The following is a 54,730-nucleotide window of genomic DNA, read 5'->3' as shown; positions in this document are numbered from 1 at the left end:
ACCAGGTTCGGCGAGATGTCGAGCGCGCGGACGGTCTTGCCGAGCCGGCGCAGCGGCAGCGCGATCCGGCCGTAGCCGCAGCACAGGTCGAGCACGGACTCGCGGCCGTCGAGCACTTCCTCGACGGCCTTGACGGTGGCGGCGTCCCGCTCGGGCGTGGTGCGACCGGCCAGCCCGTCCACCCCGAGTTCCTCGTACTCGGCCCGGCTGCGCAGTGCGGAGTTCAGCATTGCGCCAGTATTTCGGAGCCGACGGGTCTTGTCAGGTGCGGGCGGCAACGGCTCGGTCACGCTGTCCGACGGACCGGGTGTTCGCTCAGGCGCGACGGCCGATCCGGCCGAAGAGGACGGCCGCGACCATCGAGACGACGATCGAGGTGTACGTCGCACCCAGCCAGCCCGGGACCGGGTGGCCGTTGAAGAGGCGCTGCTGCAGGTCCAGCCAGAAGGTGGACCAGCCGGAGACCGTGCCGGGGTTGACCAGTTGGTACGCGACGAAGCCGACCAGCCAGGCGGCGGCCGGCTGCCAGCGGAAGCGGGCCGTGTCGGTGACGTTCCAGCGCATCCGGTTGACGACGAAGAAGTCCGCGATCGCCACCGCGAACAACGGGATGAAGACCGAGCCGATCAGGTACAGGAACTGCGTGTAGTTGCCCAGGTCAACGAACAGCGCGAGCGTCGTGGCGATGACGCCGATCGCGACCGAGAGCCACCGCCGGTCCAGGTGGCCGACCAGGTTGTGCGCGGCCATCGTCGTCGAGTAGACGTTCGCGTACGCCTCGTCCACCTCGTCGACGAGCAGCACGAACAACGCGATCGCGCCGGCCGGGAGCGTCACCAGGGCCGTGATGACGTCGGTGCTGTTGGTCTGCAGCGTCGCGACGGCGATGACGCCGAGGCCGTAGTACACGATCGCGGCCAGGCCGTACCCGAGCGAGGACCCGGCGAACGCGGCCTTGTTCGTGCGCGAGTGCCGGGTGTAGTCGGCGGCCAGCGGGGCGAACGAGACGACACCGGCCGCGGCCAGGTCGACGGCCGGCCAGAAGCCGAACACGCTGTCCTGCGGGAGCGCGTGCACCGGCTTGCTGAGCACCTGGACGAACAGGTAGACCGACGCGAGCAGCACCAGCCAGACCATGAACTTGCGCAACAGCTTCACACTGCCGAGCGGCCGGACCGCCATCGCCGTGGCGATCAGGCCGGCCAGGACGACGAACAGCCAGCGCCAGCGTTCGCCGGTCACGGCCACCGCGGCCTGCGAGATGACGATGATCTCCATCGTCGCCCAGCCGATGTTCTGCGCGATGTTCAGCACGGTCGGCGCCATCGAACCGCGGCGGCCGAACAACCCGCGCAGACAGGCCATCGCCGGCGCCCCGGTGTGCGACCCGAAGACGGCCGCGCCGCCGAGGACCAGGGCGCCGATCCCGCAGCCGACCACGACCGCGAGCAGACCCTTCACCAGCGAGCCCGTGTACGCCGCGACCAGGGCGCCGGTGACCGGGCCGAACAACGAGATGCCCAGGTTCCCCCAGAGGGTGAACTGGTCGAAGAAGCCGAGGGTGCGGGGCGCGTCGGTGGTGAGAGTGAGCGGCGCCTCGGTCTCGGCGGATGCGCGAACAGCAGTCGTGGTCATCGTGACCTGCTCCCTACGCCGGCATTACCCGGTCAGGTTCAGGCGGTCGGCGACCCAGCTCGTCGCCCTCTCAGCCCACAGATCGGTGTGAGCTCCCGCGGAAATGTGTTGTTACCGCGTCAACGATAGCCCCTACGGCGTTTTGTATACACCGGCTGCTCGCTGGATGAACGCGGCGAGCTCTCGACCGTTGGTGAGGACCGGCAGGTGGGAGCCGGTCGGCAGCGTCCAGGCCTCCCCGCCGGTACGGTCGGCGACCTGCTGGGTCCACAGGGCCGGCGCCAACCGGTCGTGGGCCGAGCGGACGACGACGGTCGGCACGGTGAGCTTCGCGGCGGCCGCGGCCAGGTCGTACTGCCGGGCGACCTCCATCGCGCGCGCCATCGAACCGAAGCCGGTCCGGTGGTACTGCTTGGCCAGGGTCGGGATCAGCCGAGGCGGGTCCCACAGCGCCGACCGGGCCCAGCGACCGGCCAGGGTGCGCCAGCTCGAAGCGGTGAGGTCGCCGCTCGGCGAGATCAGGACGAGGGCCTTGACCGCGCCCGGCCGGCGCAAGGTGGCCTCGACGACGATCTGGCAGGCGGCCGAGTGACCGACCAGGACCGCCGGCCGGTCCAGCTGATCGGCGAGTCTGGCCGCGAGGGTCTCGGTGTGCAGGTCGTCGGCGGACCCGGCCTTCTCGCCGTACCCGGGCAGCGTGATCACCTGGTACCCGACCTCGAGGTGGCGCAGCGTCGGCGCGTACGACTCCGGCCCGAGACCGAGGCCCGGGACCAGGACGACCGGCGCGGTCATTCCCAGGGCGGCCGGTCGGGGGCCGCCTGTACCACCGGGTTGGCGACCTCGGGACGGAGCTCGCGGTACCCGAGGGCGAACCCGCCGGCGAGCAGGAGCAGCCCGACGCCACCCCAACCGTACGCGGTCGGCAGCCGGTCGACCGCGTCGTCGACCGCGCCCAGGCCGGTGCTCAGCACCATCACGGCCCAGATCACCAGCGGGATCAGCGCGACGCCGATCAGCCCGAGCCCGACCAGCTCGACCGGATCGATCGCCCGGGCGGCCTTCCGCCGGGCGAGCAGGTCGCGCAGCCACAGCCCGAGCGCGGCGCCCCCGACGACGAGGAGCAGGAGCTGTCCGGCCGTGTCGATCACGTCGGTGCGGAGCGGATGGTTCAACGGCGATCCGGGAGCCTGGGCGATCTCGCGGAGCGCGACCCGCTGGACGCTGAGCGCGAGCAGTCCGTACACCCCGGCGATGATCGCCGCGATCAGGACAACCCGGGCCGCTCGGGGATCACGGGAAGCCGCCGTCTGCGGACGCCCGTACGTCGGGAGCTCGTGCGGCTGCGGTTGCGCGGGCGCGCCGTACGGGGCGCCGGGCCGATAGGCGGGCGGTTGCGCGTACGGACTCGGCGGCTGCTGCGGCTGCGCGTACTGGGGCGGCGGTGCGTACTGCGGTGGCTGTGGTTGCTGCGGTTGTTGCTGCTGGGGTTCTGCGTAGCCGGGGTGCTCGGCGCCGTGACTGTACGTGCCCTGGCCGTACGGCGCGGGCGCGGCGTAGTGCTCCTCGTGCGGCGACTCGTCCGGGTCGTCGCCACGACCGTAGGTGGGGAACTGGGGTGACGACATCAGGGCTCCCTCGGCTCGCTCTCCTGCCAGGTTCTCACGCGCCGACCGGGTCAGGTCGCCTTGATCGTGGGCCACGCGTTCGGGAGGCAGCCGCCGAGCCCCTTCGTCTGCTGCATCATCACCGGGGCCGGCGTCTTCGCCTTGCCGCAGGTCGAGTGGCCGTGACCGAGGGCGTGTCCGACCTCGTGGTTCACCAGGTAGCTGCGGTACAGGTCGACGTTGCCGGCGTAGGCGGGGACGGCGTACATCCAGCGCTTGGCGTTCAGCACGACGCGGTCGTCGACCCGGCAGGACACCTCACCGCCGGTGTCGAGCGGCAGGCACAGCTTGTCGGTCAGGGTCGGGGTGGCGACGATCACCCGCAGGTCGGCGTCCGGGCGGTCGGTGCGCTCGAAGTTGACCGGGTGGATCGCCTGCCAGCCGCGCGGATCGGTCAGCGTCTTGTGGATCGTGGCCGCCACCGCCGCGCCGTTGAACGACAGCCCTTCCTCGATCTCGACCCGGTAGGTCAGCTTGTCCTTCACCCCGGTGGCCGCGTTCGCCCCCGGGACGACGGCCAGCCGGCCGGTCGAGACGGTCACGTTCGGCTTCGCCTGCTTCGGCTGCCGGGTCAGCGTCGGCGCCGGGCGCAACGGCTGGGTGAACTTCGCGGTCGGTGTCGGCACCGGGGTCGCCGACGGCGTCGGCAGCGGCGCGCCGGCCCGGTCACTCATCACCTCGCCGCCGAACTGCGCCGCGAGACTCTGCCGGCCGGTCGCGTCCGGGTGCACCACCATCACCGTGCCGAGCACGGCCAGCGCGGTCACCGAGAACCACTGCGCCTTGTACGACTTCTTCCGGCTGTGCCGGCCCCGGGCACGACGACGCGCAGACGCGCTGCTGCGCCGCCCATTCCGCCCGGTGGTCATGACGATTCACCCTAGCGACTCCCGCCAAGATCACGAAAGTGCAACTTCATGCCACCGCAGCCATCGATCCGATGGTCAGCCGGTGCGGGTGCGGAGGAACTTGCCGAAGTGCGGGACGGTGAAGGCCACGGTGCCGCGTTCGGCGGAGAAGACGAGGCCCTTCTTGATCAGGCCGTCGCGGGCCGGGGAGAGGGACTGCGGCTTGCGGTTCAGGGTGCCGGCGACCTCGGCGGTCGGGACCGCGCCGTCGCCGACGTCGACGCCCAGTTCGGCCATCGCGCGCATGTACTCGCGCTCGGCCGGGGTGGCCCGTTCGTACCGGGAGCCGAAGAAGCCGACGGTGAGCTCGGCGGACGCCTCCGGCCCGGCCACGGCGACGTCCTTGATCGTGATCGGGCTGGTCGGGGCGTGGTCCCAGGTGGCGTGCGCGAACGCCTGGACGAAGTACGGGTACCCGTCGGTCTGGGCGTACAGCTCGTCCAGCGCCTCGTCCTCGTAGTACACGCCCTCGCTCTCGGCCGGGATCATCACTGCCCGGTCGCAGGCCTCGCGAGCGAGTCGGTCGACCCGGACGTAGCGGAACAGGCGCTCGGAGTACGACTTGCTCGCGGACAGGACGGCGGGCAGGTGCGGCAGCCCGGCGCCGACCACGACCAGCGGCGCGCTCTGCTGGGAGATCTCGTGACACGCGGCGCAGAGCGCGGACAGGTCGTCGGCGGAGATGTCCTGCATCTCGTCGATGAACAGGCCGACCCCGACGGACAGGTCGCCGGCCAGGTCGGCCGCGTCGGTGAACAGTTCGATCAGGTCCATCTCCAGGTCACCGGAGTCCGCGCGGCCCTTCGCGGCGACCACGTCGACCGGCGGATGCCAGCGCACACCCTTGCGGTCGTTCTGCGCGGTCCGCAGCGCGAACGCCTTGAGCACCGAGCTGAACTCGTCGACCCGGTCGTCGTCGCGGTGCCGGTGACCGAGCTCACGCATCGCGGTGTGCATCGCCTGCGCGATCGGCAGCCGGATGCTCTGGTCCGGCCGGGCCTCCAGCTTGCCGGTGCCCCAGGCCCGCTTGATGGCCTGGCTGCGCAACGTGTTCAGCAGCACCGTCTTGCCGACGCCGCGGAGCCCGCTGAGGACCAGGCTCCGCTCCGGCCGGCCCGCCGCGACCCGCTCGAGCACCACCTCGAACTGCCGTACCTCGGTGTCGCGACCGGCCAGCTCGGGCGGCCGCTGACCGGCGCCGGGCGCATAGGGATTCCGGATCGGATCCATGCTGTCACTGTATGAGCGCGTCTAGTGTTTTCCTTAGATTTCGCTAGCGAACCCGATCCGTGTCGCTGCCGCGTCAACAGCCCGTCGAGAGGTGTCTACAGCTTTCTAGCTTCAGTCCTAGAAAGAGCTAGACGCGTCTAGTCAGGGGGTGGTCCGCCCGGGGCACTATGGTCGGCGCATGGGTGGGGCTCGGGAATGGGCGCGGCCGGCCGCGATGGAGTACGAGCGTGTGCACCAGCAGTACGTCGGTGGCGCCCGGAAGCTGGAAGCGCTGATCAACGAGCTGATCGGCGAGGAAGAGGGCATCAACTACCTCAGCGCGACCGCGCGGGCCAAGGACCCGGAGTCGTTCCTCGCCAAGGCGTCCAAGCTGGACTCGGAGCAACCGGGCCAACCGAAGTACGGCGACCCGCTGAACCAGATCACCGATCTCGTCGCGGCCCGGGTGATCACCTTCCTGGTCGAGGCGGTGGACCGGGTCTGCGAGGTGATCGAGGCCGAGTTCGAGGTCGTCGAGCACACCGACATGGGCGCGCACACCCGGGCCCAGGGCGTGTTCGGGTACGCGAGCAAGCACTACCTGGTCCGGCTGAACGCCCATCGCCGCGAGCTCCCCGAGTACGCCGTGCTGCGGAACCTGACGATGGAGATCCAGGTCCGGACCGCGGTCCAGCACGCGTGGGCCGAGTTCGAGCACGACATCCGGTACAAGCTGGACATCCCGGCGGACCGCAAACCCGAGTTCGACCGGCGGTTCCTGCTCGCGGCGGCGCTGATGGAGCTGGCGGACAACGAGTTCACCGAGATCGACCGGCTGTACCGCGAGCTGGCCGCGACCGGGATCGACGAGCCCCCGCGGGACCTGACCCCGGCGACGCTGATCACGTACCTGACCCGGCGGTACCCGGACGCTCCGCACGCCAAGACGAACCACTACGCCTGGATCCTCGACATCCTGGCCCGGCTCGGCGTGACCACCGAGGAGCAGCTGACCGATCTGCTGCGCGGGATCGACAGCGCCGCGGTCCAGGCGGCGATGACGCACCGCTTCCCGGCCGGGACGGTCCGCCGGCTCGACGACGACCTGCTCGCCGCCCGCCGGACCGAGTACGTGGACCTCTTCCCCGAGGAGGAACGCCGGCAGAAGATCCTGCGTGGCCGGCTCAAGGCACTGGCCCGGGCCGGCTTGGTCGAGCCCTAGGCGGCCTGCGCGGCGGGGCGGCCGAGCTCGGCGGCGACCGCGTCCGCCGTACCGCGGGCCCAGCGGCCGGTCGTGAGCAGGCCGAGGGCCAGGACCAGCAGGCCGCAGCCGGCGATGATGATCCAGCACGGCCGGGCGGCCTCGACGAACCCCGTCTCGAGCGGACCCACCAGCCGCGCGGTGACCACGGTCCCGACGATCGCGACGCCGAGGGACGCACCCACCTGACGGCTGGTCGACGCGATCGCGGCGGCCACGCCGGCCTGGGACCGCGGCATCCCGGAGACGGCCGCGTTGGTGATCGGCGCGTTGACCATGCCGAACCCGATCCCGAAGAGCAGATACCCACCGAGCAGCACCGGGAGCGACGTACTGGTACTCAGCCCGGACAGGACCAGCCCGCTCGCGCAGAGCATGCACCCGGCAACCACCAACGGCAGCCGCGGACCGCGGTGCCCGACGAGCCATCCGGACAACGGCGCGAACACCACCGTCATCGCGGCCATCGGCAGGGTCAGCAGGCCCGCGTGCAGGGCGGAGTACCCGCGGACCTCCTGCAGGTAGAGCGAGTTCAGGAAGAGGAAGCCCGCCAACGCGGCGAACCCGGCGACCGCGATCAGCGTCGCGCCCGAGAACGGCGCGCTGCGGAAGAACCGTGGATCCAGCAGCGGTTGCTCGCGGCGCCGTTCGTACAGGACGAGCGCGACCAGGGCCAGCGCGGCGAGGGTGAAGCAGCCGACGATCAGCGGCGACGTCCAGCCGGCGGCCCGGCCCTCGATGATCCCATAGGTGAGCCCGACCAGCAGGACCACGACCAGCAGCTGCCCGACCGGGTCGATCCGGCGTGGTTCGGCGGCCCGGGACTCCGGGACGAACAGCGCTGTCAGCGCGAACGCGATCAGCGTCACCGGTACGTTGATCCAGAAGATGTACCGCCAGCCGGCCGCGTCGACCAGGGTGCCGCCGACGACCGGGCCGACCGCCATGCTCAGCCCGACGACACCGCCCCAGACGCCGATCGCCTGGGCCCGTTCGCGCGGGTCGGTGAAGGTGTTGGTGATGATCGACATCGCGACCGGGTTCAGCATCGAGCCGCCGACGGCCTGCAGCATCCGGAACGCGATCAGCAGGTCCACCGTCGGCGCGAACCCGCACAGCAGCGAGCCGAAGCCGAACAGCATCAGCCCGGCCTGGAACGTCCGCCGCCGGCCGATCCGGTCCGCGGTCGAGCCGGACACCATCAGCAACGCCGCGATCACCAAGGTGTAGGCGTCGATGGTCCACTGCAGCTTGGGCACCGAGGCGTCCAGGTCGGACCGGATCGAGGGGAGCGCCAGGTTCACGATCGTGGAGTCGAGGCCGACGATGAACAGGCTCAGGCAGCAGATGCCGAGCACGAGCAGTCGCCGTCGCCTGGTCAGCTCCCGCATGTGCCTCCTCCGCTCGCCCGTCGCGACTGTACTCCCGTCCTGGCGGGCCGTTCCCGGGAACGTTTCCGAGCCGGTGCGGCGCCGGCCCAGGGCCTGATGCGCCCGGCTGGTGAAATCGGTTTGACGGGCCCCTGACGGACCCTTCTAACCTGGATACGTTCACCTGGTCAGGTGTCCCGAACCCCTCTATTCCTCCTTTGGGACGTCATGTCGCTGCGCCTCATTCCGTTCGCCGATCCCGGTGTGCCAGACACCCGGTCCGGCCTTCGTCTCATTCTCTGGCTCGAACACCAGCAGCTCCGCGGCCAGCTCGCCGCGGTGGGCTGGGGCCTGCTGTTCTTCAGCGGGATCGCGGCCGCCCCGGTCGCGGTCGGACTGGCGGTCCAGGCCGTCATCGACAAGTCCTGGCCGCGGCTGCTGCTGGCCGGCGTCCTGCTGCTCGCGTTCGGTGCGGCCAAGGCCGGCTCGGACGCGTTCTTCCACCGCGCGGTGGTGACCAACTGGATCAGTACCGCGTCGCGCCTGCAGCAACTGCTGTTCCGGAAGGCCTCCGAGCTCGGCTCGTTGCTGACCCGGCGGATCGCGGCCGGCGAGGTGGTCGCCGTGAGCAGCGGCGACGTCGAGAAGATCGGCTGGTTCGTCGAGGTGCTCGGCCGCTTCACCGCGGCCCTGCTGACCTGTTTCGCCGTCGTCGTCGGGCTGCTCTTCTACGAACCGCAGCTCGGCCTGGTCGTGCTGGTCGCGGTCCCGGTGCTGGCCTTCTCGATCGTGCCCCTGATGGGTCCGGCCGAGCGCCGGGCCGACGTCCAGCGGGCGAAGGGCGGCCGGGCCACCGAGCTGGCCGCCGACACCGTCGCCGGTCTGCGGGTGCTCCGCGGCATCGGTGGCGAGCAGCTGTTCCTGGACCGCTACCGCGCGGCCTCCCAGGAGTACCGGGCCAGCGCGGTCCGCAGTGCCCGGATGTGGTCGCTGATCGCCGCGTTGCAGGTGCTGATGTTCGGCCTGTTCCTGGTCGTCGTGGTGTGGTTCGGCGTCCGGCTGGTGCTGGACGGCAAGATCAGCGTCGGCGAGCTGGTCACCACGTACGGCTTCATCACCTTCATGCTCGTCCCGCTGCACACCTTCGAGGAGACGGCGAGCGCGTTCATCTTCTCCAAGGTCTCCGCGCGCCGGGCGGCCCGGGTGCTGTCGCTGCGCCGGACCGACGAGGAGTTCGCGGCGAGTGAGGCGGAGCTCCCGTCGGGCGACGTGGTCGACCCGGTCTCCGGGCTGATGGTGCCCGCGGGCAGCTTCACGGCCGTGGTCTGCGGCGATCCCGACGCGGGTGGCCGGCTGGCCGACCGGATCGGCGGTCACAGCCCGGAGGCGAATCCGGACGACGCCTCGGTCCTGGTCGACGGGGTCGAGCTCGACCGGCTCCCGCTCGAGTCCGCGCGGACCGCGGTGCTCGTGCAGGACAAGGACCCGGTACTGCTCTCCGGCACGGTCAGCGACCTGTTCGACGTACCGGCGAGCGGGGCGGTGACGCCCGAGGCCGCCCTGGACGCGGCGCAGTGTGCCGACATCCTCGACGTCCTGCGGCAGACGCTGCCGTCCGGTGAGACCGACCCGATGCGGGCGGTCCTGACCGAGCGGGGCCGCTCCCTGTCCGGTGGACAGCGGCAGCGGATCGCCCTGGCCCGGTCGCTGTACGTGGACCCGACCGTGCTGGTGCTGGACGAGCCGACGAGTGCGGTGGACGCGCACACCGAGGCGCGGATCGCGGACAGCCTGCGGGCGTTGCGGGCCGGCCGGACGACGGTGGTGTTCACGTCCAGCCCGCTGATGCTGGACCGGGCCGAGCGGGTCGTGTTCGTGCCCGACGGCCAGGTCGATGCCGTCGGCACTCACCACGACCTGGTGCACGACAACCCGCGGTACCGCGCGGTGGTCACCCGTGAAGACGAGCCAACCCTCGAGGAGGAGTCGGCATGAAGCGCCCCGAGTACGACCCGGCCGCCCCGCGCGAAGTCGCCCGGCTGCCCGTGGCCGGTACGCCGACGGTGCGGGCGTACCTGAAGTCCCTGTTCCGCCGGCACCGCCGGGCGTTCGGCTGGCTGACGCTGGTCAACGCGGTCGCGGCGCTGAGCGGCATGGTCGGGCCCTGGCTGCTCGGCAACGTGGTGGAGAAGCTGTCCGTCGGCGACAAGGACGTCGACCTCCCGTACGTGGTGCTCGGCTTCGCCCTCGCGCTCGCCGTGCAGACCATCTTCGTCCGGCTCACCCGGCTGCGCGGCGCGGTGCTCGGCGAGGAGATGCTCGCCGACCTGCGCGAGGACTTCCTCGTCCGCTCGGTCGCGCTGCCGCCGGGCGTGCTGGAGCGGGCCGGGACCGGTGACCTGCTGTCCCGGATCACCACCGACGTGGACCGGCTGTCGCACGCCATGCGGGACGCGGTGCCGCAGCTGACGATCGCGGTCATCTGGGCGTCGCTGCTGATCGGCGCGTTGATCGTCACCGCGCCGGAGCTGGCCGTGGCCGTGGTGATCGCGGCCCCGATCCTGATCCTCGGCGGCCGCTGGTACTTCCGCCGCGCCCCCTCGGCTTACCGGTCCGAGGCGGCCGGGTACGCCGCGGTCGCGTCGGCGCTGGCCGAGACCGTGGACGCCGGCCGGACCGTGGAGTCGCACCGGCTCGGCGGCCGCCGGATCAAGCTGGGCGACACCCGGATCGGTCAGTGGGTCGCCTGGGAGCGGTACACGCTGTACCTGCGGATGGTGCTGTTCCCGGTGATCAACATGACCCACACGGTCGCGCTGGCCGCGGTCCTGGTGATCGGCGGCGGCCTCGCGATCAACGACTGGATCACGGTCGGCGCGCTGACCACGGGCGCGCTGTACATCCAGATGCTGGTCGAGCCGGTGAACATGATGATCCGCTGGTACGACGAGCTGCAGGTGGCCCAGGTTTCGCTGGCCCGGCTGGTCGGGGTCCGCGAGGTGGAGGCGTCGAACGCCGGGGACGAGTCCGAGCCGGAAGGACGGACCGTGCTCGCCGACGACGTGCGCTTCGGGTACCTGGAGGGCCGCGACGTGCTGCACGGCGTCACGCTCACCGTGGAGCCGGGCGCCCGGGTCGCCCTGGTCGGTCCGTCCGGTGCGGGCAAGTCGACCCTGGGCCGGTTGCTCGCGGGGATCTACTCACCGCGGCTGGGCGATATCACCCTGGGCGGCGCGACGCTGGCGAGGATGTCGGCCGAGCAGGTCCGCAGCCACGTGGCCCTGGTCAACCAGGAGCACCACGTGTTCGTCGGGTCGGTCCGGGACAACCTGCGGCTGGCTCGGCCGGAGGCGGCGGACGCCGAGCTGTGGACGGCCCTGCGCGCGGTCGACGCGCACGCCTGGGTGGCCGGGTTCGAACACGGCCTGGACACCGAGGTCGGGTCCGGCGGCGTCTCGCTGACCCCGGCCCAGGCCCAGCAGGTCGCGCTGGCCCGGCTGGTCCTCGCCGATCCGCACACGCTGGTCCTGGACGAGGCCACGTCGTTGATGGACCCGCGCGCGGCTCGGCACCTGGAGCGCTCGCTGGCCGGGGTCCTGGAGGGCCGGACCGTGGTCGCGATCGCGCACCGGCTGCACACCGCGCACGACGCGGACGTGATCGCGGTGGTCGAGGACGGCCGGATCGTCGAGCTCGGCGGGCACGACGAACTGGTCGATGCCCAAGGCGCGTACGCGGCGCTCTGGCACTCCTGGCACGGTGACCGCTGAGCCACGACCGACGAGGGGCAGGACCACCGGATTTCCCGGCGGGCCTGCCCCTTCGGCGTAGATAGGGTCGGCCTCATGCTGCAGTCGTTGCTGGCCCTCCCCGCCCTGATCGCCTTCGACATCGACAGCGAAGGGCGGCTCCTGGTCGGGTACGACGGGAGCGGAATCCGCCAGGTCCACGAGGTCGACGTGGACGGGAACTGGCGAGCCCTCACCGCCCTCGGCGAACGGGTCCTGGCCGCGAAGTACGTCCCCGGCAGCCGGACCGTGATCGTCGAGCACGACACCGGCGGCGACGAACGCGGCCAGCTCTCCACCCTCGACCTGACCGGCGAAGGCCTGCCCGAACTCCTCCCACTGGTTCACGACGACCGGTACCTCCATCACCTGATCGCCGCCCGGCACGGCCGCGTCCTGTTCACCACGAACCGGCGCAACGAGGTCGACTTCGACCTGGTCGCCCTGGATCTCGGGCACGGCCTGGAGTCGGTGCTGTACGACGGCGGCGGCTTCGTCAGTACCGTCGACGCGTCCCCCGACGACCGCTGGGTCCTGGTCACCCGCGGCGGTGGTCCGGCGAACAGCGAGCAGGCGTTGCTGATCGAGGCCGCGACGGGCGCTGTCACCGAGGTCACCGGGTTCGACGACCAGGTGTTCATCGGGACCGTTTCGTGGCTGCCCGATTCGTCCGGGGTGCTGCTCTCCGCCGACTTCGACCGGGACCGGCTCGCCGTCCTCCGCTACGACCTCGGCACCCGCGCGCTGACCGAAGTGGTTGCCGATGGCAAGCGAGACCTGGCCGGCTGGGCGAGTCCCGACGGCGAGCACCTGCTGGTCAGCGCGAACGAGGACGGCGAGGTGGCGCTCGCCCTGCATCGGATCGACGGCGAGTTCGTCGCCCCGATCGACCTTCCGCCGGGTGGATGCGGCGCGATCCTGGTGGAGAGCGACCCGCGCTGGTCGGCCGACGGCGGCCACGTCGTCCTCACGTACAGCAGCCCGATCGAGCCGCAGTACGTGATCCGGTACTCCGTCGCCGACCAGGAGACCGTCACCGTCAAGGCTCCCGACGCACCCGAACTCCCGGACGATCTGCGGCACCCGGTCACCGATCGGGTGCCGTCGTTCGACGGGGAGGAGGTGCCGGTGTTCGTGTTCCGGCCGGCCGACGGCGGTGACGGTTCGGCCGTGGTGCTCGTGCACGGTGGACCGGAGTGGCAGTCGAGCAAGATCTGGAACCCGCTGATCGCCGGTCTGGTCGAGGAAGGGCACACCGTCGTCGTCCCGAACGTGCGCGGCTCCTCGGGGTACGGCAAACGGTGGTACTCGCTGGACGACCGGGACCTGCGGCTCGACTCGGTCCGGGACCTGGCGGCGATCCACGCCTGGCTGCCCAGCATCGGTGTCGACCAGCGCCGGGCCGCGTTGTGGGGCGGCTCGTACGGCGGGTACATGGTGCTCGCCGGACTCGCGTTCCAGCCGGAGCTGTGGGCCGCGGGCGTGGACATCGTCGGGATCGCGTCGCTGGTGACGTTCCTGGAGAACACCTCGGCGTACCGGCGGACCGTGCGCGAACGCGAGTACGGGTACCTGGCGACGGACCGCGAGTTCCTCACCGCGGCGAGCCCGCTGAACCGGGTGGACGCGATTACGGCGCCGCTGTTCGTCATCCACGGCGCCAACGACCCGCGGGTACCGCTGTCCGAGGCCGAGCAGATCGTCGCGGCGCTCGCGGAGCGGGACGTACCGTGCCGGCTGCTCGTGTACCCGGACGAAGGGCACGGCCTGTCCAAGCGGAAGAACCGGCTGGACGCGTTCCCGCAGGCCTTCGCGTTCCTGCGGGAGCACCTGGCTAGCTGAAGGCCGGCTTCAAGGGGGTCAGGGTGCCGGCCGAGGCGTCGAGGCGGACCGGGAGACCGAGCGGGACGGCCAGGTTGAGGTCCTCGTGGCCGATCGCGGCGCCCTGGACCATCGGGATCCCGAGCGGCTGCAAGCGTTCGGCGACCACGTCGGCCACCAGGCCGCCGTCGTCGGACTCGCTGAAGTCACCGACGACGACGCCGGTCACCTCCTCGAACCAGCCGGACCGGAGCAACTGGGTCAGTAGCCGGTCGACCCGGTACCCGTGCTCGCTCACGTCTTCCAGGACCACGACGCCCCGCGGCCGCGAGTACGTCGGCGTCCCGAGGCTCGCGGCGAGCAGGGCGAGGTTCCCCCCGAGCAGCCTGCCTTCCGCGGTGCCACCGACGACCGTACGCGCTCCGGCCGGGGCGAGCAGGTCGGTCACGGACTCGGGCTCGAACAGCAACGCGCGCAGGCGATCGCGACCAGGCTCGGCACCGAGCTGCTCGACCGCCGCGGCCATCGGACCGTGGACCGTGACCAGGCCGCGCGCGTTCAACGCCTCGTGCAACGCGGTGATGTCGCTGAACCCGACGAACACCTTCTCCACCGGCGCCAGCTCGTCCAGGTCGAGCAACGGCAACATCCGCTGGACGCCGTACCCACCGCGCCCGCAGAACACCCCGGCGAACCGCGGATCCAGCCAGGCCGCACGGAAGTCGGCGGCACGGGCCTCGTCCGATCCGGCCAGGTACGGCAGCCGCTCGTCGGTCGCCAGCGCGGACGGCATCACCTCGACCTCGAGACCCCAGTCCCGCAGGTACTTCGTGCCGAGCTCCAGCCGCTCGGCCTTCAACGGGCCGGCCGGGGCCACCACGGCCACCACGTCCCCGGGTACGAGTCGCCGCGGTCTCCTCAGGTCAGTCACGCGGTGACGGTATCCGACCGGACCGTCCAGTGGGCAGACGGCTCGATCCGCGGGCGGCCGTGAAAGAGTGACCGGCATGGTGCTCGAGGTGGCGTTGATCGATGTGCTCGCCGGTCAGGAAGAAGCGTTCGAGGCGTCCTACCTGCTGGCCCGTGAGCAGATCGAGAAGGCCGAGGGGGCCCGGTCGATCCGGATGACGCACGGCATCGAGCGGCCGACCCGGTTCGTCCTGCTGGTCGAGTGGGACTCGGTCGAGGCGCACGAGCGGTTCCGCGCGAGCGAGGCGTTCGGCGTCTGGCGTGGCCACATCGGCCCACACTTCGCCAACCCGCCGCTGGTCGAGCACTACGCCGACGTCACCGGCTGACGCACGACGCGGCTCAGCGCTCCAGCTTCGCGAGCACCCCGGTGATGAACGGCGCCTTCCCGGCGCGATAGGCCGGCCGGTCCTGGTCGTCGGCCGCGGCCAGCTCGCGCTTGATCCGGGCGTACTCGTCGCGGTCCGCGGGCGTGGTCCGCAGGTGGTCGCGGAAGGCGAGCCAGGTCCGCCAGCCGTCGGACGACTCCTCGACGACGTGCAGGTGATGACTGCGCCGCTCGACGGTCGGGTGGCAGAGCGACCACTTCCGGGCCTCCCGCTCACCCGGTTCGGGCGCGGTCACCCAGTCCAGCGCGGCCAGCTCGTCGAAGGCCGCCGCGACCGCGTCGTGGTCCCGGACGATCGCGGCCATGTCGATGATTGCCTTGGCCGGCAACCCCGGGACCGACGTACTGCCGACGTGCTCGACCGGTCGCGCGAGCCACGGCCGCAGAACCGGCTCCACCAGCCGGCGCTGTTCCTCGAACAACGCCGGCCAGCGGTCGTCGTACGCCTCGATGCTGATCCGGTCCAGTCGCATGCGTCCTGTCTAGCGGACGCCCAGCACTCACCAACCACCGCCCGGCTCGACCCTCCACGCTCGGGTCACGCCCTGGTCATGCCGGGGAGCGAGGTTGGTGAGTGCTGCCGGTCCGGCTCACCAGTCGACGCGGATCTCCTGGCTCTTGCGGACGCCGTTGACGGTGACACCCAGCTCGGCCGTGCCTGGGCGGAGCCCGGTGACCTGGCCGGTGGCCGGGTCGAAGGAAGCGACGGCCCAGAACGGCGCGGTCCTGGCCGGGCCGACGTGCAGGCGGGCCGAACCCCACCAGTCCGCCGAGACCGGGAACGCCACCGGTACGCGGCGACCGTCCTGGACCACGGTGGCCGTGGCCGGTCCGGTCTGGCCCCGGCGCAGCATCGCGGGCGCGGTCAGCTCGAGCGAGTCGACGTGCGGCCGGAGCTCGACCTGGAACCACGACCGCTCGGGCGCGGACCAGTTCCGCTCACCCGGCGCCGCCTCGCGTGCGTTCGGGTCGATCCCGACCAGGGCCCATCCGGTGAAGCCACCCGCGTCCGGAGCCGCCGCCGGGCTCTTGCCCGAGTTACCCGTCAGCGGGAGCAGGACGCCGTCCGTCCGGGTCGCCGCGAACGTGCCCGCGTGCGCCGCCATGTACGCCGCACCCTTGCCGGTCGACGCGCGGAAGCCGGCCAGCCAGCGGGTCAGCAGCTCGGCCTCCTTGCGATCGGCGAGCTGCGAGTTCGCGGTCGGCGACGGGTCGTCGATCGGGTGGTGCGCCATCACCACGACGTTGCGGATCGCCTTGTTCTTGGCGGCCTCGTCGAGTTGCTTGCGCAGGTCGAGGATCTGCGCGAACCCGCCCGCCCGCAGCGATCCGAGCGACGAGTCCCGCAGCACGAACCGGGTGCCCTTGTGGTCGAACGTGCTGCTCGGCGCCCCGAACACCTTGGTCCACTCGGACAGATCGCCGGGACCGTAGCTCTCGTGGTTGCCCGGGACGTAGTGCACCGGGACCTTCCCGGCCACCTCCTCGTCGATGATCCGCTTCGCCAGGGCGATGTCGTTGGCGAAGCCGCGATCGACGAAGTCACCGTTGATCACCAGGAACTCGGGCTGCTGCGCGAGCGCCTCCCGGATCGTCCGGCGGGCCTGCTGGACGAAGTCGGACTCGGGGTCGTCGGCGGTGAACTGCGCGTCGGACAGCACGGCGAACTTCCACCGCTTCGCGTCCAGGGTGCCGTCGGCGACGACCATCGGGTCGGCGACCTTGGCCGGCGGCGCCACGTCGACCGGCGGCGCGCCGCGGACGGTGAGGTCGTCGACGACGATGCGCCCGGAGTACTGCCGGGTCGGGACCGTCTCGACGACGTACAGCCGCCAGAACCGCAGCGGCATCGTCAGCCCGGCCGGGATGTCGGCCTCGACGTACTTCCAGCCGGTCCAGTCGACCGCGGCCGCGAGGTTCACCGTCTGCGCCGAACCACCGGCGCCGTCGTACGCGTTGGCGCGCAGCCAAGCACCCTTGCCGTCGCCGTACACCCAGGCGCCCAGCTTCTGCGGCTGACCAGGAAGCGTGAGCTGCGGAGTCATCGACAGGTACGCCGCGCGGGTGGCCGTGCTGCCGGTGAGGGAGTAGTCCAACGCGATCGCCTGACCACCGTCGTGCCCCTCGGCCGCGGACCGGGTCGCCGTGGCCGCGCCGGCCGGGACCGCGTTCGCCTGCCAGCGGGTCAGGTCGTCGACCTCGTCGACCACCTCGCTGCTCAGGCCGGCCGTCACGGTGAGCTGGGTGGACAGGTCGCCCACCTTCGCGGTGACGACGGTGGAGACGGCCTCGGTACCGACCGCGGTCACCTCGAATCCGTTGCCGCGAGCCACTACATTGAGGAGGTTCCGGTCGTAGGTCAGCCGGACGTCCCGCGGCTCGATCCAGGTGGCGAAGCCGTCCGCGTCGTACCCGTTGACGGCGAAGCCACCCTTCGTTGTTGCGTTGGGCAACGACACCTGCCGGGCCGACGGAGCGAGCCGGACCGGCTCGCCGAGCACGGTCATCGGGAAGGTCCCGCGGGCCCGGCCGTTCGCCGCGGTGACGACGACATCACCCGCCTTCCGGCCGGTGACGACCCCCTGGCTGACCTTCGCGTTGCTCCCGGCCGACCAGTACGCGGTGCCGGCGACGGGCGCGTACGTCTCGTCGTGGCCGCGGGCGGTGAGGACGCGGCTGAGCCCGGTCAGGACGCGGGCGCTGCGGGTGACGTCGGTGTCGGCGAGCTCGTCGGCGGTTCCGGTCGCCTCGACCCGGAAGCCCTTCAGCTTGCCGGTGCCCTTGACCGGGAGCAGGCCGAGGCCGTTCGGGGTGAGCCGCTCGGAGCCGTCGGAGGGCTTGTTCACCACCTCGGGCGTCGCCTCACCCGGCGATCGCTTCAGCATCGTCGACGAGCCGCCGCCGTCCAGGTTGAGGACGTCGTCGGAGCCGAGGTCGAGCATCAGCTTGCCGAGTTCCTTCTCGGTCAGGCCGCGCGAGTCGACCATCCGGCCGTCGACGGTGAGCAGCACCATCCGGCGACCGTCCGCGGAGAAGCCGATCGCGGTCCGCGGGTGCAACGCGGTGTCGTCGACGTCGAGGACCTGGCCGTCCCGGGCCAGCTGCTTGTTGCCGCTCAGTCCGACCGCGACGTCGGCCGCGTCGGCGCGCGGGCCGTACTTCACCTCGACCTTGTCGCCGGGCTCGAACGCGGTCAGCGCCGATGCACCCGCCTCGCGGCCGATCAGGGCCAGCTCGTTGTCCGCCAGCGGGGTGGCCGCGGGCGTGGTCGCGGTCGAAACGACGACGCCGTCGCGCAGGATCACCTCGCGGACCGTCGGCAGCCCGTCCACGGTCCGGGTCCGGGCCGCCTGGCCCCAGCGCGGCGTGTAGAGGCCGATGCCGCCGGAGTTCACGGTCGGCGAGTTCAGGTTGGTGAGCGCGACCTTGCTGGCGTCGTCGTCGACCGCCTCGCCCTCCAGGAAGACCTGGGCGATCCGGCCGAGTCCGTCGGCGCCGATCACCGCGGTCTCGTTGTGCCCGGTGGCCGGACCGTTGACGACGTGCCCGGGTCCGCCGTCGGCGTCCCGCTCGATCCCGACGCCGAGCGGGGCACCGGTGTCGTTGATGTCGAAGAAGTCGCCGTTGACGCCGGCGATCGCCCCCTTGCGGGCGACCTGCTGGCTCAGCACCTCACGGCCGGACACGGTCCCGGGGTTGAGGTAGTCGACCGTCACGCCGCCGGCGTCCAGGTCCGCGACCAGGATGTCGCCGCGCAACCAGCCGCGGGCGTCGAGCCGGTCGAAGCTGGTGTACGTCACGCCCGGGGCGACCGGGGAGTCGCTGCGCCGGGTGACGATGCCTTCGCCAGGCGGGGCGAGCGCGACATCGGGGATGTCCGAGGCCGCGGACGAACCGCGGTGCGCCTCGACGGCCTGCCGGAGCTGGGCCGGTTCGGGCGCTGGCTGGGCGAGCGCGGGCTGGACGGCGACGGTACTGACGAGGCCGCTGGTGACCAGGGTGAGGGCGATCGCCCGGCGGATCGTCCGGCGTTGCCGCGCCGGACTGGGTGAACCTGGTGAACTCGGGGGACTCGGCGGACCGAAGACGGACGGGGCAGGCGTGAACACGGAGCCTCCTGGGCGTGGACGGACGCGGCCATCCGACGCCGCGTGCCCTACCGCCCGATGAGGCGCAGGTGTACGCCGGACGACTGACCGGTGACAAAGTAACGTCTCCAGTCGGCCACCGGAAGGTTTCTGTCCAGATTGCTCAGGTTCTGATCACCCCGACCAGGGTGCGGTCAGTCGGTACTGACCGGGCGGCCGGACGACTGCCAGGCGTACATGCCGCCGTCCAGGTTGATCGCGTCCCGGCCCTCGGCGGCGAGGAACTGGGTCGCCATCCCGGACCGGCCGCCGACCGCGCAGACGCACAGCACCTTCTGGTCCAGCGGCACCTCGCCGACGCGCTCCTGCAGTTCGCCGAGCGGGATGTGGGTCGCGCCCTCGATGTGGCCGCCGGCCCACTCGTCCGGCTCGCGGACGTCGAGGACGAACGCCTCGGCCAGCAGGGCTTCGTCCACCTGGGCGGGAACGACGGCGGGGATCTGGGGGTTCTGGAACATGCCCCGATCATCGCAGCCGGGTGGTCACCGAGCGCTGCGGGGCGGAGGAATACGTTTGCCCGCCCACTGGATCCGGCGTTGACAGTGTCACCGTGATTGACCAGGGTCGAGCAAAGAGTTCGCGGCTGGAGGGACGCATCTCGTGGCACTGATCGAGGGCATACCCGGGGAGTTCGGTCCCCAGCCCTGGGGTGAGGCGATCCAGCGAGGCTGCGAACTGCTGCTCCGCGTCACCCGGCGCCCCGCGAACCACGAGGTCAGGCTGCCCGGCCTGGCCACCACACCCCGGCACGTCATCGAGGAACGGACCGGCCGCGCGCTGACCTGGCGCCGCGACGGCGACGACCTGGTCGTGCGGTTACCCGGTTCGGAATCACCCGCGGGTGGTGCGCAGGTCGTCCAGGTCGCGTTGCAGGGCAAGCTGCGGATCGTCCCGCCGGACACCAGTACGGCGAACGCGGACGGCGTCTGGGACCTCGAACCGGCCGGATCCACCGCGCACCTGGTCGCCCGGCGGACCGCCGACGTGGCCGTCCGGCTGTTCGGAGCCGCGGACCCGGCCACCCAGTACCGGGTGAAGCTGGCGAACCGGTCGTACGCCGTGCCGGGTGGCGAGCTGATCGGGACGACCATCGGACCGTTCCCGGTCCGGGCCGGCCGGGTGGTCAGGTTGACCCTCGGGAACGCGGCCGTGCGCCGGATCCTGGTCGCGCCGGTGGGGACCGTGCTGGCGTCGATCGACCCGGTGGACGCGGACCGGATCCGGGTGCACGTCACCAACTTCGGCCGGGTCGCGGCTCAGGGCGAGGTGTTCCTGCCGATGCCGCCCGAGTGGTCCGCCGACACGGACGCATGGTCCTTCGAGGGTCTGGAGGCGGGTGCGACGGTCTCCCGGACGGTCGAGGTGGCCGGGCCTTCGGAGGGTCCGCGCGGTCCTAAGGTCCTGCAGGTCCGGCTGGACGCGGGGCGGCGTTCGGCCTCGCTACCGCTTGACCTCGGCTCCACGGTCGCTTCTACTGTGGGTGATTGACCGCGCGCCGGGAGTGATGGTGAGGTCCTGCCGGTCGCCGGGTGAACTTCTTTCCGCCCCGATCGAGGAGTCACCGCCATGCGTCCTTCCGCCCATCTCGCTTCCCTGACGCGCCGACCCCTGGGACTACTCGCCGCGGCCGGTCTGCTGGTCACCGGCGCCGCTGTCCCGGCGGCCGCCGCCGTTCCCGACTCGACCACCTCCGCCACCACCGCCGTACGAGCTCCCGCGATCCCGCGATCGGCGCAGGCCGGTGCGCTGGAACCGACCGGCTACTGGACCGCCGAGAAGTTGCGGAACGCCATCCCGGCCGACCTGCCCGCCGGTTCCGCTGGTACTGCGTCACCGTCTTCGATCGAGAGCAGCAGCGGGATCGCCTCGCGCCCGGTCGCGCCGCGGACCGGCGGGGCGGACAAGGTGAACGAGGTGGTCCCGAGTACGGCGGGCAAGGTGTTCTTCACCGACAACGGGCGGAACTACGTGTGCTCGGCGTCCACCATCAACAACGGGTACAAGAACCTGATCATCACAGCCGGCCACTGCGTCCACGGCGGCGCGGGTGGAGCCTGGCACTCCAACATCGTGTTCGCCCCGGCGTACTACAACGGCCAGTCCGGGTACGGGCTGTGGAACTGGAACACGGCGCGCACCTTCAACTCCTGGATGAACAGCAGCGACTTCAGCCACGACCAGGCGTTCGTCACCCTGAACCAGCGCAACGGCCAGAACCTGATCGACGTGGTCGGCGGCAACGGCCTGGTCTGGGGCAACGGCCGGAGCCAGCCGAACACCCGGATCTGGGGCTGGCCGGCCGAACCGCCGTACAACGGCGAGGTGCCGTACTACTGCGACGGAACCACCTACGCCTGGGGCTCGACCGACGCGGCGCTCGGCTGCACGATGAACGGCGGCGCGAGCGGCGGACCGTGGGTGAAGGACCGCATCGACGCCAACCTCGGGTACGTGTTCGCGGTGACGTCACGCCGGACCACCAGCGGTACCCCGACCCTGCTGGCGACGCCGAACTCGGCCGACGTGAAGGCGATGTTCGACCAGATGACCTGAGCCGCCGGGCTACTTGAGCAGCTTGGACAGCCGGCGGTCGGCCAGCGGCTTGCCGCCAGTCTGGCAGGTCGCGCAGTACTGCAGGGAGGAGTCGGCGAAGCTGACCTCGCGGACCACGTCACCGCAGACCGGGCACTTCTGGCCCTTGCGCCCGTGCACCCGTAGGCCGGACTTCTTCTCCGACTTGAGGTCCTGCGCGGCCAGCCCCTTCGACCGGTCCACCGCGTCCCGCAGCGTCTCCTGCATCGCGGCGTACAGCTCCTGGAGTTCGGTGTCGGTGAGGTTCGACGCGGGCTTGAACGGGCTCATCTTCGCCACGTGCAGGATCTCGTCGGAGTACGCGTTCCCGATCCCGGCGATGACGGACTGGTTCCGCAGGACGCCCTTGAGCTGGACCCGGCCCGCCTGCTGCAGGATCTCGCCGAACTGCTCGACGGTCAGCGTGAACGGATCCGGCCCGAGCCGCGCGATCCCGGGCACCTCGGCCGGATCCCGGACGACGTACACGGCGAGCTTCTTCTGCGTCCCCGCCTCGGTCAGGTCGAAGCCGGAGTTGTCGTCGAGCACGACCCGGCAGGCGATCGGGCCCTTCCCCGGCCGCACCGGGGTGGTGGACTGCTCCTCCCGCCAGCGCAACCAGCCGGCCCGGGCGAGGTGGATGACCAGGTGCACCCCCTGCGCCTCGATGTCGAGGAACTTGCCCCGCCGGGTGACGTCATCGATCAGCAGACCCACCAGAGCCGTGATCGGCGGGTCGTAGGTCTTCAACGCGCTGATCGCGGTGATGTCCGCACGCACGATCGCCCGTCCGACGGCACGCTCCCGCAGGAACCCCGCCAACGATTCAACCTCAGGCAGTTCGGGCACCCCCACAGTGTGCCCGACCACACCGACAGTTCCACGGGTTCGACCCGGGGAAGGTTCCGGTGGATCACCCATAGGGACCGGTTGCGCGGGCCGCTACCTTCGAAGGAAGCAGAGAAGGAGGCCCCCGATGGGTTTCGTGAAGACGCTGGTCAAGGGCGCCGTGGTCGCCAAGCTGGTCCAGGTCGCCCAGCGCGAACTGAGCAAGCCGGAGAACCAGCAGAAGGCCAAGGAAATGTTCCAGAAGGTGCAGCAGCGCCGCAGCGCCCACTGACCCACCCGCACCACCACCACGGACCCGGCGGAGCCTCGGAAGCGCCGCCGGGCCTGTAGGTTTGCGTCAGGCGACCGGTACCGAGGTGGTCTCCGCCTGGACGGTCGCCGGGGCAGCCGCGCGCAGCTTCCGCGCCTTGCCCAGCAACACGGCGGACCGGGTCAGCACCATCGCCAGTGACAGGAACACGAACGCGTTGGCGTACGCGTCGGCGCCGGCGATCTGGTGCTTGATGCTGAAGGTGATCAATTCCTCGGCGAACCAGTGCTCGGCCCCGAAGGCGAACACCACCCGCCCGGCCGACAGAACGGTCCAAGCCACCGCGTACGCCAGCCCGGCGCGGGTGTAGATCTCCCCGTTCCCGGCCCGCTCGGTCGGCAGGAACACCGCCACCAGCAAGCCGAACACGACCCCGAGCCCGACCCCGGCCAGCTGCAGCGTGAGCGAGTTGCCCACGGTCGGCAGCGACCGGACGAACAACGCGATGATGACGCCCACCGCCAGGACCGATCGGAGGATCCGCATCCGGGTCACCTTCCGGTGTCCCAGGTCGGTCGCGAGAATGACCGAGAGAACCGAGGCGCTGGCAATGAGGGCGATGGCGAATTGGCTCATACCAAGAACGCTATTTCCGCACAGTCACCACCGAGCACCACCACAAGACCGACAAAGCGTCCCCCAACTGGCGGACAACCCGCTGTAGTCGATGCTGTGGACTACCGTGCGCGCATGACTTTGGTGGGGGAATACGAAGACGACGATTACTCGCCGGAAGACGGGATCCTGGTGGTCCGGGACGAGCGGGCGGTCTACGGCGACGACGAGATGTCCGCGAGCGACGCGCACCCCGTCGGGACGATCGTCCGTACCGGCCATGGCTGGCTGTATGCGGCCGGCGGCGACGGACCGTGCGTGGTGCGGCTGCGGGGGCACACTGATCGGCCGCGTGATGGTGACGACGAGTGGACGGACGTGGTCGAGGTCCCGTACCGAAGTACTTCCGGCGCGGTTGAGCTGACGTCCCTCACGACGCGAGCCGGCGAGGTGCACGTCCACCTCGGTGAGCCGGGGGCGTATCGCATCCGCGTCGCCCATCGACCGCTACCGGCGTCGGCCGAGTTCGTGGCGGACGACGAGGACGAGTACCTGGAACCGACCGATCTCTGGCAGCTCGACTTCTGGCCTGTTCCCGAGCCGGTCGAACCGCCCCGCTGGTACCGGCGCCGTCGGTCGGCGGTCCGGCCCGCAGACCCGGGGTGGAACTCGCTGCTCGGGTTCGAGCGCCACGAGGTCGCCGGCGTCGTGCGATGGTCCCACGAGGGCACCGGCCTGACCATCGACGACCTGCGGACCTGGGGCATCGACCACTTCCGCGGAGAGGACTGGCTGGACCAGCCGTTCCGGACGACGGTTCCCCGCGACGGCTACCCCACCCTCGCCGAGATCGCGGCCCAGGTCGGCCGACCCGAGCCGACTTCGCGCCGCGAGATGCTGACGCTCTTCGTCGCGCTCGGCGTTCTGACCTTCGACGGCACCCGCTACGCCGGCATCGCCGAACCCCGGCCGGCCCAGCAGGTGCTCGACCTTCCGGCCGACGTGGTGACGTACCTCGATGCGCACCGGGCGACCGTGCAGTACACCGGCTTCGCCGCGGACCTGGTGTCAGTCGCGTTGTGGGGCGGCACCGAGCAAACCGTCGCCTCCCTCGCCACCCGCACCCTCGCGTCCGAGGACCAGGTCCGCCGAGCCCTCCAGTACGCCGAAAGCCGCAACCTCCTGCAGATCGACCGCCGATCCGGGGATCGGCTCGCCTTGACCGCAACCAGGCGTGGGAGGCCGTTCGCTGTTTAGCATCTAGGCCAGGTGAGCCCGGGAGTCAAGACTCCTTCGATGCTGGGGGCGTGCATGGGTGTTGTCGGCGGAACGACGCCGTGGGATTGGGCTAGTGAGTTCACGCGAGCGGGGGAAGTACGGATCGCGCCGCGGCGGCGGGTGACCGCGCTGCGGTTCGTGATGTTCGGGTCCGTCCTGGCGTACCAGGTGGCCACCCTCGTGTCTGTTCTCGCGGGCCGGCAAGGGTGGTTGTGGTTTCCCGTCTTCGCTCTGCTGTCTCTTCCGATCTCGGCTCTGCTGACCTGGACGAGCGGCCGTGCGTGCTTGGCCGGGCAGCCGGTACTGGTGGTCGACGGCACCGGGGTCTCACTTGGCCGGAAGCACCTCGCGTGGCAGGACATCGAGGCGATCGAAGGTCCCGACCGGCCGTCTCGACAGGCATCCGACCCTCGTCGGCCGACAGACGCCACGCGCGACTGGTTCGCCTCTGTCACCGTCGTTCCCACCGGCTCGCGCCGCAAGCAGCAGATCGCCGTGGGCAATGAGTACGCCAAGGACATCAACGCCCTCGCATCCTGGCTGGACGCCGTGCATGCGGCTCAACTGGCCGGCGGCCGGGAAGCCTGACTGCGTACTCAGCTCGCGGGTTCTGGGGACGGGTGGGCGGATGCCCAGGACGGGCTACGACGACGGCGAGGATGTCTTCCGCGCCGACCGCGCGATGTACGCCGCCAAGGCCGCCGGCCGCGACCGCGACGGCTGCCACCGACCTCACCCCGGCCGCGCTCCCACCCCCACCCCCGCCAGCGCCAGCGCCAGCGGCACCCCTCCCCACCCCCACCCTCCAACTCCGCTAACCCTCCACCCCGCACCCCCCGCACCCCCCGCACCCCCCGCGCCCCCCGCGAGGGCGACTTTGTGCGCGGGCCGGTCGTCTGAAGGCGGATGGGCTGGCTGGTCCGCGCACAGAGTGGGGTTGCAGGGGGATGGGCTGGCTGGTCCGCGCACAGAGTGGGGTTGCAGGGGGATGGGGTGGCTGGTTCGCGCACAAGGTGGGGCTCGGAGCGCCCGCGGACCCAGGCACGCGCCGCAACGCCACGTGCGCTCCCATCCCCTGGGGGCGACTTTGTGCGTGGATCAGTCGTCTGAAGGGGGCTGGGGTGGCTGGTCCGCGCACAAAGTGGGGTTGTAGGGGGATGGGGTGGCTGGTTCGCGCACAGAGTGGCGGATGACCAGGACGACGGGCGGTCCCGCGGGGTTTCAGGCGGTCTTGGTTGCCTGGAGCGTGTAGGTGCAGGGGAGGCGTTCGGGGTTGGTGGTGAGGCGCCATTCGCCGGCTTGGTCGCGGGTCATGTGGCCGGGGAGGGCGTTCCAGGGGGCGCTGTCGTGTTCCTCGAAGGCGGTGACGGTCATGCCGCGGGTGAGGAGGGCGGTGAGGATCTCGCCGAGGCCGTGGTTCCACTCGTGGGTGACGTTGTGGCTGAACTCGGCCTCGGTCTCGACGTACGTGCCGCCCTCGTCGAACACCATCGGCGCCTCGGTCTCGAAGTACGGGTAGTCGACCGTGATCAGGCCCTCGTGCTCCGAACCCTCCAGCGCCCACAGCATCGGGTGCCCCTCCCGGAGGAACAACCGGCCGCCCGGCTTCAGCAGGCGCACGACCACGTCGGCCCAGCGGTCGATGCTCGGGAGCCAGCCGAGCGCGCCGATGCCGGTGAAGACCAGGTCGTACGCCGCGTCGCCGAGCACGTCGGCCGCGTCGTACACGTCGGCCTGGTGGAAGTCGATCTCGTGGCCGAGCCGGTCCGCGAAGGACTGTGCCTGCGCGATCGCCGGGCCGGAGAAGTCGAGGCCACTCATCCGGGCGCCGAGCCGGGCCAGCGAGATCGTGTCGGTGCCGATGTGGCACTGCAGATGGACGCCGCGCAGTCCGGCAAGGTCGCCAAGTCGCGGCAGGTCGAAGCGCACCACGTCGCCGATGTACCGCGGGTCGCGCTCGTACTCGGCCAGCTTGTAGTCCGGCGACGCCGCGTGCGCCGCGACCCGCTCGTCCCAGTTCGCCTGGTTCACCACCCGGTAGTCGTCCACGCGCCCGACTGTGGCACACCGGGTCCCTGGTCCGCTCCCCGATTTCCCCAGGTAGGGAAAACTCCACCCCACCCTGGCACCTCAGGACGACTGTGCGGAGCGTGACACCCTGATGTCCTTCAGGGTATGAACCAGCAACTCGCCCCGCGCAGGACCCGGATCCAGGACGTCGACGCCCTGCGCGGATTCGCGCTGCTGGGCATCCTGATCGTCAACATCACCTTCGCCGCCTCGGGCTTTCCGATCCACCTCGCGGAGAACCCGGAGTACCAGTCGACCCTCGACCATGCCGTGCACTGGCTCAGCGCGACGTTTGTGGACATGAAGTTCTACCTGCTGTTCTCGTTCCTGTTCGGGTACAGCTTCCAGTTGCAGATCGAGGCCGCGCAACGCGCCGGGACCGCGTTCCGGCCGCGGATGCTGCGGCGGCTCGGCGGCCTGTTCGTCCTCGGCGCACTGCACATGGTCTTCCTGATCACGGGGGACATCCTCACCGCGTACGCCCTGCTCGGCCTGGTCCTGGTGGCGCTCCGCGGCGTCAAGGACAAGACCGCGCTGATCGTTGCCGGGAGCATCTACCTGTACCTGTTGGTGACGCTCGGCGCGACCGTGCTCTTCGTGGACACGTCGCAGTTCCTCGACCCGGCCGGCGCCGTCACCGCGGCCCAGGAGACCACGCGGAACCTGGCCGGCTCGTTCGGCGACGCCGTCCACGAACACGTCGCCGCGCTGCCGACGTACGGGCTGTCCCTGCTCACCGTGCAAGGGCCGACGACGCTCGCCGTTCTCCTGCTCGGCATGGTGGCCGGTCGTCGGCGGCTGCTCGCGAACGTCACCGGCCAGGAGACCGTCCTGCGGCTGATCCAGCTGGTCGGCTTCGTCGTCGGGATCACGGGCGGCGTGGTGTACGCGGCCGGCGGCAACGGTGACACCGCCGCCGTCCTGGCAAGCGTGCTGACCGCGCCCTTCCTCACCGCCGCGTACGTCGCGACGTTGCTGCGGATCCTGCACAGCGAACGCGGCCGCGCGATCGGCGACGTACTCGCTCCCGCCGGCCGGATGGCGCTGTCGAACTACCTCGGCCAGTCGGTCGTCACGATGCTCGTCTTCACCGGGCTCGACCTGGCCGGACGGACGTCACCGCTGGAGACGACCGGGATCGCGCTCGCGATCTTCGCGGTCCAGGTCGCGCTCAGCCACGGGTGGATGGCGCGCTTCGGCTACGGCCCGGTCGAGGGGATCCTGCGCGCCGTCACGAACGCGACGCGTCCGACCTGGCGGAAGAGCTAGCCAGTTCGGCGAAGAGCAGCAGTTGCTTGCGCATCATCACCAGGTCGCCCCAGGCCAGCAGGTACTGCTTGGTCCGGCCGATCGGTCCGGGGTCCACCGGCAGCGCGATCTTCGCGACCAGCCGGGATCCACGGTCCGTCGGCCGGACGGTGTAGCTGATCGCGAGCCGGCCGAACACCCGCGCGCCCAGGCCCTTCATCTTCAGGGTCAGGTCGCGGCCGGGTTCGAACGCGGCCAGGTCGAAGATCGTCATGAAGTCCTGGCCGAGGACCAGCTCGTCCGCCCCGGGCGTCAGGGTCCGCGGGCTGCGCTTGCCGAAGTTGTCGATCCAGTCGTAGCTGTACGGCGCGACCTTGAGCTGGCAGTACCACCGGTACACGGCGTCCGCGCTGCCGGCGGAGTCGACGGCCCGGTACACCGCGACGCTCGGGCCCTCGACGAACCGGTCGCACGCGTACTCGGCCGCTTCCTCGGCGGCCGTCGTTCCCCAGGTCCAGGGCAGCATCCGGATCACCTCCTGCCCGAACCGTACCTTTTGGTATGGGCGCTGTCGCCCGGCCGGACGCGTGATCCTGGTCGCAGCAACGAGAACCGGCGGGGAGTCGGAGTGACTCGCCCGCCGGTGCGGTGGATGGGTGGAAGTGATCAAGCCGCGTGCCGGCCGTGCTGGTGGCTGATCAGCCGGGTCCGGCGGACGCTGACGACGCTGCCGGTCGTCGCGGTGGGCTTGTGAGTGAAGGGTTCGGCCTTACCGCCGAGGGCGAGCAGGTCGAGCTTGGTCCTGGCCAAGTCACGGTCGTCGGCAACCCAGGACCCGTCCGGGCCTGTCGCCGGCCCGGTCGAGTGACGCCTGTTACTGGTTTCCAGAGCCGCGATCACGGCCAGCGCGAGAACTGCGAGGACAATGATTCCGGTCATGGCAGTAACTATTCTACCGTTGAGATCCAGCCACAACTGGCACTATTGACATACCTCGACAAATTACTGCCATACTGGCTGAATGCTCCAGAAGGTGGCCGTAGTACTGATGGAGGACGTCGCCGTCTTCGAGTTCGGCGTCCTGTGCGAGGTGTTCGGCATCGACCGGACCGACGACGGAGTGCCGCTGTTCGACTTCAAGGTGTGCTCGACCCGGCCGGGCGAGCCGCTGCAGACCAGCAGCCACTCCCAGGTGGTCGCGCCGTACGGGCTGGACGAGCTCGAGGACGCCGACCTGGTCGCCCTCCCGGCGACGACCTGGCGGGACGCGTACGACGAACGCATCCTGGACGCCCTCCGCCGGGCCGAGAAGCGTGGCGCGATCCTGCTCACGGTCTGCTCGGGCGCCTTCGTCCTCGGCGCGGCCGGCCTGCTCGACGGACGCAACTGCGCGACCCACTGGCGGTACGCGAAGACCTTCCGCGACCAGTTCCCCGACGCGAACCTGGACGCCGACGTCCTCTTCGTCGACGACGGCAACATCATCACGAGCGCGGGCACGGCGGCCGGTATCGACGCCTGCCTGCACCTGGTGCGCCGCGAGCTGGGCAGCGCGGTGGCGACGCGGATCGCGCGCCGGATGGTGGTACCGCCACAGCGCGACGGGGGCCAGCGGCAGTTCGTGGACGTCCCGGTACCGGAGTCGTCGGGCGAAAGCCTGCAGCCGGTCCTCGACTACATGGTCGACAACCTGACCATCGAACACACCGTCCCCGAGCTGGCCCGCCGAGCCCGCATGTCCGACCGAACCTTCGCCCGCCGCTTCGTCGCCGAAACCGGCACGACCCCGCTGAAGTGGGTCACGACGCAAAGGGTGCTGCACGCGAGAACCCTGCTGGAACAGACGAAACTGGGCATCGAGCAGATCGCGGCCCAGTCGGGCTTCGGCACGGCGGCACTCCTCCGGCACCACTTCCGCCGCGTCGTAGGAGTCCCACCTCAGGACTACCGCCGAACCTTCCAAACCACAGCCTGAATCGACGGCCGCATCACACACTGTCGGCGTTCAGTTCAGGTGAGGCAGCTTCGGCGGACGCAGGTGTCCATCGTGTAGTGCCCGATCGCGACGCTGCCCTCGTCCGCTCCGGTGTCGACGATCACGTCGGACGCGGTCGCCGGCCAGCCGGTCGGGACCTTCACCGTCGCGAGCGCCGTCGAATCCCGGCAGGCCACGTCCCGTTGCACGGCCGGCGCGACGCCGTTGCGGGTGCTGAGGACGAAGGTGATCCGCTGCGCCGACTGCGCCGCGCACCGGAAGACGAGCCAGATCGAGTCACCGGGAGTCAGTACGCCGACGTCGGTGGGTTTCGCCGTCGGGCTCGCCGCGACCGTGGCCCACGCGATCGTGGTCGGCCCGGACGCGAGGTACTGGTTGGCCGTGCGGTCCGGCAGTCCACCGACCCACGGCGTACCGGCGTCGTCCGCCGCCCCGTCCGCCGCCCCGTCCGACGTGGCGTACGGCTGGGCGGTGCGGACGTCGCTGGTCGCCATCGGGCGATCGCTGGAACTGCCCTGGCTGCCCGTTCGGTTGGAGTGGATCAGGGTCGCCGACGTCACGGCGAGGAGGAGCGCGCACATCGTCGCGGTCGCCCGGCGGCGCTGGATGGAGGTCGCCCGGTGTTCTATCGCGGCCAGCGGGTCGCCCGTCGGCCCGACCGCGGCGGCCGTCTCCCGCATTCGCTCCCGGAGCTGTTGCTCGGGGGTCATCGCTGCCCCTCCTCGTGGATCAGCACCGGGTCTAGGCGTAGCTTCGCCAGCGCCCGGCTCGTCTGGCTCTTCACGGTGCCGACGGAGCAGCCCATCGCCGCGGCCGTCTCGGCCTCGGTCAGGTCCTCCAGGTACCGCAGCACGACGACGACACACATCTTCCGCGGCAGCCGGGCGAGAGCTTGCAGCAGAACGGCGTTGTCGTCCAGGACTCCGAAGCCGCCGTCGGCCGCGGCGTGCTGCACGGTCTCGGTCGGTACCTCGTGTTTGGCCCGCTTCAGCCGCCACCACGCGCGATGACTGTTCACCAGGGCCCGGCGCACGTACGCGTGCGGGTTCTCGGCCTCGATCTTGTGCCACGACAGCCAGCAGCGCGCGAGGGTGGTCTGAAGCAGGTCCTCGGCGAGACCGCGGTCCTGCGTCAGCAGGTACGAGGTCCGGAGCAGGCTGTCGTAGCGCAGGGCCACGTATTCGCTGAACTCCGCGGCCAGGTCGGACCCACGGCGGGTCGGCCTCGCCAGCCACACGCCGCGGTCCCCGGACACCTCCGCCTGCATGCCTGGAAAGAGTGGCCAGGCGGCGCAGAGGTTGCATCGCGGCTCAGATGTTCTGCCGGTACCAGGGTTTGATCACGTCGTCGATGATCGCCAGCCGCTCGTCGAACGGCAGGAACGCGGACTTCATCGCGTTGATCGCGAACCAGCGGAAGTCGGTCAGGTCGTAGTCGAACGCCTCGGCCAGCAGGGCCAGCTCGCGGCTCATCGACGTCCCGCTCATCAGCCGGTTGTCGGTGTTCACGGTGACCCGGAACCGGAGCTTGGCGAGCAGGCCGATCGGGTGCTGCGCGATCGACTCGGCGGCCCCGGTCTGCAGGTTGCTGCTCGGGCACATCTCCAGCGGGATCCGCCGGTCCCGCACGTACGCCGCCAGCCGGCCTAGCTCGAACGGCCCGTCGGGGGTGGCCGGGTCGTAACCGATGTCGTCGATGATCCGGACCCCGTGGCCGAGCCGGTCGGCGCCGCACCACTGGATCGCCTGCCAGATCGACGGCAACCCGAACGCCTCGCCGGCGTGAATGGTGAAGTGCGCGTTCTCCCGCTGCAGGTACTCGAACGCGTCCAGGTGCCGGGTGGGCGGGTACCCGGCCTCGGCGCCGGCGATGTCGAACCCGACCACGCCCGCGTCCCGGTACGCGACGGCGAGCTCGGCGATCTCCATCGAGCGGGCCTTGTGCCGCATCGCGGTGAGCAGCTGGCGAGCGACGATCGGCCGCTCCGCCTGCGCCATCCCGTGCTCGAACCCGGCCCGGACCGCGTCGACCACCTGCTCCAGCGTCAGCCCGCCGGTCAGGTGCTGCTCGGGCGCGTACCGGACCTCCGCATAGACGACGCCGTCCGCGGCCAGGTCCTGGACGCACTCGCTCGCGACCCGGGTGATCGCTTCCGCGGTCTGCATCACCGCGACCGTGTGGTCGAAGGTCTCCAGGTACCGCTCCAGGGAGCCCGAGTCGGCCGACTCGACGAACCACTCGCCGAGCTCGCCCGCGTCGGTCCGCGGCAGCCGGTGGCCGATCTCGCCGGCCAGCTCCAGCACCGTCGCCGGTCGCAGCCCGCCGTCCAGGTGGTCGTGCAGGAGGACCTTGGGGGCGGCGTTCAACTGTTCGGGGCTGATCATCGGCCCATCATGCCGCGTCGATCCGGAAGGCGGGCACGCCCGGCGCGACCTGGCGCAGCGTTTCGGTGGAGGACTTGGCGTCCACGTCGCCGCTGAAGAAGGCGCCGACCTCCCAGGCCCACTTCTTCAGGTACATCCGCAGGACGTCGGGCTTGTCCGTGTCGGCCAGCTCGACCAGCCGGACGGTCTCGGTGCGCCGGCCGAGCTGGAGCCGGACCTCGGGGTTCACCCGGGCGTTGCGGACCCACTGGGTGTGACCGCGCGGGGAGACCAGGTACCGCTGGCCGTCCAGGACCAGCAGGTTCACCGGCGTACTGCGCCAGTCGCCGCTCTTGCGGCCGCGGACGGACAGCACCCTGCTGCCCATCAGGCTGATCCCGAGCTTGGTGAGAGCGGCGACCACCCGGTTGAACACCAGCATGCTGCGGTGGCCGGCGGTGACGAGGCGCTTGTTGTCGTACTGCTGCTGCATGGCGGTGTCCTCTTCGACTGGGCGAGAGCGGTGCTCTCTGTTGTGATCAGTGAACACCGGTGCGCCTCACCATGTCAAGAGCACTGCTCTCGCTTTAGTGCGGCGCTCATGGCAGACTGCGGTCCATGAACGCCGGCCGCACCGCACGTGACAGGGCCCGGGCCGAACTCACCCGGGAGATCAAGGACACCGCCCGCCGCCAGCTCGCCACCGACGGCGCCGAGCGGCTCTCGCTCCGCGCGGTCTCCCGCGAGCTCGGCATGGTCTCGTCCGCGCTCTACCGGTACTTCCCCAGCCGCGACGAGCTGCTGACCGCGCTCATCATCGACGCGTACGACGCGCTCGGCGAGGCCGCGGAGAAGGCTGCCGCGACCGAGGACGAACCGCTGACCGCCTGGCTCGCGGTGTGCCGCGCGGTTCGCGGCTGGGCGAAGGCGAACCCACACGAGTACGCGCTCATCTACGGCTCACCCGTCGCGGGGTACAGGGCTCCGCAGAGCACGGTGCAACCGGCGTCCCGGGTACCGGTCGCCCTGCTGGGGATCCTCGAACGTGCCCAGGAGTCCGGCTTACTGCGGGTCCCGGACGATGCCGTGGAGCCGGACGGCGTCCTGGTCGAGCAGGTCGCCGTACTGGCCGAGTTGGCGCCGGGTGTCCCGGGGAAGGTGCTGCTGCGGACGGGGATCGCGTGGACGCAGCTGTTCGGGTTGATCAGCTTCGAGTTGTTCGGCCAGCTGGTCGGGAGTTTCGATCCGGCGGACGCGTTCTTCGAGACCGCGATCGGCCAGCAGGCCCGGTCCCTCGGACTCAGCTGAACGCGTCCGGGAGCGGGAGCTCGAGAGCGCGATCGACCCGGCGGACGTACACGTCCCGCGGGATCGCGACCGCGCCGAGGGTGGCCAGGTGGTCGGTGACCCACTGGATGTCGAACACCCGGTCGGCCGCGTACTTGTCGTCGAGCAGCTCGACCAGCCCGGCGACGGCCGCCTTCGACCCGTCGGTCCGGTGATGGAACATCGACTCGCCCGCGAACAGCCCGCCGATCGCCACCCCGTACAGGCCACCGGCCAGCTCGTCGCCGTCCCACGCCTCCACCGAGTGCACCCAGCCCATCCGGTGCAGCCGGGTGTACGCCGCGATGATGTCGCCGTCGATCCACGAACCCGGCCGGCGCGGATCGGCGCAGGCGCGGATCACCTGGTCGAACGCGGTGTTGACCCGGATCTCGAAGCGGTTCCGGGCCCGCCGGAGCGACCGTGACGGCGCGAACCCGGCCACGTCGATGACCCCGCGATCCACCGGTGACCACCACAGCAACGGGCCGTGACTGTCGGGCATCGGGAACAACCCCCGCCGGTACGCCGCGAGCACGGTGCCTGGTTCGAGATCGGCGCCGGCGGCGACCACGTCGCTGGCTCCGGCGACCGCGACCGGCGGGAAGTCCCACACGGAGGCGGGTGGTTCGACAGGCACCCCACCATCCTCGCCTACCGTCCGCGTGGGCCGGGGACAGGCCGGGGTTTCTCCCGAGTGGCGCCGTCCGGGGGGCCACGTAGTCTTGAGGTGGGTGCGCCCGGCGGTTCAGGGCGCCGCACCCCCGAAGCCGTGAGGAGCACCGTGGCCGGACTGACCAGAATCGTCGCCAGCAGTCTGGCGCCCGCCGCCCAGCGGTTCGCCCCGACCGCCGCCGCCGGAGTCCTGCGGCAGGTGCTCGAGGTCGCGATCGACGGGTACCAGCGGTTCCCCGGCGCCGAGCGGGTGGCCGAGCGGTGCCTGGAGAAGGCGGGCGGCGACCCGCAGCTCGCGATCGACGGCGTGACCGACCAGCACATCCGGCTGGCCGGCCTGCAGGGTTTCCTCACCGGGATCGGCGGCCTCGTCACGCTGCCGGTGGCCCTCCCGGCGAACCTCACCGGACTGGCCATCGTGCAGGCGCGGATGGTCGCGGCGATCGCCCACCTGCGCGGGTACGACCTGGGCGACCCGCGGGTGCGGACCGCGGTGATCACCTGTCTGCTCGGCGAGGACGGCGTGCAGGACCGGCTGAAGAAGTCGAGCCTGCCGACGTCGCCGCTGGCGATCGCGACCGCGCCGGTCTTCGATCCTGAGCTGGACCGGCTGGTGGCGGCCGAGGTGGTGACCGAGCTGATGGCCCGGATCGGCGGCAAGCGGATGGCCCTCACGGTGACCCGGCGGCTGCCGTTCCTCGGCGGCGCGGTCGGCGCCGGCGTGGACAGCTGGTCGACGTACCGCGTCGGCGAGTACGCCGAGGAGAGCCTGGTCCGCCGGATCCGCCGCCCGATCGAGCCTTAGCGGTCCGCCCGGCCTTTGAGTCAGCCGGCCAGGGCTTGGACGACGCGGCTGGCGGAGGGTTTGCCGAGCTGCTCGGCCATCCAGACGCTGGTGGCGACGAGCTTGGCCAGGTCGACGCCGGTCTCGATGCCGAGGCCGTCGAGCTGCCAGACCAGGTCCTCGGTGGCCAGGTTGCCGGTGGCGGATTCGGCGTACGGGCACCCGCCGAGGCCACCCGCGGAGCTGTCGACCGTGGTGACCCCTTCGCGCAGCGCGGTCAGCGTGTTCGCGAGCGCCTGGCCGTAGGTGTCGTGGAAGTGCACCGCGAGGACCTCGGTGCCGACGCCGGCTTGGCCGAGGGCGCCGATCAGGTCGATCACCTGGCCCGGGGTGGCGACGCCGATGGTGTCGCCGAGGGAGAGTTCGTGGCAGCCGAGCTCGGCCAGCCGGGCGCCGACGCGGACCACCTGGTCGAGGTCGACGTCACCTTCCCAGGGATCGCCGTAACACATCGACACGTACCCGCGGACCGCCAGCCCGGCGTCCAGGGCGCGGCGGATCGTCGGCGCGAACATCGTGAACTGGTCGTCGAGGGTGGAGTTGAGATTCTTCTTGGCGAACGTCTCGGTCGCGCTGGCGAAGATCGCGATCTCCCGGACGCCGGCCTCGAGGGCGCGGTCGAGGCCGCGTTCGTTCGGGACCAGGACGGGCGCCCGGACGGTACTCGGCAGGTCCAGCGCGGTGAGTAGTTCGGCGGCGTCGGCGAGCTGCGGGACCCACTTCGGATGGACGAAGCTGGTCGTCTCGATCGTGGTCAGCCCGGCCTCGGCGAGCCGGTGGACGAACTCGGCCTTCACCGCGACGTCGACGATCGCGGCCTCGTTCTGCAACCCGTCGCGCGGTCCGACCTCGTAGATCGTGACGCGGTCCGGCAGCCCTTCGGCGGGTACCCGTTGCGGCTTGCGCACTCTGCCTCCCTCGGCTCGGGCCGGTGAGGGGTCTCCTCCACAATGGCCCGTGATGACAACTCTGGCTGACATTCTGCGCGGCATCGAGCACGGCGTCTTCCCGGCCCCGGATCTGGCCGTCGAGGTCGTCCCGGCACCGTCCGAGCGGGACAGCTGCGTGATCGGGCTGACCGGTCACATCGTCGTCGCCGCCGACGTGGATCCCGCGTGGGTGACGCAGCAGTTGCCGCCGGGCGACCTGTCCGCGCCGCTCAACCCGCCGTTCCTGCGCGCGCTCGAAGAACGTACGGGTCGCCAGGTGAACGCGATCGACGCCATGCTCCTCGCCCCGGCCCTCACCGACCCGGCCGAACGCTCCGCCGCCGTCGCGTGTCTGGTCGAGCTCACTGACCACGACGACCACCCCCGCGTGCGCCGAGCCTGGCAGTATCGCGAACAGGTCCGGGTGTACGGCGACGGGTCGTCGGGCGGGCTCGTCCTGACCGGTGTCGGTCTCGCGGGTCGGCTGGAGTGCGCACTCGAAGTACCGGACGAGGCGCGCGGCCGTGGCGCCGGGCGGCGGCTGGCCCGCGCGGCCCGGGCGCTGATTCCCACGGATGCGCACATCTGGGCCCAGGTCACCCCGGGTAACGCCGCCTCCCTGCGCACCTTCCTCGCCGCCGGCTACCGACCGATCGGCTCGGAGGCCCTCCTCACCTTCTGACCCACAGAGTTCGGCGCCCGATCGCCGGGCGCCGCGTCCGGCACCGTCTCGTTGCTCAGGTGCTCGCGGGGGTCGGGCTGCGGCGGTGGTACGACGGAGACTCACCGGGGGCCAGGTTGCCGCGGTAGATGCCGTCGCGCAGTTCGAGCTCGTACCCGGCGTACTCGGGCATGCCGAGCTCGCGGGCCACCTCGAGCTCGGCCTCCACGTCGTACGGGACGCGGACGAACTGGATCGAGAACGGGGCCGGGTCCAGGGAGTCCGGGACGCCTTCGAGGATCGTGTACACGGGAGTGGGATCGCCCATGCTGTTGCCGACGCTGCCGGTGTTGAAGAGGGTCCGCCGTTCGAGGTCGACCTCGTAGAACGCGTCGTGGGTGTCGCCGTACCCGACGACGTCCGGGATCGGGCCGTCGCCGGTCGCCGGGGTGTTCGCGAACATGCCGAGGAACTCCGCCTCGTCGTGGTCGAACCGGACCCGCCGATGGACCGTCGTCGCGGAGGCGTGGAAGAGCCGGATCCGCCGACCGCTGAGGACGAAGTCGTGGCAGAACGGGAGATCGCGCAACCACTTCCCCTGCTCCTCGCGGATTTCGGCCTGCCACCAGCGCAGGCCCTCGCTGTCGTACTCGCGCTCCGGGTCGGGCAGGAAGTCGTCCCAGTTCCCGAGGATGTTCACCTCGCAGACGTCCCGGCACCGGTCGACCACCGCCTGGCCGCGCGGCCCCTTCCCGACGTAGTCGCCGAGATTGAAGATCCGGGTGATGCCCCGCTGCCCGATGTCGGCCAGCACCGCCTCCAGAGCGGTCAGGTTCCCGTGGACGTCAGAAATCAGTGCGATCCGCTCCAGCCCCATGGCCCCCATCCTCCGCCCCGGGCAGGTTCACCCGTACCCGGGGCCTGGTGCGGACCGAGGTCAGTTGCTCCCGCTCGGACCGGGGTGCGCCGGGACCGGGGCCTGATTCCTGGCCGAGGACTGGGAACGCCGACCGCCCCAGGCCGGGCGAGAGGCCGAGCCGCCACCACCGCCACCGCCTCCGCCGCCTGCCTCCCCGGCCGAGTGCGAAGCCGCGCCGGCCAAGGCGTTGCCCGCCTTCTTCGCACCACCGATGCCGGCTCCGGCCGCGCCGAGGACCGCCCCGGCCCCCACCCCGAGCGCCCCGGTCGCACTCGACCCGCCACCACCACCGCCGCCGCCACCACCACCGCCGCCTCGGCCGACGGCGGAGCGACCCACGTTGATCGCGCCGCTGGCCAGGCTGCCGGGGTCGGCCAGGCTTCCGCCGGAGCCGGCGCTACCGCCCGCGACGGCCGCGGTGATCGGGGCCGTGAAGCGGAGCAGGGCCGGCATCGCGAACACGGCGAGCAGGATCATCATCAGACCGGTGAGCGCCTGGACCAGCCCGTCGCCGGACTTGTTCAGGTAGCCGCCCTCGTTCAGCCGGATCGCGGCCGCGTACACGAGCGCGGCGGCCGGCTTGTACGCGATGAAGGCCAGCGCCCAGGTGCAGTACTTCTTGAACCAGGTACGGCCGAGCTCGGTGTTGGTGGCGACCGCGGCGAGCGGGAAGGTGCCGGCGAGAACGACCAGCATGGCCGAGCGGATCAGCAGCAGCACGACCTGGACCAGCGACGCCATGAAGACCGCGACCGCGAAGAACATCCCGGCCAGCCAGGGGAGCCCCTGCATCATCGCGCCCTGCAGGCCGCCCTGGATCACGAGTTCGCCGAGGGCCTGGTTGAACTGCTGGTCCTCGGTCGTCGCGTGGTTGACCACGTCCAGGGCGAACTCGTCGGACGCGGCGACCAGGACGTGCAGGGTCGCCGTCCCCATCCCGGCCACCACGACGAAGGTGAGGATCGACTTGAGCAACTGCTGGATCGGCTCGGCCCGCTGCTCCCAGGCGGTGCGCATGCCGGCCACCAGCATCGCGATCGTGAAGATCGGGACGGTCAGCAGCAACGCCTTCTCGTGCAGGTAGGCGACCGGCTCCGTGGGGGTCCAGTTCGCGTCCGAGTACGCCAGGGGCGGGCTGTCGGCCTTGATCCAGAAGGTGGCGATCGAGTTCAGCCCGGCGGTCGCGGTCTCACCGATCTTGGCGGCGATCGCGTCGAACTGCCCGGTCACCATCGACTGGAAGCCCTCTTTGATGGAGCAGGCGACGTCGAACTTGTTGCACATCAGACACCACTCCAGGCCACGAAACCGTCCAGGTCCCGGTGCTGCGCGAACGGCGCACCGACCGGCTCGCCGGGCACGGGTGGGACCAGCCGCCAGTCGCCCGCATGCCAGACCAGCGTCAACGTCGCACTCACGAACTCGGACTGGACCGGCAGCGCCAGCGTCACCGTGAACCGGTCCCGGCTCGCGTCCACCACCCGGTACGCCGCGATCTGCGTCGGCGCGCTGTACTCGCTCGGGGTCTCGCCGCGGAGTTCCGTCAGCAGAGCGTCCGTGTTCGGCCCCGGCAGCATCAGCTTGCCGGCCGTCGCGACCGTCTTCCGCTGGTCGCCCATCGCCGCGATCGCGTTGTACGCCGCGTACAGCGCCCCCGTCGGCGAGTGCGCGAAGCACCGGCGGAACCCGTCGGCATCCACCTTCACCGGCCCGGCCACCCGGGACCGCGGCACCACGACCCGCCGGCTCACCTCCCACGTCTCCACCGCAGGCGCCTCCGTCGGTACCCGCTGATCCCCGTCGGCGAGCCCACACCCACTCGTCGACACCCGCGCAGCGCCATCCCCGCCGTCGCCGGCATCCCCGTCAGGAGTCGCCGGACCACCGGGATCGCCCGGCGAGTCGGTGTCACCAGGGTCGGCGTCACCCGATCCCGCCTCGCCCGACCCGGAACCCGGACCACGGCCCGCCGAGCTCGCGGTGCCTGCCGCGTCCGCGGTGCCGGACGAGGTGAGGCCGGTGATCAGGAGCAGGACGCCGCAGAGCAGGACGGCGCCGACCACGATGGCGGCCGCGACGAAGCCCCGGCCGAAAGCTGCGTTCTCTTCCTTCTTCTCGGTCATTCCCCGGACCCCCGGTCACTCGCCGAACTGCGGACGTCACTAGGCTGGCAAAGATCGCCCGACCGCCGCGGAAGTTATCCACAGGCCCTGGCTGGGCCTGGTGCGCGACCCGCTCAGCGGCCGGATGTCACGCTCGGAATTCCTTCGATCATGTCTCGACCTGTAGCCGAAGGGTCACCCCGTGTAGCGAAGTGACCTAGTCAGCTAATAGAGTCCGCGCATGACCATCGCGCCTACGCTTAGCTCGCCCCTAGCGCTCGCCGATGCAGACCCGACCCACGTCGCCGAACCCTGGGACAGCGACGTGATCACCGCGTACGGCCTGCTGCGTGAAGCAGCGGCCGAACTCGATCAAGTGATGCGCCACTCCCTGAAGCGCAGCGGTCTGCAGATGGCAATGTTCGAACTGTTGCTGCGGCTTGCCCGCAGTCACGGGGAGAAGCAGCGTCTTACGTCCCTCGCCCGGGAACTGACCGTCACCACCGGTGGCATCACCCGGCTCGTCGATCGCGCCGAGAACCTCGGACTGGTCCGTCGGGAGCCCTGTCCCGACGACGCCCGTGGTTCGTTCGCGGTCCTCACGGAGGAAGGGAAGCGCCGCCTGCGGGAAGCGCTGCCCGACCACCTCCTGGAGATCGACAGCCTGTGGATGTCCCAGCTGGCCGACGACCGGGACCAGGTGCTCGGCAAACTCCGCCGAGTCCGTGACAACGCCCGCCGCTGGCCGAACGGCCGGCCGGGCCTCAGTCCGCTCAACGCACCCACCGAGCGGATCGCACCGAGCACCGACCGGGTGACCCCCGGCCCGGTGAGCACCGACCGGATCACCCCGGGCACCGAGCGGGTCGCGCCGACCGCGGATCGGATCGTTCCCGCGGCCGACCGGCTGTGACGCTGTCGCCTGACCAAGCATTCGCTCCGAACGGATCCGGACCCCGGCCGACCACTTCCCGTCGGCCCGGAGCCGGATTCGCTCGCACGACCCGTATTACCCGCGTCTAACGGATGTGGCGCCCGGCTGGTGCCGGGCGCCACAGCGCGGGATTGTTGGGACGTGACCCAGTCCCAGGCCGTTCGTCCGCCAACTGAACCGGACGGCGGCCGCCGGTCGCACCGCGGCCTCTGGGTCCGTGCCGCCCTCGGCGGCATCCTCGCCGCCTTGGCCGGCCTGGCCGCCGGCAGTGTCGCGGCCGCCGTGCTCGGCTCCCGCCAGACCCCCGTCGTCGCCATCGGCTCGGCCTTCATCGACCGGGTGCCGCCGTGGCTGAAGGATCTGGCCATCTCCCTGTTCGGGACGCACGACAAGACCGCTTTGCGGACCGGCATCCTGCTCGTACTCCTCGCGCTCGCCGCCGTCGGCGGAATCCTGGCCGTCCGCCGGTACGTCGCCGGTGCCGCGATCGTCGTCGTACTCGCCGGGCTCGCCGTTCTCGCCGCCTCGACCCGGCCGGACGCGGGCCAGACCGGCTTCGTGCCGTCCCTGGTCGCGGGGATCACCGCGTTGCTGCTGCTCAGGGTGTTCGCCAACCGGCTCGCCGATCTCCGGACCGATCCCGACGACGGCGTCAGCCGACGCGGCTTCCTCCAACTCTCCGCCGGGGTCGCGCTCGGCACTGTCGCCTTGGGTGCCTTGGGCAAGGTTGTCGGCGGTCGCCGGACCGCGGTCGCCGATGCGCGGGAGCGACTCACCCTGCCGGTACCGCCGAGCCTGGCCCCGCCGGCCGGAGTACAGGCTCCTGGGGCGACGCCGTGGGTGACGCCGAACGACGACTTCTACCGGATCGACACCGCGCTGTCCGTCCCACTGATCCTGCCGAGCGACTGGCGGCTGCGGATCCACGGCCTGGTCCAGCGCGAACTCGAGCTGAGCTTCGACGATCTGCTCCGCCGCAACGTCCTGCACAAGTGGGTCACGCTGACCTGTGTGAGCAACGAGGTCGGCGGCGACCTGGTCGGCAACGCGCTCTGGTCCGGCGTCCTGCTGAAGGATCTCCTCCGCGAGGCCGGACCGGCCGCCGACGCGGACGCGATCAAGTCCACCTCGAAGGACGGGTTCACCGCCGGGACGCCGCTGAGCACGCTGCTCGACGATCGGCAGGCGATGCTCGCCTTCGCGATGAACGGCCGGCCGCTCCCGCTCGAACACGGGTTCCCGGTCCGCATCGTCGTCCCCGGGCTGTACGGGTACGTGTCGGCGACCAAGTGGCTGACCGACATCGAGGTCACCCGGTTCGACCGGTTCGAGGCGTACTGGACGCCACGGGGCTGGTCCGCCCAGGGACCGATCAAGCTGTCGTCGCGGATCGACGTCCCGCGGTCCAAGGTCTCCCCTGGTCAGGTCACCGTCGCCGGGGTCGCGTGGGACCAGCACGTCGGGGTGTCCAAGGTCGAGGTCCGGGTGGACGGCGGACCGTGGCAGCAGGCGACGTTGCAGGCGGACGCCTCGATCGACACCTGGCGGCAGTGGCACTGGACCTGGGACGCGCCGCGCGGGAACCACGTCCTGCAGGTCCGCGCGTTCGATGCCGAGGGCAACCCTCAGGTCGAGGCGCAGGCACCGCCGGCCCCGAACGGGTCGACCGGCCTGCACAGCGTCGACGTCAGGATCGGCTGACCGACGCCAGCACCATCGGCAGGAAGGTGTGCTCGAGTGATCCCGCCGGGACCTCGGCCGGCTCCAGCAGGCTCTGCGACCGGGCGCCCTCGTGCACCGCGATCACCAGCCGGACGAACTGCTCCGCCGGCACGCTCAACCGCAGCCCGCTGGTCTTGGTGATCTCCTCCACCAACTCGGTCAGCCGCTCACGGAACAGCCGCCGTTGCCGGACCAGCGCCTCGGCCGCGTCCGGGTCGCGCAGCGCGTGCAGCGTGAACTCGGTCGAGATCAGGTGCCACTGCCGCTGATCCGGAGCCGCGTCGTCGAGCAGTCCCAGGACGGCGTCGAGCAGGGTGCCGGGCTGGTTCGCAAGGTCGGGCAGCAGCGCGCCGATCTGCTCCAGCAGCCGGTCGGTGGTTGCCTGGAAGAGCGCCAGCGCCAACTCGTCCTTGGAACTGAAGTTCGAGTAGAACGCGCCGCGGGTGAACCCGGCACGGTCACAGATGTCCTCCACCGAGGCACCGTGGAAACCGCGCTCGGCGAACACCTCGAGCGCGCCCTCCAGCAACCGGGCCCGCGTGGCGGAGCGGCGTCGCTTGGGCGTGTCCATACCGATAGGATACAGTTCTGTATTGGATACACAACCGTATTGAAACGGGGTTCGACCATGCCGGCACCGATCCAGCAGCTCAGGGCGTACGCGATCAGCGTCAACGGTCCGCACGCACCGCTGCTGACCCCGACGTCGGTGACGCTGCACGCCCACGAGCTCCTCCTGCTCGCCGGGTACCCGGGCCCTGGTCACGTCGCGGCCGCGCTCGCGCTGTCCGGCCGGCTGGTCCCGGACGGTGGCGAGGTCCGGCTCGACGGCACCACCGACGACGCCGTACTGCGCCGGCGGGTGGCCGTGGTCGACGCGCCGGGGATCACCGAGCCCGACGACGCGCTGCCGGTGAAGTCGGTGGTGGGCGAGGAGCTCGCGATCGCGGGCCGGAAGGCCGGTGGCAAGGCGGTACTCGCGTGGCTCGAGGAGAACGATGCCGCCGAGCACGCGGACAAGCGGTTCGAGCACCTGCCCGTGGATGTCCGGACCAGGCTGCTCACCGAGCTGACCGCGACCCGGCCCGACGTGGGCGTGCTGATCCTGACGATGCCGGACCGCTTCGGTGGCGATCCGCACACCTGGTACGAGCTCGGCCGCGACCTGGCCGGGCGGGGCTTCGGCGTGATCATCACCTGCGCCGAGGCGTCGGCCCGGTTGCTCGGCGTCCCCGCCGCCCGGCTCGGCGCGATCGAACAGCCCGACCCCGAGCGCATCGATCCACCCGAGCCCGAGCTTGTCGATCCGCCCGGGCCCAGCGACCCCGCTGACCCTGAACCCCAAGAAGCGACCGAGACCGAGGACGAAGCATGACCGCCATCCGGATGGCGCTGAGCGAACTGCGCCGGCTGACCGCGGGCCGCCTGCCGCGACTCGCGGTGGTCGCGCTGCTCTGCGTCCCGATGTTGTACGGCGGGCTCTACCTGTACGCGAACCACGATCCGTACGGGCGGCTCGGCCAGGTCCCGACGGCGGTCGTGGTCGAGGACCAGGGCACGACGCTGTCGACCGGCGAGAAGCTGTCCGTGGGTCCGCAGGTCGCCGACGAGCTGGTCGCGTCGAAGAGCTTCGACTGGCACCGGGTGGACCGGACCGAGGCCGACGCGGGCGTCTCCGACGGACGGTACGAGTTCGCGCTGATCCTGCCGAGGACGTTCTCCGCGGACCTCGCGTCGAGCGCCGAGTTCGACCCCCGGCAGGCGACGCTGGAGCTGACCACGAACGACGCGAACAACTATCTCGCGCACACGATCGCGAACCAGGTCGTCGCCCAGGTCACCAAGTCGGTGGCCGCGCAGGTCAGCGAGACCGCGGCGAGCAAGCTGCTGGCCGGGTTCAGCACGATCCACGGCCAGGTCAGCAAGGCGGCGACCGGGGCCGGGCAGCTGCAGAGCGGACTGACCTCGGCCGCGACCGGAGTGGGCCAGGTGCAGACCGGTGCGAACCAGCTGAACACCGCGCAGAAGCAACTGTCGAGCGGCGCCACCAAGCTGTCCACCGGGCTCACCGAAGCCGGCAAGGGCGCGAACCAGCTCGCCACCGGCGCCGGCCAGCTGAACACCGGGCTGGGGACGCTGAAGACGAAGACCGCCGGCCTGCCCGCGCAGACCAGGTCGCTCGCCGACGGCGCCGACAAGGTTGCTGACGGCAACGAGCGGGTCGCCGGTGTCGGCCGCCAGGTGGCGACCGCGTCCAGTACGTTGCTGACCGACCTGACCACACTCGACGCCGGGCTGGCCGAACGGCTGCGGCAGCGCGGGTTCACCCAGGCGCAGATCAACCAGGTGCTCGCCGAGACCGCCAAGCTGCGCGCGCCCGTGGTCACCGCGAACACCAAGATCCAGACGGCCTCGAAGCAGCTCAACCAGCTCGCCACCGGAGCGCGCCAGGTCTCGAACGGCGCGGCCACGTTGGCGAACGCGACGCCCGCGTTGACCTCCGGGATCAACAGCGCCGCCGCCGGGGCGACCAAGCTGAACACCGGGGCCACGCAGCTGAAGACCGGCATCGGCACCCTGCAGACCGGGGCCGCGCAGTTGGCCGCGGGCGAGAAGCAGGCCGTCACCGGTCAGGGTCAGCTGGTCACCGGGGTGAACAGTCTGGCCACCGGCGTCGGCAAGCTGAAGACCGGTGCGACCGAGCTCAACACCGCGCTGACGAACGGCGCCAAGCAGATCCCGGATCCGTCCCCCGAGTCCCGCAAGGCGGTCGCGGAGACCCTCGGTGCGCCGGTCGGCCTGCAGAACACGTCGCAGGCGACGGCCGACAGCTACGGCGCTGGGCTGGCACCGTTCTTCCTCAGCCTGTCCTGCTGGATCGGGGCGTACGTCCTGTTCCTGCTGGTCCGGCCGTTGTCCCCGCGGGGCCTCGCGGCGCTGCAGTCGCCGTTGCGCGTCGCCCTGGGTGGCTGGCTCCCGCCGGCGGTGTTCGGCGCGATCCAGGCGACGCTGGTGTTCACCGCGGTTGCCCTCGGACTCGGGATCGAGGTCGCGCACCCGTGGTTCACGGTCGGCTTCCTGATCTTCACGTCGCTCACGTTCGTCGCGATCCTGCACGCGCTGTCCGCGTGGTTCGGCGCGATCGGTAAGTTCCTCGGCCTGGTGCTGATGGTGATCCAGCTGGTCAGCGCGGGCGGGACCTTCCCGTGGCAGACGATCCCGGCCCCGTTGTACTTCTTCCACCACGTGCTGCCGATGAGCTACGCGATCGACGGCGTCCGGCACCTGATGTACGGCGGACCCGGGCTCTCGCTCGGCCGCGACCTGCTCGTCCTCGCGGCCTGGCTGGTCGTCGCCCTGCTCGCCTCCACCCTGGCGGCCCGCAAGCAACGCGTCTGGGTTGCCAAGTCGCTCCAGCCGGAGCTGGCCCTCTAGTACCTCGAAGCCCTAGACCTCGAAGTTCGCCATCACGTGCTTGAGCCGGGTGTAGTCCTCGAGCCCGTAGACGGACAGATCCTTGCCGTGGCCGGAGTGCTTGAAGCCGCCGTGCGGCATCTCGGCCACGATCGGGATGTGGGTGTTGATCCAGACGCAGCCGAAGTCGAGCCGCCGGGCCATCCGGAGGGCGCGGCCGTGGTCCCGGGTGAACACCGAGGAGGCCAGGCCGTACTCGACCCCGTTCGCCCACCGCAGCGCCTCGTCCTCGTCGGTGAAGCGCTGCACGGTGATCACCGGGCCGAAGATCTCGTCCTGGATCGCCTCGTCGGTCTGCCGCAGCCCGGACACGACGGTCGGCGCGTAGAAGTACCCACGGTCGCCGACCGCTGATCCGCCGGTCTGCAGGGTGGCGTGGTCGGGCAGCCGGTCGACGAACCCGCGGACCCGGCTCAGCTGGTCCGCGTTGTTGAGCGCGCCGTACGCCACGTCGTCCTCGGGCCGACCGGTCGTCGTCGACCGCGCCTGCTCGGTGAGCGCCGCGACGAAGTCGTCGTGGATCCGCGGCCCGGCCAGGACCCGGGTCGCCGCGGTGCAGTCCTGGCCCGCGTTGAAGTACCCGGCGCCGGCGATCGCCTCGGCCGCGTTCTCGAGGTCCGCGTCGTCGAACACCACGACCGGCGCCTTCCCGCCGAGCTCGAGGTGGGTGCGTTTGAGGTCGCGGGCCGCGGACCCGGCCACCTCGCGGCCGGCCCGGACCGAACCGGTGATCGCGACCAGCTGCGGGACCGGGTGCTCGACGAGGGCCCGGCCGGTGTCCCGATCGCCGCACACCACGTTCAGGACGCCTGGCGGCAGGAACTCCGCGGCCAGCTCGGCCAGCAGGACCGTCGAGGCCGGCGTGGTGTCGCTGGGCTTCAGCACCACCGTGTTCCCGGCGGCGAGGGCGGGCGCGATCTTCCAGACCGCCATCATCAGCGGGTAGTTCCACGGCGTCACCTGACCGACCACGCCGATCGGCTCCCGCCGGACGTACGAGGTGTGCCCGGCCAGGTACTCGCCGGCCGACCGGCCCTCCAGCAGCCGCGCGGCCCCGGCGAAGAACCGGAGCTGGTCGACCGACGGCGGGATCTCCTCGGAGGCGGTCAGCGCGAGCGGCTTGCCGGTGTTCCGGCTCTCCACCCGGGTGAACTCGTCGGCCCGTTGCTCCAGCGCGTCCGCGATCTTCAGGAGCATCCGCTGCCGGTCGCTCGGGGTGCTGTCCCGCCAGGACTCGAACGCCCGCGCCGCCGCGGTCATCGCCTGGTCCACGTCCTCCGGGCCCGACATCGGCGCCTGGGCGTAGGCCTCGCCGGTCGAAGGGTCGATCACGGCGTACGTCGCGCCGCTGAGCGCGCCGGTGGGCTTGCCGTCCACAAGGTTCGTCATCGTCTGCTGGTCGGCCATGGCAGGTCCCTTGTCCGCTCGGTTGCTCCGGAGCTTAGTCGGTGTGACGACGGAATCGATAGGGTCTCGCCCACTTTGACGACCGATTCACTCCCCGATTCGGCCAGGGGAGCACGAAATCCCTTGCCAGCTGCCGTTGCGGCGGGCAGGATGGCGACCATCGGCCTGCTGGAGACGAGGAATCGATCATGCCGTCCGAAACTTTCGACGCCGCCGGGTACGACCGGCTGCAGGCGTCGGCCCGCGACCACCTGTGGATGCACTTCACCCGGATGTCGAGCTACGCCACCGCCGACGTCCCGGTGATCGTGCGCGGCGACGGCGCCTACATCTACGACGCCAAGGGCCGCCGGTACCTGGACGGGCTGGCCGGGTTGTTCGTCAGCCAGCTCGGCCACGGTCGCACCGAGCTCGCCGAGGCGGCCGCCAAACAGGCCGCGGAGCTGGCGTTCTTCCCGCTCTGGTCGTACGCGCACCCGAAATCGATCGAGCTGGCCGAGCGGGTCGCCGGGTACGCACCGGGCGACCTGAACCGGGTCTTCTTCACCAGCGGCGGCGGCGAGGCGGTCGAGTCCGCCTGGAAGCTGGCCAAGCAGTACTTCAAGCTGACCGGGAAGCCCGGTAAGCACAAGGTGATCAGCCGCGCGATCGCGTACCACGGGACCACCCAGGGCGCGCTGTCGATCACCGGGCTGCCGGAGCTCAAGGCGCCGTTCGAACCGCTGGTGCCGAGTACGTTCCGGGTCCCGAACACGAACTTCTATCGCGCACCCGAGCACGGTGACGACCTGGCCGCGTTCGGCCGCTGGGCCGCCGACCAGATCGCGGTCGCGATCGAGAACGAGGGCGCCGACACCGTCGCCGCCGTCTTCCTCGAGCCGGTGCAGAACGCGGGCGGCTGCTTCCCGCCGCCGCCCGGGTACTTCGACCGGGTCCGCGAGATCTGCGACACCTACGACGTGCTGCTGGTCAGCGACGAGGTGATCTGCGCGTTCGGCCGGCTCGGTCACCTGTTCGGCGCGCAGCGGTACGGCTACCAGCCCGACATCATCACCTGCGCCAAAGGTCTCACCTCCGGCTATGCCCCGCTCGGCGCGATGATCGCGTCCGAGCGGTTGATGGAGCCGTACCTGCACGGCAGCACGTCGTTCGCCCATGGCTACACGTTCGGTGGCCACCCCGTGTCCGCCGCGGTCGCCCTGACCAATCTGGACATTTTCGAGCGCGAAAGCATCACCGAGCACGTCCGGAGCCGGGAGGGGTCTTTCCGGGCGACGCTCGAGAAGCTGCTCGATCTGCCCTTGGTCGGGGACGTCCGCGGCGCCGGGTACTTCTACGGGATCGAACTGGTGAAGGACAAGGCGACCAAGGAGACGTTCGACGACGAGGAGTCCGAGCGGCTGCTCCGCGGCTTCCTGTCCAAGGCGCTCTTCGAGGCCGGCCTGTACTGCCGCGCCGACGACCGCGGCGACCCCGTGATCCAGCTCTCGCCGCCGCTGATCTGCGACCAGGAGCACTTCGACGAGATGGAGCAGATCCTCCGCAGCGTGCTGACCGAGGCCGAGACGCTGCTCTGAGCTTCAGAAGTCGAACCCGAGACCGAACCGGTCGAGGGTCCGCAGCCACAGATTGCGGCGACCTCCGTGCGTGTCCGCGTGCCGCATCGAGTACCGGGTGAGCTGGATCCCCGCGGACCGCAACGGTTCCGGTGGGAACGGCAGCGGGCGTTCCCGGACGAGGCGGAGCCGGGTGCGTTCGGTCGCCTCGTCGTACAGCAGGTCGAGCATCACCTCGGCGCCGAACCGGGTCGCACCGACGCCGAGCCCGGTGTACCCGAGGGCGTACCCGATCCGCCCGGCCGAGGCGGTCCCGAAGAAGGCGCAGAACCGGGTACTTGTGTCGATCACGCCGCCCCACTTGTGCGTGAACCGCAGTCCGTCGAGCTGCGGGAACGTGGTGAAGAAGTGCTCGGCCAGCATCCGGTGGATCGCGGCCCGCTGTTCGAGGTCGGGGTGGATCCGGCTGCCGAAGGAGTACAACGGCGTGTACCCGCCCCAGAGGATCCGCTGGTCCCTGGTCAGCCGGTAGTAGTGGAAGAAGTTCGACGCGTCGCCGATCCCCTGCCGGCCCTTCCAGCCGATCGCGGCCAGCTGGTCGGGCGAGAGCGGCTCGGTCATCAGGACGAGGTCGTACACCGGGACCGTGTACCGGCGCAGCCGCCGGACCAGCGACGGGAACGCGTTCGTCGCCAACGCGACCCGCTGGGCCCGGACCGACCCCGTTGCCGTACGCAACAACCTCGCCGCACCGTCCCGGCGGACCCCGAGGACGCGCGTCCCCTCGTGGATCCGGACCCCGGCCTCGAGGCAGGCGCGGCGTAGTCCCCAGGCGAGGCGGGCCGGCTCGACCAACGCGGTACCGGTCGGGTCGGAGAGCGCGCCGAGGTACGTGGGGGATCCGACCTCGGCCTGGATCGCGGGGCCGTCGAGCAGGGTGACGTCGTGGCCGAAGGCGCGGCGTTCGTCGACCTCCTCGGCCAGCTCGGCCAGGTGGTGCGGCGCGGTCGCGACGGTGAGTTCGCCGGTCGGTTCCCAGCCGCAGTCGATCCCGAGCCGGGTCACCGTGGCGGCGATCGCGGCGTGGTTCGCCCGGCCGAGGCGGTCGAGGTCGGCGAGTTCGTCGGGCCAGCGGGCCAGGCCGTTCGCGAACCCGTGGGTCAGGCTGGCGTCGCAGAATCCGCCGTTCCGGCCGCTCGCCGCCCAGCCACAGGTGTTCGCCTCCAGCAGGACCACGTCGAGCTCGGGGTACCGCTCCTTCGCCAGCAGTGCCGTCCACAGCCCCGTGTAGCCGCCGCCGACGATCGCCAGGTCGGTCCGGAGCGATCCGGTCACCGGTGGTTCCGGGTCAGGAGCCGCTGGGTCGTCGAGCCAGAAGACCACGGGCTCGGCGTCGGCCAGGGCCCGGCTGATCCGGTCGGTCACCGGGCCCGCCGGCGCCGGGCGAGTTCGCCGCCGAGGACCAGCAGCACGGCCAGCAGGAACATCGCCGTCCCGACCACGTTGATCTGCGGCGGGATGTCGCGCTGCGCCGACCCCCAGACGAACATCGGGAACGTCACCGTCCGGCCGGCGTTCAGGTTCGTGATGATGAAGTCGTCGAAGGACAGCGAGAAGCTGAGCAGCGCGGCGGCCAGGATGCCCGGGAAGACCAACGGGAAGGTGATCCGCCAGAACGTCTGCCACTCGTTCGCGTACAGGTCCATCGCCGCCTCCTCCATCCGGGTGTCCATCCCGGTCAGCCGCGCCTTCACGGTGACCACGACGAAGGACAGGCAGAACATCACGTGCGCGATCAGGATCGTCCAGAACCCGAGCACGCCGCCGAAACCGGCCGAGACGAACAACGCCAGCAGTGACGAGCCGAGCACGATCTCCGGCGAGGCCATCGGCAGGAAGATGAACAGGTTGGTCGCCTGCCGGCCGCGGTACCGGTGCCGGACCATCGCGAACGCCATCAGGGTGCCGAGCGCGGTCGCGATCACGGTGGCGAGGAAGCCGATCCGCAGGCTGGTGGAGACGGCGTCGCAGAGCCCGTACGGCTGGCAGGGGTTCAGCCAGTTGTCCAGCGTGAACCCGTCGAACTGGTACGCGAGCCGGCTCTTCGGGTCGTTGAACGACATCAGCACGACGACGAAGATCGGCGTGAACAGGTAGAGCAGCACCAGGAGCCCGACGAAGAGCACCAAGTGCCGCCCGATCCACCGCCCGGCCCGGGTCATACCAGGTCCTCCGTCCCGGCCCGGCGGACGTAGAACAGCACCAGCACGACGATCGCGGCCATCAGCGTGACCGACAACGCGGCCGCGGTCGGGTACGCCCCGGCCGCGAACAGTTGCTGGATGTCGTTGCCGATCATCCGTTGCCGTGGTGTCCCGAGCAGCTGGGCGTTGATGTAGTCGCCGGCCGCCGGGATGAAGGTGAGCAGCGTGCCCGCGACGACGCCCGGCATCGAGAGCGGCAGCGTCACGGTCCGGAACGTCGTCACCGGTCCCGCGAACAGGTCACCGCCCGCCTCGATCAACCGCGGGTCGATCCGTTCCAGGCTGGCATAGAGCGGCAGCACCATGAACGGCAGGAAGTTGTACGTCAGACCGGTGACGACCGCGGTCGTGGTGGCCAGCAACCGCCCGTCCGGGCCGAGGATGTGCAGCCATTTCAGCGTGTCCACGACGACCCCGTCGTCGCCGAGCAGCAGCTTCCACGACAGCGTGCGGATCAGGAAGCTGGTGAAGAACGGCGCGATCACCAGCGCCAGCATCAGGTTCTTCCACCGGCCGGACTTGAACGCGATCGCGTACGCCAGCGGGTACCCGAGCAGCAGGCAGAACGCCGTCGTCACCAGCGCGTAGAGGAACGACCGGCCGAACGGGGTCGCGTAGTCCTTCAGCGCCTCGGTGTAGTTCTGCCAGTGCCCGGTCACCGAGTACCCGGTCTCGACCGAGCCGTTGGGGTCGTACAGGCTCGCGCTCAGCAGCGACACCAGGGGAACGACGAAGAACAGGATCAGCCAGAGCGCGCCCGGGAGCAGCAACAGGTACGCCGTGAACCGCCGCCCGGACTTCTCGGTGACCGCGGCCTGCTCGCCCCCACCGAGCTGGCTGAGCGCGGTCATCAGCTCTCCACGATCTCGTCGACCAGATCCTCGACCCCGGCGTGCGCGTCCTGCCCCGCGTCCAGGACGAACGTGTGCGACGGGTTCCAGTGCAGGTCGACCGGGTCGCCGACCGCGAACGTGTCCCGCGCGCCGGTGTTCTGCTCGAACACGGTCAGCTCCTGCCCCCACGGCATCCGGGCCAGGTACTGCGTACTCACGCCGCAGTAGCTCACGTCGGTGACCACGCCGCCCCGCAGTTCGTTGCCATTGGCATCGGCTTCGGTGCCGGGGCGGGCCAGGAACACCTTCTCCGGCCGGATCCCGACCCAGACCTCGCCGTCGGTCACCCGCGACCGACCGGCCGGGACCACCTGCTTGCTGCCGTGCACCTCGATCACCTGGTCGGATCCGGACCGCTCCAGCACGGTGCCGGCGACCAGGTTCGACTGGCCGAGGAAGTTCGCCACGAACGTCGTCGCGGGCAGGTCGTACAGGTCGGCCGGACCGCCGCGCTGCTCGACCACGCCGGCGTTCATCACCGCGATCGTGTCGGCCATCGTCATGGCCTCTTCCTGGTCGTGCGTGACGTGCACGAAGGTGATGCCGACCTCGGTCTGGATCCGTTTCAGCTCGATCTGCATCTGCCGACGCAGCTTGAGGTCCAGGGCGCCGAGCGGCTCGTCCAGCAACAGCACCTGCGGCCGGTTGATCAGCGCCCGGGCCAGCGCGACCCGTTGCTGCTGGCCACCGGACAACTGGGCCGGCTTGCGCTTGCCGAAGCTGCCGAGCTCGACCAGTTCGAGCATCTCCTCGACCTGGGGGCGGATCTCCTTGACGCCGCGGCGGCGCAGTCCGAAGGCGACGTTCTCGTAGATGTCCAGGTGCGGGAACAACGCGTAGTTCTGGAAGACCGTGTTCACCGGACGCTGGTACGGCCGGAGCTCGGTGATGTCCTGGGTGCCGAGAGCCACCTTGCCGGCGCTCGGGTCCTCCAGTCCGGCGATCATCCGCAACGTGGTGGTCTTGCCGCAGCCGGACGGGCCGAGCAGGGCGAAGAACGCGCCCTCGGGAACGGTCAGGTCGAGCTCGTGCACGGCGGTGAAGGCCCCGAACCGTTTGCTGACACCGGAGAGGACGAGATCGCCGGCCATCGCGCTCAGCCTCCGATCACCCGGTTGTAGTCCGACTCGTACTGCTTGGCCTTGGCTTCGTCGAGCGGCATGAACAGGTAGGTCTTCTTCAGGTCCGCCTCGGTGGGGAAGATCAGCGGGCTGTCGACCAGGTCGGGGGCGATCTTCTCCATCGCCTGCTGGGCGCCCTTGACCGGGCAGATGTAGTTCATCCAGGCCGACAGGGTGGCCGCGACCGTCGGCTCGTAGTAGTAGTTCATCAGCGCTTCGGCGTTCGCCTTGTGGGTCGCCTTGTTCGGCACCAGCAGGTTGTCGGACCAGATCGACAGGCCCTCCTCGGGCACCACCCACTTGATGTCCGGGTTGTCCGCCTGCAACGCGATGACGTCGCCCGACCACGCTTCGCAGGCGTGGATGTTGCCCACGTTCAGGTCCTGGATGTAGTCGTTGCCGGTGAACCGGCGGATCTGGCTGGACGCGACGAAGCCCTGCAGCTTCTCCAGCGCCTTGGTCCACTGCTCGTCGGTGAACTTGGTCGGGTCGGCGCCGATCATCCGGAGCATGAACAGCATCGTGTCCCGCATCTCGGTGAGCAGCGTGACCTTGCCCTTCAGGTCGGGCCGGGTGAGCAGCTCGGTGAAGTTGCGCACCTCCTTGGTCTGCTTGGCGTTGTACGCGATCCCGGTCAGGCCGGTGGTCCACGGCACGCTGAAGTCGCGGTTCTCGTCCCAGGCCGGATGGCGCAGCGTCGGGATCAGGTTCGCGTCGACGTTCGGGATCTTGGCCTTGTCGAGCTTCTGGATCCAGCCCAGCTGGATCATCCGGCCCGCCATCCAGTCGGTCAGCACGAACAGGTCGCGGCCGGTGGGCTGGCAGGCGCCCAGCTGGTCCTTGACCTTCGCGTAGAACTCCTGGTTGTCGTTGATGTCGGTGGTGTACGTGACCTTGATGCCACTCTGCTTCTCGAAGCCGGCCAGGGTCGGCAGCACCGTCTTGCCGTTCACCTTCTCGTCGGCCTCGTCCATGTAGCTCGGCCAGTTGCTGAAGTTCAGCACCTTCTCCGACGAGGACAGGTCCGTGCTCACACACTGCGCCTCGGTCTGCTTGGCCGCCGGCGTACCGCAGCCGGACAGCAGGCTCGAGCCGGACAGGCCGAGCGCGGAGAGTGAAAGGCCGGTCAGCACGCTGCGGCGGCTGACGGTGTTCGGGCGGACGCTCATCGGAACCTCCCCAAGGAACCAGCAGGAAAAAATGCTGGACCCCGGCGATACTGTCAAAGGAGACCGTCACGAACAAGTGATTCCGTTGCAACTTCCCTCTATTGCAACGAAATCATGAGCATCGGCTTGCTTACACGGGGTGACGCTGAGAGGATCGCGACCGTGCCAGTGCGAACCGGGAACCCCGACAAGAACCAGGCGTTGCTCGACGACACCTCCAAGGCCATCATCGAACAACTCCAGCTGGACGGGCGCCGCTCGTACGCCGCGATCGGCAAGGCCGTCGGGCTGTCCGAGGCCGCGGTCCGGCAACGGGTCCAGCGGCTCACC

53 protein-coding genes and 1 riboswitch (2 of these 54 only partly in view) are annotated in these 54,730 nt (G+C 70.6%); of the genes, 21 read left to right on the top strand and 32 right to left on the bottom strand.

What is annotated here, in order from left to right; genetic code table 11:
- From FB561_RS09185 to FB561_RS09160, 6 genes are all read right to left on the bottom strand, one after another.
- Positions 1-230, bottom strand: the 5' end (the start) of a protein-coding gene (locus FB561_RS09185) for a class I SAM-dependent methyltransferase (protein ID WP_145805005.1). The gene continues 448 nt to the left of window position 1, outside the view; only the first 230 of its 678 coding nucleotides appear in the window; its start codon is at positions 228-230; the stop codon falls past the left edge of the window.
- Between the two features lie 85 nt (positions 231-315).
- Positions 316-1,635, bottom strand: a complete 1,320-nt coding sequence (locus FB561_RS09180; protein ID WP_145805002.1) for a purine-cytosine permease family protein — start codon at positions 1,633-1,635, stop codon at positions 316-318.
- A riboswitch (TPP riboswitch) is annotated at positions 1,629-1,744 on the bottom strand. It overlaps the preceding gene by 7 nt.
- 23 nt (positions 1,745-1,767) lie before the next feature.
- On the bottom strand, positions 1,768-2,430 hold the full coding sequence (locus tag FB561_RS09175) for an alpha/beta fold hydrolase (RefSeq protein WP_145805000.1): 663 nt from the start codon (positions 2,428-2,430) through the stop codon (positions 1,768-1,770).
- Positions 2,427-3,263, bottom strand: coding sequence for a hypothetical protein (locus tag FB561_RS37785; protein ID WP_170284534.1), 837 nt, complete (start codon positions 3,261-3,263; stop codon positions 2,427-2,429). Before FB561_RS37785 ends, FB561_RS09175 begins: the two co-directional genes overlap by 4 nt.
- Positions 3,264-3,313: 50 nt before the next feature.
- Positions 3,314-4,171 carry a DUF3152 domain-containing protein gene (locus FB561_RS09165; RefSeq protein ID WP_145804997.1) on the bottom strand — a complete coding sequence of 286 codons (858 nt, stop codon included), beginning with the start codon at positions 4,169-4,171 and terminating at the stop codon, positions 3,314-3,316.
- Positions 4,172-4,246: 75 nt separating this feature from the next.
- Complete coding sequence (locus FB561_RS09160; protein WP_145804995.1) at positions 4,247-5,440, bottom strand: ATP-binding protein; 1,194 nt, start codon at positions 5,438-5,440, stop codon at positions 4,247-4,249.
- Between the two features lie 178 nt (positions 5,441-5,618).
- Between FB561_RS09160 and FB561_RS09155 the strand changes: the two genes are divergently transcribed.
- On the top strand, positions 5,619-6,641 hold the full coding sequence (locus FB561_RS09155) for a GTP pyrophosphokinase (RefSeq protein ID WP_145804993.1): 1,023 nt from the start codon (positions 5,619-5,621) through the stop codon (positions 6,639-6,641).
- Here the strand turns inward: FB561_RS09155 and FB561_RS09150 are convergent.
- Positions 6,638-8,071, bottom strand: coding sequence for an MFS transporter (locus FB561_RS09150; RefSeq protein WP_145804991.1), 1,434 nt, complete (start codon positions 8,069-8,071; stop codon positions 6,638-6,640). The genes FB561_RS09155 and FB561_RS09150 overlap by 4 nt on opposite strands.
- A gap of 207 nt (positions 8,072-8,278) precedes the next feature.
- Here FB561_RS09150 and FB561_RS09145 point away from each other — a divergent pair, with 207 nt between their 5' ends.
- The 3 genes from FB561_RS09145 (at position 8,279) to FB561_RS09135 (ending at position 13,680) form a co-directional block, all read left to right on the top strand.
- The gene (locus tag FB561_RS09145; RefSeq protein WP_145804989.1) at positions 8,279-10,045 is read left to right on the top strand and encodes an ABC transporter transmembrane domain-containing protein; all 1,767 of its coding nucleotides are present in this window, start codon (positions 8,279-8,281) and stop codon (positions 10,043-10,045) included.
- On the top strand, positions 10,042-11,820 hold the full coding sequence (locus FB561_RS09140) for an ABC transporter ATP-binding protein (RefSeq protein ID WP_145804987.1): 1,779 nt from the start codon (positions 10,042-10,044) through the stop codon (positions 11,818-11,820). The genes FB561_RS09145 and FB561_RS09140 overlap by 4 nt, the downstream gene beginning before the upstream one ends.
- Positions 11,821-11,895: 75 nt before the next feature.
- A complete protein-coding gene (locus FB561_RS09135) occupies positions 11,896-13,680 on the top strand; it encodes an alpha/beta hydrolase family protein (RefSeq protein WP_145804985.1) in 1,785 nt (594 codons plus the stop codon).
- Here the strand turns inward: FB561_RS09135 and FB561_RS09130 are convergent.
- Positions 13,673-14,590, bottom strand: a complete 918-nt coding sequence (locus tag FB561_RS09130) for a S66 peptidase family protein (RefSeq protein ID WP_202880572.1) — start codon at positions 14,588-14,590, stop codon at positions 13,673-13,675. The genes FB561_RS09135 and FB561_RS09130 overlap by 8 nt on opposite strands.
- A gap of 76 nt (positions 14,591-14,666) precedes the next feature.
- On the opposite strand from FB561_RS09130, the gene FB561_RS09125 reads away from it, so the two are divergent.
- Positions 14,667-14,957: an antibiotic biosynthesis monooxygenase family protein gene (locus FB561_RS09125; RefSeq protein ID WP_145804981.1), complete on the top strand. Its 291-nt coding sequence runs from the start codon at positions 14,667-14,669 to the stop codon at positions 14,955-14,957.
- Positions 14,958-14,970: 13 nt separating this feature from the next.
- Here the strand turns inward: FB561_RS09125 and FB561_RS09120 are convergent, their stop codons facing one another.
- From FB561_RS09120 to FB561_RS09110, 3 genes are all read right to left on the bottom strand, one after another.
- Positions 14,971-15,489, bottom strand: coding sequence for a GrpB family protein (locus FB561_RS09120; protein WP_145804979.1), 519 nt, complete (start codon positions 15,487-15,489; stop codon positions 14,971-14,973).
- Between the two features lie 117 nt (positions 15,490-15,606).
- On the bottom strand, positions 15,607-19,125 hold the full coding sequence (locus FB561_RS09115) for a phosphodiester glycosidase family protein (RefSeq protein ID WP_145804977.1): 3,519 nt from the start codon (positions 19,123-19,125) through the stop codon (positions 15,607-15,609).
- A 173-nt stretch (positions 19,126-19,298) separates the two neighbouring features.
- Complete coding sequence (locus FB561_RS09110; RefSeq protein WP_145804975.1) at positions 19,299-19,622, bottom strand: rhodanese-like domain-containing protein; 324 nt, start codon at positions 19,620-19,622, stop codon at positions 19,299-19,301.
- A 142-nt stretch (positions 19,623-19,764) separates the two neighbouring features.
- Between FB561_RS09110 and FB561_RS09105 the strand changes: the two genes are divergently transcribed.
- Positions 19,765-20,652, top strand: coding sequence for an NEW3 domain-containing protein (locus tag FB561_RS09105; RefSeq protein WP_145804973.1), 888 nt, complete (start codon positions 19,765-19,767; stop codon positions 20,650-20,652).
- Between the two features lie 78 nt (positions 20,653-20,730).
- Positions 20,731-21,717 (top strand): trypsin-like serine peptidase, encoded by a 987-nt coding sequence (locus FB561_RS09100; RefSeq protein WP_145804971.1) that lies wholly within the window; start codon positions 20,731-20,733, stop codon positions 21,715-21,717.
- 9 nt (positions 21,718-21,726) lie between these two features.
- Here the strand turns inward: FB561_RS09100 and FB561_RS09095 are convergent, their stop codons facing one another.
- Positions 21,727-22,584: an Fpg/Nei family DNA glycosylase gene (locus FB561_RS09095; RefSeq protein WP_145804969.1), complete on the bottom strand. Its 858-nt coding sequence runs from the start codon at positions 22,582-22,584 to the stop codon at positions 21,727-21,729.
- Between the two features lie 127 nt (positions 22,585-22,711).
- Between FB561_RS09095 and FB561_RS37780 the strand changes: the two genes are divergently transcribed.
- A complete protein-coding gene (locus FB561_RS37780; RefSeq protein WP_170284608.1) occupies positions 22,712-22,855 on the top strand; it encodes a hypothetical protein in 144 nt (47 codons plus the stop codon).
- Between the two features lie 66 nt (positions 22,856-22,921).
- Here FB561_RS37780 and FB561_RS09090 read toward each other — a convergent pair whose 3' ends face one another.
- Positions 22,922-23,470, bottom strand: coding sequence for a hypothetical protein (locus tag FB561_RS09090; protein WP_145804967.1), 549 nt, complete (start codon positions 23,468-23,470; stop codon positions 22,922-22,924).
- Positions 23,471-23,584: 114 nt separating this feature from the next.
- On the opposite strand from FB561_RS09090, the gene FB561_RS09085 reads away from it, so the two are divergent.
- Together FB561_RS09085 and FB561_RS09080 are read left to right on the top strand one after the other, a co-directional pair.
- Positions 23,585-24,706, top strand: coding sequence for a DUF6042 family protein (locus tag FB561_RS09085; RefSeq protein ID WP_145804965.1), 1,122 nt, complete (start codon positions 23,585-23,587; stop codon positions 24,704-24,706).
- A gap of 141 nt (positions 24,707-24,847) precedes the next feature.
- Positions 24,848-25,315, top strand: a complete 468-nt coding sequence (locus tag FB561_RS09080; protein ID WP_145804963.1) for a hypothetical protein — start codon at positions 24,848-24,850, stop codon at positions 25,313-25,315.
- A 633-nt stretch (positions 25,316-25,948) separates the two neighbouring features.
- On the opposite strand, the gene FB561_RS09075 is transcribed toward FB561_RS09080, so the two are convergent.
- Entirely contained in the window at positions 25,949-26,776 is an 828-nt protein-coding gene (locus FB561_RS09075; protein WP_145804961.1) for a class I SAM-dependent methyltransferase, read from the bottom strand.
- 126 nt (positions 26,777-26,902) lie between these two features.
- On the opposite strand from FB561_RS09075, the gene FB561_RS09070 reads away from it, so the two are divergent.
- Entirely contained in the window at positions 26,903-28,066 is a 1,164-nt protein-coding gene (locus FB561_RS09070; protein ID WP_145804959.1) for a DUF418 domain-containing protein, read from the top strand.
- Here FB561_RS09070 and FB561_RS09065 read toward each other — a convergent pair.
- On the bottom strand, positions 28,029-28,571 hold the full coding sequence (locus tag FB561_RS09065) for a hypothetical protein (RefSeq protein ID WP_202880571.1): 543 nt from the start codon (positions 28,569-28,571) through the stop codon (positions 28,029-28,031). The genes FB561_RS09070 and FB561_RS09065 overlap by 38 nt on opposite strands.
- A gap of 140 nt (positions 28,572-28,711) precedes the next feature.
- Positions 28,712-28,984, bottom strand: a complete 273-nt coding sequence (locus FB561_RS09060) for a hypothetical protein (protein WP_145804957.1) — start codon at positions 28,982-28,984, stop codon at positions 28,712-28,714.
- Positions 28,985-29,066: 82 nt separating this feature from the next.
- Between FB561_RS09060 and FB561_RS09055 the strand changes: the two genes are divergently transcribed.
- Entirely contained in the window at positions 29,067-30,020 is a 954-nt protein-coding gene (locus FB561_RS09055) for a helix-turn-helix domain-containing protein (RefSeq protein ID WP_145804955.1), read from the top strand.
- Positions 30,021-30,055: 35 nt separating this feature from the next.
- Here the strand turns inward: FB561_RS09055 and FB561_RS09050 are convergent, their stop codons facing one another.
- The 4 genes from FB561_RS09050 to FB561_RS09035 are packed head-to-tail and all read right to left on the bottom strand — an operon-like array spanning position 30,056 to position 32,897.
- Positions 30,056-30,751, bottom strand: coding sequence for a hypothetical protein (locus FB561_RS09050; RefSeq protein ID WP_145804953.1), 696 nt, complete (start codon positions 30,749-30,751; stop codon positions 30,056-30,058).
- A complete protein-coding gene (locus tag FB561_RS09045; RefSeq protein WP_145804950.1) occupies positions 30,748-31,308 on the bottom strand; it encodes a SigE family RNA polymerase sigma factor in 561 nt (186 codons plus the stop codon). The genes FB561_RS09050 and FB561_RS09045 overlap by 4 nt, the downstream gene beginning before the upstream one ends.
- Positions 31,309-31,351: 43 nt before the next feature.
- A complete protein-coding gene (locus FB561_RS09040; RefSeq protein ID WP_145804948.1) occupies positions 31,352-32,425 on the bottom strand; it encodes an adenosine deaminase in 1,074 nt (357 codons plus the stop codon).
- A 7-nt stretch (positions 32,426-32,432) separates the two neighbouring features.
- A complete protein-coding gene (locus FB561_RS09035; RefSeq protein ID WP_202880570.1) occupies positions 32,433-32,897 on the bottom strand; it encodes a nitroreductase family deazaflavin-dependent oxidoreductase in 465 nt (154 codons plus the stop codon).
- Between the two features lie 125 nt (positions 32,898-33,022).
- Here FB561_RS09035 and FB561_RS09030 point away from each other — a divergent pair, with 125 nt between their 5' ends.
- Entirely contained in the window at positions 33,023-33,712 is a 690-nt protein-coding gene (locus tag FB561_RS09030) for a TetR/AcrR family transcriptional regulator (RefSeq protein WP_145804946.1), read from the top strand.
- Here FB561_RS09030 and aat read toward each other — a convergent pair.
- A complete protein-coding gene (gene aat, locus FB561_RS09025) occupies positions 33,705-34,370 on the bottom strand; it encodes a leucyl/phenylalanyl-tRNA--protein transferase (protein WP_145804945.1) in 666 nt (221 codons plus the stop codon). The two genes, FB561_RS09030 and aat, sit on opposite strands and share 8 nt — an antisense overlap.
- A 144-nt stretch (positions 34,371-34,514) precedes the next feature.
- Between aat and FB561_RS09020 the strand changes: the two genes are divergently transcribed.
- Complete coding sequence (locus tag FB561_RS09020; protein ID WP_145812893.1) at positions 34,515-35,210, top strand: EcsC family protein; 696 nt, start codon at positions 34,515-34,517, stop codon at positions 35,208-35,210.
- Positions 35,211-35,230: 20 nt separating this feature from the next.
- Here the strand turns inward: FB561_RS09020 and FB561_RS09015 are convergent, their stop codons facing one another.
- On the bottom strand, positions 35,231-36,157 hold the full coding sequence (locus FB561_RS09015; RefSeq protein ID WP_238334729.1) for a hydroxymethylglutaryl-CoA lyase: 927 nt from the start codon (positions 36,155-36,157) through the stop codon (positions 35,231-35,233).
- A 52-nt stretch (positions 36,158-36,209) separates the two neighbouring features.
- Here FB561_RS09015 and FB561_RS09010 point away from each other — a divergent pair, with 52 nt between their 5' ends.
- Positions 36,210-36,860 carry a GNAT family N-acetyltransferase gene (locus FB561_RS09010; protein ID WP_145804941.1) on the top strand — a complete coding sequence of 217 codons (651 nt, stop codon included), beginning with the start codon at positions 36,210-36,212 and terminating at the stop codon, positions 36,858-36,860.
- A 55-nt stretch (positions 36,861-36,915) separates the two neighbouring features.
- Here the strand turns inward: FB561_RS09010 and FB561_RS09005 are convergent, their stop codons facing one another.
- Genes FB561_RS09005 through FB561_RS08995 form a run of 3 tightly spaced genes read right to left on the bottom strand, consistent with a single transcriptional unit; the run spans position 36,916 to position 39,881 of the window.
- Complete coding sequence (locus FB561_RS09005; protein WP_145804939.1) at positions 36,916-37,716, bottom strand: metallophosphoesterase family protein; 801 nt, start codon at positions 37,714-37,716, stop codon at positions 36,916-36,918.
- Between the two features lie 60 nt (positions 37,717-37,776).
- Positions 37,777-39,042, bottom strand: coding sequence for a TrbL/VirB6 family protein (locus FB561_RS09000; RefSeq protein ID WP_145804937.1), 1,266 nt, complete (start codon positions 39,040-39,042; stop codon positions 37,777-37,779).
- Positions 39,042-39,881 carry a DUF8175 domain-containg protein gene (locus tag FB561_RS08995; RefSeq protein WP_145804935.1) on the bottom strand — a complete coding sequence of 280 codons (840 nt, stop codon included), beginning with the start codon at positions 39,879-39,881 and terminating at the stop codon, positions 39,042-39,044. The genes FB561_RS09000 and FB561_RS08995 overlap by 1 nt, the downstream gene beginning before the upstream one ends.
- A 220-nt stretch (positions 39,882-40,101) precedes the next feature.
- On the opposite strand from FB561_RS08995, the gene FB561_RS08990 reads away from it, so the two are divergent.
- Positions 40,102-40,773: a MarR family winged helix-turn-helix transcriptional regulator gene (locus FB561_RS08990; RefSeq protein WP_238334728.1), complete on the top strand. Its 672-nt coding sequence runs from the start codon at positions 40,102-40,104 to the stop codon at positions 40,771-40,773.
- A gap of 162 nt (positions 40,774-40,935) precedes the next feature.
- Positions 40,936-42,495: a molybdopterin-dependent oxidoreductase gene (locus tag FB561_RS08985; protein WP_145804933.1), complete on the top strand. Its 1,560-nt coding sequence runs from the start codon at positions 40,936-40,938 to the stop codon at positions 42,493-42,495.
- On the opposite strand, the gene FB561_RS08980 is transcribed toward FB561_RS08985, so the two are convergent.
- Positions 42,482-43,087 carry a TetR/AcrR family transcriptional regulator gene (locus tag FB561_RS08980; protein WP_145804931.1) on the bottom strand — a complete coding sequence of 202 codons (606 nt, stop codon included), beginning with the start codon at positions 43,085-43,087 and terminating at the stop codon, positions 42,482-42,484. The genes FB561_RS08985 and FB561_RS08980 overlap by 14 nt on opposite strands.
- 57 nt (positions 43,088-43,144) lie before the next feature.
- Between FB561_RS08980 and FB561_RS08975 the strand changes: the two genes are divergently transcribed.
- Together FB561_RS08975 and FB561_RS08970 are read left to right on the top strand one after the other, a co-directional pair.
- Positions 43,145-43,891, top strand: coding sequence for a hypothetical protein (locus tag FB561_RS08975; RefSeq protein WP_145804928.1), 747 nt, complete (start codon positions 43,145-43,147; stop codon positions 43,889-43,891).
- Positions 43,888-45,951 (top strand): YhgE/Pip domain-containing protein, encoded by a 2,064-nt coding sequence (locus tag FB561_RS08970; protein WP_145804926.1) that lies wholly within the window; start codon positions 43,888-43,890, stop codon positions 45,949-45,951. The genes FB561_RS08975 and FB561_RS08970 overlap by 4 nt, the downstream gene beginning before the upstream one ends.
- A gap of 12 nt (positions 45,952-45,963) precedes the next feature.
- Here FB561_RS08970 and FB561_RS08965 read toward each other — a convergent pair whose 3' ends face one another.
- A complete protein-coding gene (locus FB561_RS08965; protein WP_145804924.1) occupies positions 45,964-47,397 on the bottom strand; it encodes a gamma-aminobutyraldehyde dehydrogenase in 1,434 nt (477 codons plus the stop codon).
- A 188-nt stretch (positions 47,398-47,585) separates the two neighbouring features.
- Here FB561_RS08965 and FB561_RS08960 point away from each other — a divergent pair, with 188 nt between their 5' ends.
- Complete coding sequence (locus tag FB561_RS08960; protein ID WP_145804922.1) at positions 47,586-48,974, top strand: aspartate aminotransferase family protein; 1,389 nt, start codon at positions 47,586-47,588, stop codon at positions 48,972-48,974.
- Positions 48,975-48,977: 3 nt separating this feature from the next.
- Here the strand turns inward: FB561_RS08960 and FB561_RS08955 are convergent, their stop codons facing one another.
- From FB561_RS08955 to FB561_RS08935, 5 genes are read right to left on the bottom strand one after another with little or no spacing between them, the layout of a single operon-like run.
- Positions 48,978-50,378 carry an NAD(P)/FAD-dependent oxidoreductase gene (locus FB561_RS08955; RefSeq protein WP_145804920.1) on the bottom strand — a complete coding sequence of 467 codons (1,401 nt, stop codon included), beginning with the start codon at positions 50,376-50,378 and terminating at the stop codon, positions 48,978-48,980.
- Positions 50,375-51,175 carry an ABC transporter permease gene (locus FB561_RS08950; protein ID WP_145804918.1) on the bottom strand — a complete coding sequence of 267 codons (801 nt, stop codon included), beginning with the start codon at positions 51,173-51,175 and terminating at the stop codon, positions 50,375-50,377. The genes FB561_RS08955 and FB561_RS08950 overlap by 4 nt, the downstream gene beginning before the upstream one ends.
- Complete coding sequence (locus tag FB561_RS08945; RefSeq protein WP_145804916.1) at positions 51,172-52,068, bottom strand: ABC transporter permease; 897 nt, start codon at positions 52,066-52,068, stop codon at positions 51,172-51,174. Before FB561_RS08945 ends, FB561_RS08950 begins: the two co-directional genes overlap by 4 nt.
- Positions 52,068-53,201, bottom strand: coding sequence for an ABC transporter ATP-binding protein (locus FB561_RS08940; RefSeq protein ID WP_145804914.1), 1,134 nt, complete (start codon positions 53,199-53,201; stop codon positions 52,068-52,070). The genes FB561_RS08945 and FB561_RS08940 overlap by 1 nt, the downstream gene beginning before the upstream one ends.
- A 5-nt stretch (positions 53,202-53,206) precedes the next feature.
- Positions 53,207-54,400, bottom strand: a complete 1,194-nt coding sequence (locus FB561_RS08935; RefSeq protein WP_145804912.1) for a polyamine ABC transporter substrate-binding protein — start codon at positions 54,398-54,400, stop codon at positions 53,207-53,209.
- A gap of 162 nt (positions 54,401-54,562) precedes the next feature.
- Between FB561_RS08935 and FB561_RS08930 the strand changes: the two genes are divergently transcribed.
- Positions 54,563-54,730: the start of an Lrp/AsnC family transcriptional regulator gene (locus FB561_RS08930; RefSeq protein WP_238334727.1), read on the top strand. It continues 315 nt past the right edge of the window; the window shows 168 of its 483 coding nt (coding positions 1-168); it begins with the start codon at positions 54,563-54,565; its stop codon lies off the right edge, out of view.

Origin of the sequence: Kribbella amoyensis, assembly GCF_007828865.1 — a bacterium.
Taxonomy (GTDB): Bacteria; Actinomycetota; Actinomycetes; order Propionibacteriales; family Kribbellaceae; genus Kribbella; species Kribbella amoyensis.
This window is presented reverse-complemented; position numbering and strand designations above follow the sequence as displayed.

Bases quoted from the DNA above. Each gene is read 5' to 3' on its own strand.
- FB561_RS09180 (WP_145805002.1), bottom strand. From the start codon at position 1,635: ATGACCACGACTGCTGTTCGCGCATCCGCCGAGACCGAGGCGCCGCTC.
- FB561_RS09175 (WP_145805000.1), bottom strand. From the start codon at position 2,430: ATGACCGCGCCGGTCGTCCTGGTCCCGGGCCTCGGTCTCGGGCCGGAG.
- FB561_RS37785 (WP_170284534.1), bottom strand. From the start codon at position 3,263: ATGTCGTCACCCCAGTTCCCCACCTACGGTCGTGGCGACGACCCGGAC.
- FB561_RS09165 (WP_145804997.1), bottom strand. From the start codon at position 4,171: ATGACCACCGGGCGGAATGGGCGGCGCAGCAGCGCGTCTGCGCGTCGT.
- FB561_RS09160 (WP_145804995.1), bottom strand. From the start codon at position 5,440: ATGGATCCGATCCGGAATCCCTATGCGCCCGGCGCCGGTCAGCGGCCG.
- FB561_RS09155 (WP_145804993.1), top strand. From the start codon at position 5,619: ATGGGTGGGGCTCGGGAATGGGCGCGGCCGGCCGCGATGGAGTACGAG.
- FB561_RS09150 (WP_145804991.1), bottom strand. From the start codon at position 8,071: ATGCGGGAGCTGACCAGGCGACGGCGACTGCTCGTGCTCGGCATCTGC.
- FB561_RS09145 (WP_145804989.1), top strand. From the start codon at position 8,279: ATGTCGCTGCGCCTCATTCCGTTCGCCGATCCCGGTGTGCCAGACACC.
- FB561_RS09140 (WP_145804987.1), top strand. From the start codon at position 10,042: ATGAAGCGCCCCGAGTACGACCCGGCCGCCCCGCGCGAAGTCGCCCGG.
- FB561_RS09135 (WP_145804985.1), top strand. From the start codon at position 11,896: ATGCTGCAGTCGTTGCTGGCCCTCCCCGCCCTGATCGCCTTCGACATC.
- FB561_RS09125 (WP_145804981.1), top strand. From the start codon at position 14,667: ATGGTGCTCGAGGTGGCGTTGATCGATGTGCTCGCCGGTCAGGAAGAA.
- FB561_RS09120 (WP_145804979.1), bottom strand. From the start codon at position 15,489: ATGCGACTGGACCGGATCAGCATCGAGGCGTACGACGACCGCTGGCCG.
- FB561_RS09110 (WP_145804975.1), bottom strand. From the start codon at position 19,622: ATGTTCCAGAACCCCCAGATCCCCGCCGTCGTTCCCGCCCAGGTGGAC.
- FB561_RS09100 (WP_145804971.1), top strand. From the start codon at position 20,731: ATGCGTCCTTCCGCCCATCTCGCTTCCCTGACGCGCCGACCCCTGGGA.
- FB561_RS37780 (WP_170284608.1), top strand. From the start codon at position 22,712: ATGGGTTTCGTGAAGACGCTGGTCAAGGGCGCCGTGGTCGCCAAGCTG.
- FB561_RS09090 (WP_145804967.1), bottom strand. From the start codon at position 23,470: ATGAGCCAATTCGCCATCGCCCTCATTGCCAGCGCCTCGGTTCTCTCG.
- FB561_RS09085 (WP_145804965.1), top strand. From the start codon at position 23,585: ATGACTTTGGTGGGGGAATACGAAGACGACGATTACTCGCCGGAAGAC.
- FB561_RS09070 (WP_145804959.1), top strand. From the start codon at position 26,903: ATGAACCAGCAACTCGCCCCGCGCAGGACCCGGATCCAGGACGTCGAC.
- FB561_RS09065 (WP_202880571.1), bottom strand. From the start codon at position 28,571: ATGCTGCCCTGGACCTGGGGAACGACGGCCGCCGAGGAAGCGGCCGAG.
- FB561_RS09060 (WP_145804957.1), bottom strand. From the start codon at position 28,984: ATGACCGGAATCATTGTCCTCGCAGTTCTCGCGCTGGCCGTGATCGCG.
- FB561_RS09055 (WP_145804955.1), top strand. From the start codon at position 29,067: ATGCTCCAGAAGGTGGCCGTAGTACTGATGGAGGACGTCGCCGTCTTC.
- FB561_RS09050 (WP_145804953.1), bottom strand. From the start codon at position 30,751: ATGACCCCCGAGCAACAGCTCCGGGAGCGAATGCGGGAGACGGCCGCC.
- FB561_RS09045 (WP_145804950.1), bottom strand. From the start codon at position 31,308: ATGCAGGCGGAGGTGTCCGGGGACCGCGGCGTGTGGCTGGCGAGGCCG.
- FB561_RS09040 (WP_145804948.1), bottom strand. From the start codon at position 32,425: ATGATCAGCCCCGAACAGTTGAACGCCGCCCCCAAGGTCCTCCTGCAC.
- FB561_RS09035 (WP_202880570.1), bottom strand. From the start codon at position 32,897: ATGCAGCAGCAGTACGACAACAAGCGCCTCGTCACCGCCGGCCACCGC.
- FB561_RS09030 (WP_145804946.1), top strand. From the start codon at position 33,023: ATGAACGCCGGCCGCACCGCACGTGACAGGGCCCGGGCCGAACTCACC.
- FB561_RS09010 (WP_145804941.1), top strand. From the start codon at position 36,210: ATGACAACTCTGGCTGACATTCTGCGCGGCATCGAGCACGGCGTCTTC.
- FB561_RS09005 (WP_145804939.1), bottom strand. From the start codon at position 37,716: ATGGGGCTGGAGCGGATCGCACTGATTTCTGACGTCCACGGGAACCTG.
- FB561_RS09000 (WP_145804937.1), bottom strand. From the start codon at position 39,042: ATGTGCAACAAGTTCGACGTCGCCTGCTCCATCAAAGAGGGCTTCCAG.
- FB561_RS08995 (WP_145804935.1), bottom strand. From the start codon at position 39,881: ATGACCGAGAAGAAGGAAGAGAACGCAGCTTTCGGCCGGGGCTTCGTC.
- FB561_RS08990 (WP_238334728.1), top strand. From the start codon at position 40,102: ATGACCATCGCGCCTACGCTTAGCTCGCCCCTAGCGCTCGCCGATGCA.
- FB561_RS08980 (WP_145804931.1), bottom strand. From the start codon at position 43,087: ATGGACACGCCCAAGCGACGCCGCTCCGCCACGCGGGCCCGGTTGCTG.
- FB561_RS08975 (WP_145804928.1), top strand. From the start codon at position 43,145: ATGCCGGCACCGATCCAGCAGCTCAGGGCGTACGCGATCAGCGTCAAC.
- FB561_RS08970 (WP_145804926.1), top strand. From the start codon at position 43,888: ATGACCGCCATCCGGATGGCGCTGAGCGAACTGCGCCGGCTGACCGCG.
- FB561_RS08965 (WP_145804924.1), bottom strand. From the start codon at position 47,397: ATGGCCGACCAGCAGACGATGACGAACCTTGTGGACGGCAAGCCCACC.
- FB561_RS08960 (WP_145804922.1), top strand. From the start codon at position 47,586: ATGCCGTCCGAAACTTTCGACGCCGCCGGGTACGACCGGCTGCAGGCG.
- FB561_RS08950 (WP_145804918.1), bottom strand. From the start codon at position 51,175: ATGACCCGGGCCGGGCGGTGGATCGGGCGGCACTTGGTGCTCTTCGTC.
- FB561_RS08945 (WP_145804916.1), bottom strand. From the start codon at position 52,068: ATGACCGCGCTCAGCCAGCTCGGTGGGGGCGAGCAGGCCGCGGTCACC.
- FB561_RS08940 (WP_145804914.1), bottom strand. From the start codon at position 53,201: ATGGCCGGCGATCTCGTCCTCTCCGGTGTCAGCAAACGGTTCGGGGCC.
- FB561_RS08935 (WP_145804912.1), bottom strand. From the start codon at position 54,400: ATGAGCGTCCGCCCGAACACCGTCAGCCGCCGCAGCGTGCTGACCGGC.